General features: G+C 67.1%; 54 protein-coding genes (1 of these 54 only partly in view). 11 read left to right on the top strand and 43 right to left on the bottom strand.

The window, feature by feature from the left end:
• From ABNX41_RS14265 to ABNX41_RS14255, 3 genes are all read right to left on the bottom strand, one after another.
• Nucleotides 1-476: the start of an MmgE/PrpD family protein gene (locus tag ABNX41_RS14265; protein ID WP_438670399.1), read on the bottom strand. Its footprint begins 862 nt before the window's first position; only the first 476 of its 1,338 coding nucleotides appear in the window; the start codon lies at nt 474-476; its stop codon lies beyond the left edge, outside the window.
• On the bottom strand, nt 473-1,375 hold the full coding sequence (locus ABNX41_RS14260; protein ID WP_438670398.1) for an NAD(P)-dependent oxidoreductase: 903 nt from the start codon (nt 1,373-1,375) through the stop codon (nt 473-475). The genes ABNX41_RS14265 and ABNX41_RS14260 overlap by 4 nt, the downstream gene beginning before the upstream one ends.
• A gap of 82 nt (nt 1,376-1,457) precedes the next feature.
• The gene (locus ABNX41_RS14255) at nt 1,458-3,560 is read right to left on the bottom strand and encodes a TRAP transporter large permease subunit (RefSeq protein ID WP_438670397.1); all 2,103 of its coding nucleotides are present in this window, start codon (nt 3,558-3,560) and stop codon (nt 1,458-1,460) included.
• Nucleotides 3,561-3,739: 179 nt separating this feature from the next.
• Here ABNX41_RS14255 and dctP point away from each other — a divergent pair, with 179 nt between their 5' ends.
• Both dctP and ABNX41_RS14245 read left to right on the top strand, forming a co-directional pair.
• A complete protein-coding gene (dctP, locus tag ABNX41_RS14250) occupies nt 3,740-4,759 on the top strand; it encodes a TRAP transporter substrate-binding protein DctP (protein ID WP_438670396.1) in 1,020 nt (339 codons plus the stop codon).
• Between the two features lie 146 nt (nt 4,760-4,905).
• Nucleotides 4,906-5,589, top strand: a complete 684-nt coding sequence (locus ABNX41_RS14245) for a GntR family transcriptional regulator (RefSeq protein ID WP_438670395.1) — start codon at nt 4,906-4,908, stop codon at nt 5,587-5,589.
• Nucleotides 5,590-5,842: 253 nt separating this feature from the next.
• On the opposite strand, the gene yihU is transcribed toward ABNX41_RS14245, so the two are convergent.
• Both yihU and ABNX41_RS14235 read right to left on the bottom strand, forming a co-directional pair.
• Nucleotides 5,843-6,883: a sulfolactaldehyde 3-reductase gene (yihU, locus tag ABNX41_RS14240; RefSeq protein WP_438670394.1), complete on the bottom strand. Its 1,041-nt coding sequence runs from the start codon at nt 6,881-6,883 to the stop codon at nt 5,843-5,845.
• On the bottom strand, nt 6,799-7,209 hold the full coding sequence (locus ABNX41_RS14235; RefSeq protein ID WP_438670393.1) for a carboxymuconolactone decarboxylase family protein: 411 nt from the start codon (nt 7,207-7,209) through the stop codon (nt 6,799-6,801). Before ABNX41_RS14235 ends, yihU begins: the two co-directional genes overlap by 85 nt.
• 172 nt (nt 7,210-7,381) lie before the next feature.
• On the opposite strand from ABNX41_RS14235, the gene ABNX41_RS14230 reads away from it, so the two are divergent.
• Genes ABNX41_RS14230 through ABNX41_RS14220 form a run of 3 tightly spaced genes read left to right on the top strand, consistent with a single transcriptional unit; the run spans nt 7,382 to nt 9,809 of the window.
• Nucleotides 7,382-8,191, top strand: coding sequence for an N-acyl homoserine lactonase family protein (locus ABNX41_RS14230; RefSeq protein WP_438670392.1), 810 nt, complete (start codon nt 7,382-7,384; stop codon nt 8,189-8,191).
• 2 nt (nt 8,192-8,193) lie between these two features.
• A complete protein-coding gene (locus ABNX41_RS14225; protein WP_438670391.1) occupies nt 8,194-8,982 on the top strand; it encodes an SDR family NAD(P)-dependent oxidoreductase in 789 nt (262 codons plus the stop codon).
• 23 nt (nt 8,983-9,005) lie between these two features.
• The gene (locus tag ABNX41_RS14220; protein WP_438670390.1) at nt 9,006-9,809 is read left to right on the top strand and encodes an SDR family NAD(P)-dependent oxidoreductase; all 804 of its coding nucleotides are present in this window, start codon (nt 9,006-9,008) and stop codon (nt 9,807-9,809) included.
• Nucleotides 9,810-9,967: 158 nt separating this feature from the next.
• On the opposite strand, the gene ABNX41_RS14215 is transcribed toward ABNX41_RS14220, so the two are convergent.
• Nucleotides 9,968-11,725, bottom strand: coding sequence for an FAD-dependent oxidoreductase (locus ABNX41_RS14215; RefSeq protein ID WP_438670389.1), 1,758 nt, complete (start codon nt 11,723-11,725; stop codon nt 9,968-9,970).
• 52 nt (nt 11,726-11,777) lie between these two features.
• On the bottom strand, nt 11,778-12,851 hold the full coding sequence (locus ABNX41_RS14210) for a maleylacetate reductase (protein ID WP_438670388.1): 1,074 nt from the start codon (nt 12,849-12,851) through the stop codon (nt 11,778-11,780).
• Between the two features lie 88 nt (nt 12,852-12,939).
• Between ABNX41_RS14210 and ABNX41_RS14205 the strand changes: the two genes are divergently transcribed.
• A complete protein-coding gene (locus ABNX41_RS14205) occupies nt 12,940-13,890 on the top strand; it encodes a LysR family transcriptional regulator (protein ID WP_438670387.1) in 951 nt (316 codons plus the stop codon).
• A gap of 6 nt (nt 13,891-13,896) precedes the next feature.
• On the opposite strand, the gene ABNX41_RS14200 is transcribed toward ABNX41_RS14205, so the two are convergent.
• From ABNX41_RS14200 to ABNX41_RS14120, 17 genes are all read right to left on the bottom strand, one after another.
• Complete coding sequence (locus ABNX41_RS14200; RefSeq protein WP_438670386.1) at nt 13,897-14,229, bottom strand: hypothetical protein; 333 nt, start codon at nt 14,227-14,229, stop codon at nt 13,897-13,899.
• A gap of 7 nt (nt 14,230-14,236) precedes the next feature.
• Nucleotides 14,237-15,073, bottom strand: coding sequence for an intradiol ring-cleavage dioxygenase (locus ABNX41_RS14195; RefSeq protein ID WP_438670385.1), 837 nt, complete (start codon nt 15,071-15,073; stop codon nt 14,237-14,239).
• Between the two features lie 20 nt (nt 15,074-15,093).
• The gene (locus ABNX41_RS14190) at nt 15,094-16,116 is read right to left on the bottom strand and encodes a branched-chain amino acid ABC transporter permease (protein WP_438670384.1); all 1,023 of its coding nucleotides are present in this window, start codon (nt 16,114-16,116) and stop codon (nt 15,094-15,096) included.
• A 7-nt stretch (nt 16,117-16,123) separates the two neighbouring features.
• Nucleotides 16,124-16,987, bottom strand: a complete 864-nt coding sequence (locus tag ABNX41_RS14185) for a branched-chain amino acid ABC transporter permease (RefSeq protein ID WP_438670383.1) — start codon at nt 16,985-16,987, stop codon at nt 16,124-16,126.
• A complete protein-coding gene (locus ABNX41_RS14180) occupies nt 16,984-17,697 on the bottom strand; it encodes an ABC transporter ATP-binding protein (RefSeq protein WP_438670382.1) in 714 nt (237 codons plus the stop codon). Before ABNX41_RS14180 ends, ABNX41_RS14185 begins: the two co-directional genes overlap by 4 nt.
• The gene (locus ABNX41_RS14175) at nt 17,694-18,413 is read right to left on the bottom strand and encodes an ABC transporter ATP-binding protein (protein ID WP_438670381.1); all 720 of its coding nucleotides are present in this window, start codon (nt 18,411-18,413) and stop codon (nt 17,694-17,696) included. The genes ABNX41_RS14180 and ABNX41_RS14175 overlap by 4 nt, the downstream gene beginning before the upstream one ends.
• Nucleotides 18,414-18,536: 123 nt before the next feature.
• Nucleotides 18,537-20,153, bottom strand: a complete 1,617-nt coding sequence (locus ABNX41_RS14170) for a GMC family oxidoreductase (protein WP_438670380.1) — start codon at nt 20,151-20,153, stop codon at nt 18,537-18,539.
• A complete protein-coding gene (locus tag ABNX41_RS14165) occupies nt 20,140-20,700 on the bottom strand; it encodes a flavin reductase family protein (protein WP_438670379.1) in 561 nt (186 codons plus the stop codon). Before ABNX41_RS14165 ends, ABNX41_RS14170 begins: the two co-directional genes overlap by 14 nt.
• Before the next feature lie 52 nt (nt 20,701-20,752).
• Nucleotides 20,753-21,973 (bottom strand): acyl-CoA dehydrogenase family protein, encoded by a 1,221-nt coding sequence (locus ABNX41_RS14160; RefSeq protein WP_438670378.1) that lies wholly within the window; start codon nt 21,971-21,973, stop codon nt 20,753-20,755.
• A 25-nt stretch (nt 21,974-21,998) separates the two neighbouring features.
• The gene (locus tag ABNX41_RS14155; protein ID WP_438670377.1) at nt 21,999-22,787 is read right to left on the bottom strand and encodes an alpha/beta fold hydrolase; all 789 of its coding nucleotides are present in this window, start codon (nt 22,785-22,787) and stop codon (nt 21,999-22,001) included.
• Between the two features lie 29 nt (nt 22,788-22,816).
• A complete protein-coding gene (locus ABNX41_RS14150) occupies nt 22,817-23,827 on the bottom strand; it encodes a zinc-dependent alcohol dehydrogenase (RefSeq protein ID WP_438670376.1) in 1,011 nt (336 codons plus the stop codon).
• On the bottom strand, nt 23,824-24,858 hold the full coding sequence (locus ABNX41_RS14145; protein WP_438670375.1) for a branched-chain amino acid ABC transporter permease: 1,035 nt from the start codon (nt 24,856-24,858) through the stop codon (nt 23,824-23,826). Before ABNX41_RS14145 ends, ABNX41_RS14150 begins: the two co-directional genes overlap by 4 nt.
• 3 nt (nt 24,859-24,861) lie before the next feature.
• Complete coding sequence (locus ABNX41_RS14140; RefSeq protein ID WP_438670374.1) at nt 24,862-25,719, bottom strand: branched-chain amino acid ABC transporter permease; 858 nt, start codon at nt 25,717-25,719, stop codon at nt 24,862-24,864.
• Nucleotides 25,706-26,437 (bottom strand): ABC transporter ATP-binding protein, encoded by a 732-nt coding sequence (locus ABNX41_RS14135; RefSeq protein WP_438670373.1) that lies wholly within the window; start codon nt 26,435-26,437, stop codon nt 25,706-25,708. The genes ABNX41_RS14140 and ABNX41_RS14135 overlap by 14 nt, the downstream gene beginning before the upstream one ends.
• Nucleotides 26,434-27,183 carry an ABC transporter ATP-binding protein gene (locus ABNX41_RS14130; RefSeq protein WP_438670421.1) on the bottom strand — a complete coding sequence of 250 codons (750 nt, stop codon included), beginning with the start codon at nt 27,181-27,183 and terminating at the stop codon, nt 26,434-26,436. Before ABNX41_RS14130 ends, ABNX41_RS14135 begins: the two co-directional genes overlap by 4 nt.
• 2 nt (nt 27,184-27,185) lie before the next feature.
• Nucleotides 27,186-28,481, bottom strand: coding sequence for an ABC transporter substrate-binding protein (locus ABNX41_RS14125; RefSeq protein WP_438670372.1), 1,296 nt, complete (start codon nt 28,479-28,481; stop codon nt 27,186-27,188).
• 72 nt (nt 28,482-28,553) lie between these two features.
• Nucleotides 28,554-29,363 (bottom strand): SDR family NAD(P)-dependent oxidoreductase, encoded by an 810-nt coding sequence (locus ABNX41_RS14120; RefSeq protein ID WP_438670371.1) that lies wholly within the window; start codon nt 29,361-29,363, stop codon nt 28,554-28,556.
• Between the two features lie 357 nt (nt 29,364-29,720).
• On the opposite strand from ABNX41_RS14120, the gene ABNX41_RS14115 reads away from it, so the two are divergent.
• Entirely contained in the window at nt 29,721-31,325 is a 1,605-nt protein-coding gene (locus ABNX41_RS14115) for a XylR N-terminal domain-containing protein (protein WP_438670420.1), read from the top strand.
• A 59-nt stretch (nt 31,326-31,384) separates the two neighbouring features.
• Here ABNX41_RS14115 and ABNX41_RS14110 read toward each other — a convergent pair whose 3' ends face one another.
• The 4 genes from ABNX41_RS14110 to ABNX41_RS14095 all read right to left on the bottom strand — a co-directional run bounded on the left by ABNX41_RS14110 (nt 31,385) and on the right by ABNX41_RS14095 (nt 35,338).
• Nucleotides 31,385-32,659, bottom strand: coding sequence for an ABC transporter substrate-binding protein (locus ABNX41_RS14110; RefSeq protein ID WP_438670370.1), 1,275 nt, complete (start codon nt 32,657-32,659; stop codon nt 31,385-31,387).
• Nucleotides 32,660-32,808: 149 nt separating this feature from the next.
• Nucleotides 32,809-33,426: an alpha/beta hydrolase gene (locus ABNX41_RS14105; protein ID WP_438670369.1), complete on the bottom strand. Its 618-nt coding sequence runs from the start codon at nt 33,424-33,426 to the stop codon at nt 32,809-32,811.
• On the bottom strand, nt 33,426-34,385 hold the full coding sequence (locus ABNX41_RS14100; protein WP_438670368.1) for a VOC family protein: 960 nt from the start codon (nt 34,383-34,385) through the stop codon (nt 33,426-33,428). The genes ABNX41_RS14105 and ABNX41_RS14100 overlap by 1 nt, the downstream gene beginning before the upstream one ends.
• 53 nt (nt 34,386-34,438) lie before the next feature.
• Nucleotides 34,439-35,338, bottom strand: a complete 900-nt coding sequence (locus ABNX41_RS14095; RefSeq protein WP_438670367.1) for a dioxygenase family protein — start codon at nt 35,336-35,338, stop codon at nt 34,439-34,441.
• 92 nt (nt 35,339-35,430) lie between these two features.
• Here ABNX41_RS14095 and ABNX41_RS14090 point away from each other — a divergent pair, with 92 nt between their 5' ends.
• Nucleotides 35,431-36,408, top strand: a complete 978-nt coding sequence (locus ABNX41_RS14090; protein WP_438670366.1) for a LysR family transcriptional regulator — start codon at nt 35,431-35,433, stop codon at nt 36,406-36,408.
• Nucleotides 36,409-36,600: 192 nt separating this feature from the next.
• Here the strand turns inward: ABNX41_RS14090 and ABNX41_RS14085 are convergent, their stop codons facing one another.
• From ABNX41_RS14085 to ABNX41_RS14065, 5 genes are all read right to left on the bottom strand, one after another.
• On the bottom strand, nt 36,601-36,891 hold the full coding sequence (locus ABNX41_RS14085) for a putative quinol monooxygenase (protein ID WP_438670365.1): 291 nt from the start codon (nt 36,889-36,891) through the stop codon (nt 36,601-36,603).
• Nucleotides 36,892-37,016: 125 nt separating this feature from the next.
• Nucleotides 37,017-38,522, bottom strand: a complete 1,506-nt coding sequence (locus ABNX41_RS14080) for a tripartite tricarboxylate transporter permease (protein ID WP_438670364.1) — start codon at nt 38,520-38,522, stop codon at nt 37,017-37,019.
• A gap of 1 nt (nt 38,523) precedes the next feature.
• On the bottom strand, nt 38,524-38,994 hold the full coding sequence (locus ABNX41_RS14075) for a tripartite tricarboxylate transporter TctB family protein (RefSeq protein ID WP_438670363.1): 471 nt from the start codon (nt 38,992-38,994) through the stop codon (nt 38,524-38,526).
• Nucleotides 38,984-39,901: a BMP family ABC transporter substrate-binding protein gene (locus tag ABNX41_RS14070; RefSeq protein WP_438670362.1), complete on the bottom strand. Its 918-nt coding sequence runs from the start codon at nt 39,899-39,901 to the stop codon at nt 38,984-38,986. Before ABNX41_RS14070 ends, ABNX41_RS14075 begins: the two co-directional genes overlap by 11 nt.
• On the bottom strand, nt 39,898-40,863 hold the full coding sequence (locus ABNX41_RS14065) for a Bug family tripartite tricarboxylate transporter substrate binding protein (protein ID WP_438670361.1): 966 nt from the start codon (nt 40,861-40,863) through the stop codon (nt 39,898-39,900). Before ABNX41_RS14065 ends, ABNX41_RS14070 begins: the two co-directional genes overlap by 4 nt.
• A gap of 340 nt (nt 40,864-41,203) precedes the next feature.
• Between ABNX41_RS14065 and ABNX41_RS14060 the strand changes: the two genes are divergently transcribed.
• The gene (locus ABNX41_RS14060) at nt 41,204-42,058 is read left to right on the top strand and encodes a MurR/RpiR family transcriptional regulator (protein ID WP_438670360.1); all 855 of its coding nucleotides are present in this window, start codon (nt 41,204-41,206) and stop codon (nt 42,056-42,058) included.
• Nucleotides 42,059-42,300: 242 nt separating this feature from the next.
• On the opposite strand, the gene ABNX41_RS14055 is transcribed toward ABNX41_RS14060, so the two are convergent.
• The 8 genes from ABNX41_RS14055 to ABNX41_RS14020 form a co-directional block, all read right to left on the bottom strand.
• The gene (locus ABNX41_RS14055) at nt 42,301-43,230 is read right to left on the bottom strand and encodes a hypothetical protein (RefSeq protein WP_438670359.1); all 930 of its coding nucleotides are present in this window, start codon (nt 43,228-43,230) and stop codon (nt 42,301-42,303) included.
• On the bottom strand, nt 43,227-44,222 hold the full coding sequence (locus tag ABNX41_RS14050; RefSeq protein ID WP_438670358.1) for an OmpA family protein: 996 nt from the start codon (nt 44,220-44,222) through the stop codon (nt 43,227-43,229). Before ABNX41_RS14050 ends, ABNX41_RS14055 begins: the two co-directional genes overlap by 4 nt.
• A gap of 187 nt (nt 44,223-44,409) precedes the next feature.
• The gene (locus tag ABNX41_RS14045) at nt 44,410-45,372 is read right to left on the bottom strand and encodes a helix-turn-helix transcriptional regulator (RefSeq protein WP_438670357.1); all 963 of its coding nucleotides are present in this window, start codon (nt 45,370-45,372) and stop codon (nt 44,410-44,412) included.
• A gap of 278 nt (nt 45,373-45,650) precedes the next feature.
• On the bottom strand, nt 45,651-46,964 hold the full coding sequence (hisD, locus tag ABNX41_RS14040) for a histidinol dehydrogenase (protein WP_438670356.1): 1,314 nt from the start codon (nt 46,962-46,964) through the stop codon (nt 45,651-45,653).
• Nucleotides 46,964-47,872 (bottom strand): ABC transporter permease subunit, encoded by a 909-nt coding sequence (locus tag ABNX41_RS14035; RefSeq protein ID WP_438670355.1) that lies wholly within the window; start codon nt 47,870-47,872, stop codon nt 46,964-46,966. Before ABNX41_RS14035 ends, hisD begins: the two co-directional genes overlap by 1 nt.
• On the bottom strand, nt 47,869-48,654 hold the full coding sequence (locus tag ABNX41_RS14030; protein ID WP_438670354.1) for a taurine ABC transporter ATP-binding protein: 786 nt from the start codon (nt 48,652-48,654) through the stop codon (nt 47,869-47,871). Before ABNX41_RS14030 ends, ABNX41_RS14035 begins: the two co-directional genes overlap by 4 nt.
• Nucleotides 48,655-48,707: 53 nt before the next feature.
• Nucleotides 48,708-49,685 carry a taurine ABC transporter substrate-binding protein gene (gene tauA, locus ABNX41_RS14025; RefSeq protein ID WP_438670353.1) on the bottom strand — a complete coding sequence of 326 codons (978 nt, stop codon included), beginning with the start codon at nt 49,683-49,685 and terminating at the stop codon, nt 48,708-48,710.
• Nucleotides 49,686-49,733: 48 nt separating this feature from the next.
• Nucleotides 49,734-51,101 carry an aminotransferase family protein gene (locus tag ABNX41_RS14020; RefSeq protein WP_438670352.1) on the bottom strand — a complete coding sequence of 456 codons (1,368 nt, stop codon included), beginning with the start codon at nt 51,099-51,101 and terminating at the stop codon, nt 49,734-49,736.
• Between the two features lie 251 nt (nt 51,102-51,352).
• On the opposite strand from ABNX41_RS14020, the gene ABNX41_RS14015 reads away from it, so the two are divergent.
• Together ABNX41_RS14015 and ABNX41_RS14010 are read left to right on the top strand one after the other, a co-directional pair.
• Nucleotides 51,353-52,867 carry an aminotransferase-like domain-containing protein gene (locus ABNX41_RS14015; protein WP_438670351.1) on the top strand — a complete coding sequence of 505 codons (1,515 nt, stop codon included), beginning with the start codon at nt 51,353-51,355 and terminating at the stop codon, nt 52,865-52,867.
• Between the two features lie 36 nt (nt 52,868-52,903).
• A complete protein-coding gene (locus ABNX41_RS14010) occupies nt 52,904-53,713 on the top strand; it encodes a sulfite exporter TauE/SafE family protein (RefSeq protein ID WP_438670350.1) in 810 nt (269 codons plus the stop codon).
• 750 nt (nt 53,714-54,463) lie between these two features.
• Here the strand turns inward: ABNX41_RS14010 and ABNX41_RS14005 are convergent.
• A complete protein-coding gene (locus ABNX41_RS14005; RefSeq protein ID WP_438670349.1) occupies nt 54,464-55,006 on the bottom strand; it encodes an ArsR/SmtB family transcription factor in 543 nt (180 codons plus the stop codon).
• A 238-nt stretch (nt 55,007-55,244) separates the two neighbouring features.
• Nucleotides 55,245-55,356: IS3 family transposase (locus tag ABNX41_RS14000; RefSeq protein WP_438667969.1), on the bottom strand; the 112-nt coding region annotated here is incomplete at its 5' end.

The raw sequence follows: 55,356 nt of genomic DNA, 5'->3' as shown, positions 1-55,356 counted from the left end.
AAGATGCCGCAGGTGGCGGTGATGTGCCAGCCGCGCCGATAATGCCCGGGCGAGACCGCATTGGCGATCCGGCATTCGACCTCGACGCCGATCACGAAGGCCTCAAGGAAAGCGCGACCGCCGACGGGCATGATCTCGGACAGGGCCAGCAGCACCGGCAGCACCGGGGCGGTGGGATGCAGGATCGTGCCCGGATGGGTATCGTCGAAGTCATGGACATTGATCGTCAGCGCATTGACGAAGGCCGCGCCGAGGGCGTCCAGACGCGGCACCCGGCCGATCAGGCCACAGTCGCGCGTGGCGCAGAAGCGTTCCGCCAACCGCAGCGCGGGCAGGGTTTCCGGGTCGGCGCTGCCCGCCAGCCCGGTGGCCAGCCCGTTCAGGATCGACCGCTTCGCCTCGGCAATCGCGGCCTCGGGCACGGCGACTGCGCCGGCGGCGAAACTCGCCAGCGCATCCGAGACGCCGCCCGTCATCCCGCGGTTCCGCCCATCACCTCGACCCCGGCCCAGGTCTCGATGGTGCGGACCATCTCGGTCAGGTCGCCGTTCTCGCCGAACTGGCCCTTGGTGGCCAGCAGCAACTGCCGCGCGGCGCTGCCGACCATCATCGGCACGCCAAGCGCCTCGGCCTCGTCCAGGCACAGCCGCGCATCCTTGGCGGAAAGCCCCAGCGCGAAGCCGAAGTCGAATTTGCGGTTCAGCACATATTTCGGGATCTTGTCCTCGGAGGCGTTCGAGCGGCCGCTGCCGGTGTTCACCACCTCCATCAGCCTGGCGGGATCAAGCCCGGCCTTCTGGGCCAGCACGCAGCCCTCGGAGGCGATCGCCAGCGCCGTGACCGACATGAGGTTGTTGATCACCTTGATCAACTGCGCCTGACCCGGGCGTTCGCCGACATGGTTCACCCGGCCGAAGCATTCCAGGATCGGGCGGATCTCCTCGAAGACCGGGCCGGGGCAGGCGGTCATCAACGAGAGTTTCCCGGCCTCGGCCCCGGCGACGCCGCCGCTGACCGGGCTGTCGGCCGCCGCGATGCCATGGGCGGCCAGCCCCTCGGCCAGCGCGGCCGCCCCCCGCGGCCCCGAGGTGGAAAGGTCGACAACGATGCGCACCCCCTTGCCCGCGACCAGCCCCTCGGCGCCAAGCGCCACGTTCTGGACGATATCGGGCGTGGGCAGCGACAGCAGCACGATCTGCGCCTTCGAGGCGACCTCGGCGGGCGAGACCGCCGCGATGGCGCCATGTTCGGCCAGTTGCGCCATGGCGGCGGCACTGGGATCGAAGACGCAAAGATCGTGCCCGGCCGCCAGCAGGCGCCGCGCCATCGGGTTGCCCATGCGGCCGATGCCGATGAATCCAAGGGGAAGGGACATGTCGCTCATTCCGTTCTGTCGGGGTCGGGGGAAAGACGGCCCCCGGGCGCAGGTCTTGCCCGGAGACCAGGGGAAGACGGCCTCAGCCGCCCATCTTCTGGGGCAGCCACAGGACGATCTCGGGGAAGGCATAGAGCAGCGCGATGAAGCCGAGCATCAGCAGGATGAAGGGAATCGTCCCCATGATGATCTCGCGCAGGGGGGCGCCGCTCATGCCGCGCAGGATGAACAGCACGATGCCGACCGGCGGGGTGATCAGCCCGATTTCGACCAGGATCACCAGCACGATGCCGAACCAGATCGGATCGACGCCAATGGCCATCATGATCGGATAGGTGACCGAGAGAGTCATCAGCATCATCGAGATGGATTCAACGAACATCCCCAGCACCAGGTAGAAGATGCAGATCACCACCATCACCATCCAGGGCGCAAGCTGGGCATCGGTGACGGCGGTCACCATGGCCCGCGGCAGGCGCAGGAAGTCGAAGACCCAGCCGAAGATCGAGGCGCCGATCACGATCAGCATGATGAAGGAGGTCACCTTCACCGTGTCATACAGCACCCGGTAGAGGTCTTTCGGCGTCATGCGGCCCTGCTGCACGCAAAGCAGGAAGGCGGCGCCCGCGCCCACGGCGCCTGCCTCGGTCGGGGTGGCGATGCCGAAGTAGAGCGAGCCGAGAACGGCGAAGATCAGCGCCAGGAAGGGCAGCACCGACACCAGCGAGCGCATCTTGTCGCGCATCGGATAGGCCTCGCCGCGCGGTACGTCCTGCGGCGAGACGAAGGACCAGACCAGCACGACGCAGGAAAACAGCGCCGCCAGCAGCAGCCCCGGAACGATGCCCGCGACGAAGAGGACGGTGATCGGCGCGCCGACGGTGTTGCCGTAGATGATCATGGCGATCGAGGGTGGGATCAGGATGCCCAGCGTGGCCCCCGCCGCGACCAGACCGTAGGTCAGGCGGTTGGAATAGCCCCGGCCCACCATCTCGGGCGCGGCGACGCGGCCCAGGGTGGCGGCGGTCGCGAGGCTGGAGCCGGAAACGGCGGCAAACACCGCCGAAGCGCCCACAGTGGCGTGGCCCAGCCCGCCCCGTGTGCGGCCCAGCCAGATCACCAGCATGTCGAACAGCCGCACGGTGACGCCCGAATGCACCAGGAAGGCCCCCATCAGGACGAAGGTCGGCACGGCGGTCAGCGTGAAGGAGTTGATCGCCGACCAGGACCTGTCGGCCAGGATGGGCAGTTGCGGCGCCCTGACCATGAACAGAAGGCCCAGCAGGCCGATCATCCCCATCGCCGCGCCGACCGGCACCCCGATCAGCAGCAGGCCCAGCAGGGCCGCCACAAGGATCAGCCCGGTCCACAGCGACGACATCGAGAGCGACAGCCAGAAAGCCCCGCCGATCAGCACCAGCACACCCAGCGTGGCAAGGCCGATGCGAAGGCCGCTCCAGGTGAAGGCCCCCACAAGGATGCCCCCGATCAGGATCAGCGTCGCCCAGTCGATCCGGGTGCCGAAAACGCGCTGGTCCCTGAGGCCCACCAGCACCAGCCCGGCCAGGATCGCCACAATCAGCACCGGCAGCGCATATTGCCGCCAGGCCTGCTCCGGCGCGGTCTTGCGCACGATATCGCGCAGCAGCGCGGCCATGAACAGGACATAGCCCAGCACCACCGGCGTCTCGGGTATCCATTGCGGCGTGGCCAGCAGGCCCCAGTCCCGTGTGCCGTTCACATATTCCGAGACGGTGAAGCAGAACATCTCCCAGCCGGTGACGGCGACGAAGATCAGGCTCAGCCACAGGCCGACAAGTTCCAGCGTGCGGCGGTTGTCCTTCGAGACGTTGTCGATCAGGATCTCGACCTGGATATGGGCGTTCTCGCGCTGGCTGACCGCCAGCCCGATGAAGGCCATCGCCACGAAGGCATAGATGCTGATCTCGGCCACCCAATGCGTCGGCATGTTGAAGGCCGAGCGCATGACGACTTCGTAGATGACGATCAGCGTCATGAAGGCCAGGGTGACGGCGCCCAGAAAACCGGCCGCCCGGGTCAGGCCGTCGGTCACGCGCAGGAAGATGCCGTCCGTCAGCCCCGTCTCCGCGGGCCGGTTGCTCGCCATGTCGGTCGAGGGCTCGAACCCCTCGTCCCCGGTCGGCGCCGTGCTTTCCATGTTCATATGTTCCTCCCTCAACGGGGCTCGGGCCCCGGCGTTGCCGCCCTGATAGCACGCTGGCGACTTGACAGACAATAGATTGTGTTATCGTATGCTGGTAGAATGAGGATACAGGCATACGGTCTGGCAAACCTGCCGCACGGACCGCGCCTGTGGAGAAGTTTCCTGAGGAGGAGAGGACTATGACCAATCAAATCGGCCTCGGCCGTCTGTTCGGCGCGGTTGCCGTCAGCCTTGTCGCCGCGATGCCCGTGATGGCAGAGGCGGAATTCGACCTGACCATGGGGGTGATCACCTCTCCTGGCGATGTCTATACCGCCATGACGCAGGGCCTGCCCGAGCGGATCGACCAGGCCACCGACGGCCGCGTCTCCATCACGGTCAGCGATTCGCTGGTTGCGCCGAACCAGGTCGCCGGCGCGGTGCGCGACGGCCGCCTGCCGATGTCGGCCGCGCTGCACACCTATATCTCGGCCGAAGAGCCCCGCATGGGCATCTTCAACCTGCCGGGCCTGATCAACAATATCGACGAATATGTCCAGGTGCGCGAGGCCTTCTGGCGCGAGGACGTCAAGACCATCTGGGGCGAGCGCTGGAACGCCGAGATGCTGGCCGACGGCGCCTGGTGCCCGACCGCGCTGTTCTCGAAGACCCCGATCCATAGTGTCGAGGATTTCAAGGGCAAGCGCATCCGCATCCACAACCCGCAAACGGCCGAGCTGCTCAGCGCGCTTGGCGGCCTGCCGGTGCCCATGCCCACCTCGGAAATGGTGCCAGCGCTGGAGCGCGGCGTGATCGACGGCGGCTTCACCTCGATCTGCGTCGGAGCGGCGATGGAACTGCCGCGCGTGGCCCCGCATGTGCAGGATTGGGCGATGTCGCCGGTTACCGGCTGGGTGATCCTGGTCAACAAGGACACCTGGGCCGAACTGCCCGATGACGTGAAGGCGCAGATGTCCGCCGCCTTGGCCGAACTGGAGGACGAGGCCTTCTCGACCTATCAGACCTATGTCGATATCGCCGTGGCCAAGGTTGAAAGCCTGGGTTCCGAACTCTGGGTCGCCCCGGACGATCTGAAGGCAGCCGCCGCAGCCGAGTCCTATGCCGACCCGGCCTATGCCTCGTGGTATGCGACCGCCAAGGATCTTGGCGTCGATGGCGAGGCCTATGTCCAGCAGGTTCGCGAGGCCCTGGGCAAGTAAACGACGCGGCATCCGGCACGGGTCCGCCTGCGCCCTGCCCGACTGGGCTGGCCCGGCACTGCCGCTGGGCCAGCTTTGACATTTTGTACGCTTGTCAGATAGTGTGACATGCCAGCATATTGGCCAGGTAATTCATGAACCGAGAAATGTCGCAGTCCCCGCCAAGCCCCTTCCCGGACATGCGCGTCGAGCGTGTCGCGGCCCCGCTGCGCCACAGCGTGACGGAAAGCATCCGCCACGCCATCGCCATTGGGCATTTCAAGCCCGGCGCCCGCCTGCCCGAACGGCTGCTGTGCGAAACGACCGGCGTCAGCCGCACCCTTGTGCGCGAGGCGCTGCGGCAGCTTGAATCCGAGGGGCTGATCGAGGTCGTGCCGCATCGCGGCCCGGTGGTCGCCACCCTGACCCGCAAGGAGGCCGCCGATCTTTACCGGGTGCGCTCGGAGCTGGAGGGGCTTGCCGCCGAACTGTTCGCCGAAAACGCCAACGACCAGGATCTTGGCCTGTTGCAGGCGGCGCTGGACCTGCTACGCAATCAGGCTGGCAGCGACGATGCCCTGGCGCGCCTGCGCGCCAAGAACGCCTTTTATGAAAGCCTGATCGCGGGCACCGGCAACGCCGCCCTGGGGGACAGCCTGCGGCTCCTGAACTCTCGGGTCACTGTTCTGCGCGCCACCTCGCTCGGGGCCGAGGGCAGGACCGAACAGAGCGCCCGCGAATTGCAGGATCTGGTCGATGCGCTACGCGCGCGTGACCCGGTGGCCGCCCGCAAGCTGGCGGTCGAGCATGTCCGCGCCGCCGCCCAGATCGCGCTGCGCACGCTGGAATGAGGCCACCGCAAGGGGCGCCCAACCTCGGGCGGACCGATGAGGGAGGGCGAGGCCCCCTCGGCGTGGACGCGGTCGATTGCCGGATCACTCGTGGCGGCGCGCCTCCATCGCCCGTCAATCGCGGCGTACAAGCGCCTCGCTGGCAACCGCGACCATCCGGCCGCCTGCCGTCTTGCCTGTCGCAAAAAGAAGCCCCGACCCGGAGGAGCACCGGGCCGGGGCCGACCTGATCGGGGAGAAGGCTCCCGGCGTCTCAGGCGAAGGGATTGTATTCCTTGTCCTGCGAGGGGTCGTAGGGAATGGCGTCGGGCAGATCGGCCAGAGCGCGCAGCACCGGATAGACCGCCGTGTAATCCTGCCTCCCCCGGCCATCGGCGCGCGTGACGGAATAGGATTGCAGCGCCGCGGCCCCCATGAAGACCGGCGCATTGACCCGCGCGGCAAGATTCAGCGCCAGCACCAGATCCTTATGCGCCAGATCCACCGGGAAGCCCGCCTCAAGATCGCCCTTCAGCACCTTGTTCGGATAGGTCACCCGCATATGGCCAAGGCCAGCGATCGTGCCGCGCATCACATCCAGCGCCAGCCGGATATCCAGCCCCGACGCCTCGGCCAGGGTCAGCACCTCGGCGGTCAGCGCATTCAGCGAGATGCCCATGAAGTTGTTGATCACCTTGACCCGGGAGCCGTTGCCGACCGCACCGCAATCGAGCGTCTTGTTGCCCATCGCGTCGAACAGCGGCTTTGCGGCCTGAAGGTCGTCGGGCGTCCCCGAGGCCAGGATCAGCAGCGCCCCCCGCGCCGCCTCCAGCGCCGAGCGTCCGACCGGGGCATCGACCAGCCGATGCCCCCTGGCCGCCAATCGGGCCGCCAGGGCCTCGGTCTCCTCGGGCAGGATGGTCGACATGTTGATCACCACCGCATCGGTCGGCGCGCCCGAGAGCGCGTCCTCGTCGCCCAGCAATGCTGCCTCGACATGCGCGGCGGTGGGCAGCATGGTCACCACAAAGGCCGCGCCTGCCATCGCCTGCGCGGCCGAGGCCGCCACCTTGCCCCCTTCGGCCGCAAGTCGGGCGCCCGCATCGGGCGCAAGGTCGAAACCCGTGACCTCAAGCCCCGCCCGCACAAGATTGATCGCCATGGGCAGCCCCATGGTGCCCAGGCCAATGAATCCGACTGTCATCCCTCTCTCCTCCCTGTGGTCCGGGTTCAGTCCCGGGCCGCCTCGCCGTCCAGATCCTTGAAGGTCTCGGTCACCACCCGCATCGCATCCAGCGAGGCCGGAACTCCGCAATAGATGGCGCTTTGCAGCACGACCTCGATGATCTCCTCGCGGGTCACGCCGTTCTGGATGGCGCCCCGCAGATGGATGCGCAGTTCATGCGGGCGGTTCATCGCAATCAGCATCCCCAGGTTCAGCAGGCTGCGGTCGCGGCGCGCCAGGCCCGGGCGGCCCCAGACCTCGGCCCAGCAATATTCGGTGACCAGCTTTTGCAGGGGGGCGGTGACATCCGTCGCCGCGGCGATCGAACGGTCCACATAGGCGCTGCCAAGCACGTCGCGCCTGATCTCGATCCCTTTTTCGAAGCGCTCACCTGTGAGGTCGGGGTGACGTGTCATGTCTTCTCCTGCCATTCCAATGGCATTATTGCCAAATCGTCATACAATATCCCGCAATCCCTTGCCCTGGTCAATATTGTAGTATCATCTTATCGTATGCTGTGTTGACAGTATGGTTGGATCCGCCATGTTCGCGCCGACAAGGATCTTGCAGGAGAGGAGGCCTGCCCCGATGACGGCAATCGAACCATTCGAACTTTTCGCCATCCGCTACGCCCGTCACAGCGGGCGGCGGGGCGCGGACAATTTCATTGACGGCACGGATCTGCACGATCAGGGCTCGGACCTGTTCTATTACGTCTGGGTCGCGCGCCGGTCGGACCGCTGCTTCGTGATCGACACCGGCTTCGGCCCCGAGGCCGCCGCCGCGCGCGGGCGCAGCCTGGAGATCCGGCCCGCCGAGGGCATCGCGCTGCTGGGGATCGATGCGGCGCGGGTGGACGAGGTGATCCTGACCCATCTGCATTACGACCATGCCGGCACGCTGGGCGATTTCGGATCGGCGCGCTTCCATCTGCAAGCGGACGAGGCGCGCTATGCCACCGGCCCCTGCATGTGTCATGCCAGCCTGCGCCATCCCTTCGACGTCGAAGATGTGGTGGGCTTTGTCCGGCTGAACTACGCCGGGCGGATCTGCTTCCACGACCATGTCAGCCAGTTGGCCGACGGGCTGACCCTGCACCGCACCGGCGGCCATTCCGACGGCTTGCAGGTGGCGCGGGTCTGGACGCGGCGGGGCTGGGTGGTCATAGCCTCGGACGCGACCCACCTTTACGCCAATTACCGCAACAACCGGCCGTTCCCTGCGGTCTATCATGTCGGCGACCTTCTGGACGGCTATGCCACCCTGCGTCGGCTGGCCGATAGCGACGACCATATCATCCCGGGCCACGATCCGCTGGTGATGGATCTCTACCCGCCGCCCGCCGCCCATCTGGCCGGGCGGGTCGTGCGGCTGGATGTCGCCCCGAGGGAGCTGTGAACATGCGCGATCTTGAGGGGCGCACGGCCCTTGTCTCCGGCTCCACCACCGGGCTGGGCTACGGCGTGGCAAACGCCCTGGCGGCGCGCGGCGCCCGCGTCGTGATACATGGGCTGGCCCCGGCGCGAGAGGGCGAGGCCATGGCCGCCGCGCTGTCCCGGGATCACGGGGTGGAAAGCTGGCATTCCGGCGCCGACCTTGCCGATCAGGCCGCGACCGAGGCGCTGTGCGATCAGGTTCTCGGCCGTTTCGGGCGCTGCGACATCGTGGTGAACAATGCGGTGATCCGCCATTTCAAGCCGGTCGAGGAATTTCTTCCCGAGGAATGGAACCGCGCCCTGTCGGTCAACCTGTCCTCGGCCTTTCATTTCGCCCGGGCCTTCGTGCCAGGGATGAAGGCGCAGGGCTGGGGCCGCATCATCAACATGTCCTCGATCTACGGCCAGCGCGGCGCCGAGAGCCGGATCGACTATGTGACCACCAAGACCGCGCTTCTGGGCATGACGCGCGCCCTTGCGATCGAACTGGCCCGAACCGGCATCACCTGCAATGCCGTCGCCCCCGGCACCGTGCCGACCGAGGCGATCACCGCGCGCATCGCGGGGCTGGCCCAGGCTGCGGGCCAGAGCGAAGCCGAGGCCGAAGCCGATTATCTGGTTGGCCGCAACCCGACGCGCCGCTTCGTCGAGATCGGCAATGTCGCGGCCCTGATCGGATTTCTCTGCTCGGACGCGGGGCAGGACATCACCGGCGCGACCCTGCCGATCGACGGCGGATGGTCGGCGCTGTGAGACGGACCCAGGGAGGGGATGCGATGAGACTGGATGGGAAGACCTGCCTGATCACCGGGGCGGCGGGCGGCATCGGCATGGCCATGGTCGCGGCCTTTCTGGCCGAAGGCGCCCGCGTCATCGCCACGGACCGGGATCTCGCAGCGATTGAGACCGCCGCCGCCGCCCTGCCCGCAGGCATGCCGGGGCGGTTGTATCCGCATGCGCTGGACGTCACCGATGACGCGATGATCTCGGCGCTGAACCAACGGCTTGAGGCCGCCGGTCTTGGCCCGGATGTGCTGGTCAACAATGCCGCCGCGATCCGCATCGGCAAGTTGCTTGACACCGCGCCCCAGGATCTGGACCTGGTCTATTCGGTGAACATGCGCGGCCTTTTGCAGGTCACACGCGGCTTCCTGCCCGGCATGATCGCGCGCGGTGGCGGCAATGTGCTGAACATGGCCTCTCTGGCGGGGGTGCATGCCATGCATGAACGCTTCGCCTACAGCGCCTCGAAGGCTGCCATCGTGATGATGACCCGCGCCATCGCCATCGATTATGTCGATGACCGCATCCGCTCGAACTGCATATGCCCGGCGCGGGTCGAGACGCCCTTCGTCACAGGCTATCTGCAGCGCTACTATCCCGACGAGGTCGAGGAACGGTTCCAGGCCCTGGCGGCCTATCAGCCGCTGGGCCGGATGATCCGCCCGGACGAGGTGGCGGCGATGGCGGTTTTCCTCGCCTCGGACGAATCGGCGATGATCTCCGGCCAGTCCTTCGTGATCGACGGCGGCGTGACCGCGGGCGATCAGCCGGGCGCGAGAATCGGCGCCAGGGGCTGAGTTGCGGCTGCCGCCTGGCCTGCGCTGGCGGAGGGTTCCGCCGCGCCTGCCCGACCGGCGCGACACGATCTGCGCGACGGTGATCGGGGCCCGGCCTGCAATGATGATGGTCCGAGCAATCCCGCTTGCGGCGAGGCGGGGGCCGAAGCCCCCGGCCTTCAGCGGTCCAGCACCGCCCGCAGGACCCGGGCAAGATCGGCCTCGGGCGAGGCAGTCATGCCGGTGGCGCGCCATGCGACATGGTGGTCGGGGCGCACCAGCAGGCAGCCGTCGTCGCGGATTTCCGACAGGCGCGCCCATTCCCCGCTGTGATCGACATGCGGCCGACGCGGCCCGATGACATGGACCGCCAGCTCAAGCCCCAGATCCGCCGCCACCGCCTGCGCCGCCTCTGCCCAGGCCTCTCCGCCCAGGCCGGTCAGCAGGGTGAAGCGGCCATGACCGCAAAGGTCCAGCGTCGACACCTCGGCCCCGGTGTCATGGCGATAGAGCCAGACATGCGGCAGGCGCGCGCCCGGCCAGGTGGTGGGCTGGGCATGCAGATCGGCATCCAGTTGGAAGGCCGGTTCGATCTGCCCGTCCGTCACCGCCGCGCCCGAGCGGTAGCGCTGGTTCATCTCGACCCCATGGGCGTCGAATTCGTATTTCTTGAAGGCGATCGCCTTGCGGACCGCTTCGCGCTGCGCCTCGGCCTCGGGCGTGCCTTCGGTGCGGGCCTGCAGATTCTGCTGCATCTGCTCGGGGCTGACCCCCTCGGCCATGCCAAGGGCGGCAAAGATCGGCCCGGTTTCGGCGATGGACTGGTTGGCGCGGGTGACGATCTGTTTTGCGATCGGCGCGCGCTCGGCGTCATAGCTGTCCAGCAGCCGCGCGCCCGCCTGCCCCTTCAGCACCATGGCCAGCTTCCAGGCCAGGTTGAAGGCATCCTGGATCGAGGTGTTGGAGCCCAGCCCGTTCGACGGCGGATGGCGGTGGATCGCATCGCCCATGCAGAACACCCGGCCGTTGGCGGTGCGGGTGGCGTAATAGTTGTTCACCGTCCAGACATTGGCCGAAAGCAGTTCGATCTCCAGATCCGGGTCGCCGATCAACTGGCGCGCCACGCCGGTTGCGAATTCCGGCGTCACCTCGGGCTCCGGGCCGTTGATGTCATAGCCCCAGACGATCAGCCATTCGTTCCACGGCCGCACCATCCGCACCAGTCCCATGCCGATGCCGCCCACATCGGCGCCGGGCTGCATGACCCAGTAAAGGACCGAAGGCCGGTGGGCGACGTATTTCGTCAGATCGGCGCGGAACAGGATATTCATGCTGCCGCCGACGCCCATCTTGCCCTCGAAGGGCAGGCCGGCATGTTCGGCCACCAGCGATTTCGCCCCATCGGCGCCCACGAGATATTTCGAGCGGATGGTGATCTCCTTGCCCGACAGCCGGTCGAGGCAGGTGGTGGTCACCCCCGTCGCATCCTGTTCGTGGCGCAGATATTCGGTCGACATCCGCGCCTGGGTGCCGCGCTGGCAGGCGGTCTTGAACAGGAGAGGCTCCATATAGGTCTGCGGCAGGTCGTTCATCCGGCTGGGCGAGGTCATCAGATGCTCGGCCCGCGACAGCGGATGGTTGCCCCAGGCCTTCATCCGGCCGATCTCTTCCCCGGCAAGGCTTTCGCAGAAGATGTTCTCGCCCATCAGGTCCTGATGGCTGGCGAACATATAGGCCTCGTCCTCGACCTCGCGGCCCAGGTCGCGCAGCACCTCCATGGTGCGCTGGTTGGTGATATGGGCGCGCGGCGTATTGGCCAGCCAGCGGTAGCGGTTCACCACCATGTTGGCGATGCCGTAGCTGGACAGCAGCGCCGCCGTGGCCGAGCCCGCAGGCCCGGTGCCGATGATCAGCACATCCGTGCTCATGTCTGCCATGGGTTTCCTCCCGTTTGGTCGATGGGGCCGGGCCTCCCGCCCGGCCATGATGTCAAAGCGTCGGCGCTTGCCCGGCCCATGCCGCCTGCAACAGCGCGCGGATGCCCTCGCGCGTCACCGGACGGGGATTCCAATAGGGATTGGCCGAGGCGAGATCGGCGGCGCGGTCCAGATCGCTTTCCTTCAGGCCCAGATCGCGCAGCGCCATAGGCGCGCCCACGTCCCTGGCGAAATGCCATAGGCCAAGGCCCGCATCGCCATGGCCGAACAGATCGACGACCGGCGCCAGAAGATCCGGCACCGCGCCCGCGTTGAAGGCGATGGCATGGGGCAGGATCACCGCATGGGTTTCGGCATGCGGCAGATCGAAACTGCCGCCCAGCGTGTGGCAAAGCTTGTGGTGCAGCGCCATGCCGACCTGCCCCAGCACGGTGCCGCAAAGCCAGGCGCCGTAAAGCGTCTCGCCCCGGCCCGACACGCCTTCGGGCCGGGCGATGACCCTGGGCAGGCTGTCGCGGAAGGCCCGCAACCCCTCCACCGCCATGAGCGAGGACAGGGGCGAGCGGTCGCGTGCGTAAAGCCCCTCGGCCGCATGGGCCATCGCGTTCAGCGCCGAGGTCACGGTCATCGCCACCGGCAGGCTGGTGACCAGTTCGGCATCGTAAAGGATCACCTCGGGCTGGACCCTCGCGCTGGTCTGGGTGGTCTTCACCCCGTTTTCGGTCTGGCCCAGAATGGCGGTCGCCTCGGACCCGGCATAGGTGGTGGGCACCACGATCTGCGGCAGATCGGTGCGCAGCGCGATGGCCTTGCCGAGCCCCGTCGTCGACCCGCCGCCGACCGCGATCAGCACATCGGCCCGCAAGTCGCGCGCGAGCATAGTGGCCTCTTCCGAGACATCGACCGGCGTATGCATCGCGGCCCCGGTATAGCGCCCGACCGCGCGCGGCCCGCAAAGTTCGGCGAACTCATCCGCCATCGCCGCCTGATGCGGCGTGGTCAGGATCAGCGCCCGCGTCGCGCCAAGCGCGTCGATCTCTTCCGCCACGGCGGAGCGGACGCCTGCGCCAAAGCGCACACGCACGGCGGCGCTATGCGCGGTGAACGCATCACGGAAAAAGGACATCGGGTTCCTCCCCTGTATCGACCTGAAATCTAGCGCCGAGCAACATAGATATTGATCGGATCAGCCCGTTATTATATGCCTTTAAGGCATGAAGCTGGACAGCGAACATCTGGAGATTCTGGCCGCGATCGTCGAACGCGGCGGCCTGACCGAAGGGGCGGATGCGCTTGGCAAGTCGCAGCCCTCGGTCTCGCGCTCCATGGCGCTCCTGGAAGAGCGCATCGGCCTGCCGCTGTTCGAGCCGGGCCGCCGCCCCCTGCGCCCGACCGAGCTGGGGGCGAGCCTTGCCCGCCTGGGGGCCCGCATCCATGCCGCCAACAAGGAGGCCAGCCTTCTGGTGCATCGCTTCCGGCAGGGCCTGGCGGGGCGGTTGCGGGTCGGCGGCTCGCCGATCTTCATGGACGGGGTCGTGGCCTCGATGATCGCGGAATTCCAGTCGCGGCATGCCGATGTGCAGATCGACCAGTCCTATGGCTATTTCGAGCAGTTGGAGGCGGGCCTGCGCAATGGCGGGCTGGATGTCGCCATCCTGCCGCTGCACCCCGGGCAGGTGCCGCCGGATCTGGATTTCATGCCGTTGCTGTCCGGCAACAACGTCATCGCCTGCCGGGCGGGGCATCCGCTGACCCGCACCAAGGCGATCACGCTGAAAGACATCGCGCCCCATGCCTGGATCGCGCCGCCCGCCAACAGCCCGCTGTATCGCGATCTTCAGCGCGCGTTGAAAAGCATCGGGCAAGAGGATTTCCGGGTGAATTTCTCGGGCGGGACGCTGGCGTCGATCCAGTCGGTGCTGACCGGATCGGATGCGCTGACCGTGCTGCCCTATTCGGTGGTCTTCCTGTCGCGGCGCACCATCCCGCTGGAGGCGCTGCCGCTGAAGATCGATCATGCCGAACGCCAGCTCGGCATCCTGAGCGTGACCGACCGGCAGGCGCCGCCCGCGGTGCGCCAGCTTACCGGATTTCTGCTGGCCGAGTGCCGGAGATTGCAGGAACGCATGGATCATGACCAGCAGATCACCCGGCGACGGGGCTGAGGGCGGTCATTTCAACGCCACATAGCTGGCCGCGTCCAGCGTGGCGATGCGGACCGCCACGCTCAACCCGCTGGCCGCCCCCAGAATGGCCCGGATCTCGGCCGCCACCTCTTGCAGGCGCGCCCGGCTGCGGCTGGCATGGGGCAAGATATGCAATTCGGTGTTGATGCGGGGCTGATCGGCCAGCGCCAGCACCGGAAGCACCGCGAACTGGCAGGCGGCCGGAGCCACCGCCAGCCGGTCGCACAACATCGTCCGCAGATCGGGCAGCCGTGCGGCAATCTCCTGCCGCACCGCCTCGAACGCCGCCTCGTCGACATAGATCTTCACATTGGGCATGATGGCCTCAGGCAGGAACCAGGATGAAATCGAAGGGCGAGCGCCACAGGGTCTCGGCGCCCTCCAGCCGCTCGTAGCGCGCGACGAGGCTGTTCTTCACGCCGAAGACCGCGTCCGAGGTCAGGTATTCGTCGCCGCCGACAAAGGTATGCGTGACCAGCTTCTGCCAGCCCGGCTTGGTGACCAGGTAATGCATATGCGCAGGGCGGTAAGGGTGGCGCCCCAGATGCCCCAGCATCTGCCCGACCGGCCCGTCATCGGGGATCGGATAGCTGACCGGCTTGATGCCGCGAAAGGCATAGCGCCCGTCCGGTCCGGTGATGAACCGGCCCCGGTTGTTCCATTTCGGCTGGATACCGGGCTGCTGCACGTCATAATAGCCGTCGGCATTGTCGGACCAGACATCGACGGTGACGCCCTCGATCGGATTGCCGTCCAGATCCAGCACCCGCCCCTCGAACAGGCAGCTTTCGCCCTTGCCGTCCAGGCTGATATTGTCGCCCATGGCCCGGATCGGGGCGCCCTCGACATGGAAGGGGCCGAAGACGGTATTCTCGGTCGCGCCTTCCGGGCGGCGGTTGTTGATCGCATCCACCAGCATCGACACGCCCAGCGTGTCCGAGAGCAGGATGAACTCCTGCCGCTCGCCCGAGCAGATCTGGCCGGTGCGGGTCAGGAACCCGATGGCATATTCCCACTCCTCGGGCGTCAGGGCGACGTCCTTGACGAAATCGTGCAGATGCCGGGTCAGGCTGGACATGACGCGGGCCAGCCGCGGATCGGTGCCCGGGCCGATGCGCCCGTTCACGGTTTCGGTGGAATTGGCTTCGGTGAAATAGCTCATGATCCCTGTCCTTCAAAAGATCAGTTGGCGGAACCGGCGCGTGGTGCCGCATGCGAGAGCGACAGCGGGTCGAGGCCGGTATGCTGGAGGAAGCTGCCCCACAGGCCACGGCGCGCGAACAGCATGATCGCGATGCCGATCAGCCCAAGGACGATCAGATAGACGGTGCCGAAATCGGCCAAGAGCCGCTCCAACCCGTAGAAGACGAAAACGCCGACGACCGGGCCGGGCAAGGTGCCGATGCCGCCGATCACCACGATGAAGATGACGAAGGCCGTCCAGTCCAGCAGCGAGAACGCCGCATCCGGCGAGATGCGCCCGATCTGGATGAACAGAAGCCCGCCGCAAATCCCGGTGCCGAAGGCTGTCAGCAGGAAGACCAGCGCCTTGAGGCGGGTCGGATCGACTCCGACCGCCCGCGCGGCCATGGGGTTGTCGCGCACCGCCTGCAACCCCAGCCCCATGCGCGAGCGCAGGAAGGCCCAGCTTGCCACCAGCATCACCACCACCAGGGCCAGCGCCAGCCAATAGGTCAGCGCATCGACCGCCGCCGCCTTCGATCCGCCGATCAGGGCGCGCACGGTCTCGGCCCCCCACATCTCTTGCGCGGCGCCCTTGGGCAGAGAGGTGCCGGTGCCGCCGCCAAGCGCCTTCCATTGGCCAAGGCTCAGCCGGGCGATCTCGGCCACCACCCAGGTGCCGATGGCGAAATAGGCGCCATTCAGGCGGAAGGTGAAGAAGGCCACCGGCACCGACAGCGCCATGGCGACCAGCCCGCCGACCAACAGCCCCGCCAGCGGGTCCATCCCCCAAAGGATGACGCAGGCGAACATCGTATAGGCGCCGATGCCGACAAAGGCCTGTTGTCCCACCGAGACGAGGCCCGCAAAGCCCGCCAGCATGTTCCAGTTCAAGGCCAGCACCAGCAGGCACAGCACCATGAACAGATCCTGAACCAGCGCCCGGCTGCCGATCACCGGCAACGCCGCCAGAAGCGCGACGGCCGCCAGCAGGATCAGGGGAAGAAGCGTCTTTCTCATCATCGTGCCCTCAGTCATTGGCGCGCGGGAACAGCCCGCGCGGGCGCAGGAGCAGCACGACGACAAAGGCCAGATGTCCGGCAAGGATCTGCCATTCCGGGTTCAGCGCCGCACCGAATGCCTGCGCCAGCCCGATCACCAACCCGCCCGCCAGCGTGCCCCACAGGCTGCCGAGGCCACCGATGATCACCGCCTCGAAGGCGTAAAGCAGCCGGACCGGGCCGGTGGCGGGGTCGAAATTCGCCCTTGCCCCAAGGTAGAGCGCGGCAATCGTCGCCACGACCAGCGCGATGCCGGTGGCGATGGCAAAGATCGAACGCGGGCGGATCCCCATCAACTGCGCCGTCACCGGATCATCCGATGTGGCGCGGAAGGCCCGGCCAAGCGCCGTGCGGTAAAACAACTGGTTCAGGCCCCAGATCACCACCATGGCCGAGCCGAAGGTGATCAGCGGCATCACCCCCACCGTCACCGGGCCGAGCGGCAGCGACTGCGCCTCGATCGGCCCCACCGGCAATTTGCGGCTGTCGGCGGAAAAGCCCATCAGCAACGCATTCTGGATCACCACCGACAGGCCGAAGGTCACCAGCAGCGGCGGCAGGATATCCTCGCCCAGCACCCGGTTCAGAAGCGCGGTCTGCAAAAGCCATCCCAGCGCGAACATCAGGGGCAGCGCCAGGGCCGCCGCCAGAAACGGATGCACGTCCAATGCCGTGCCAAGCCCCAGGATCAGATAGGCCCCCAGCACGATCAGGTCGCCATGCGCCAGATTGACCAGCCGCATGATGCCGAAGACCAGCGAGAGCCCGGCGGCGAACAGCGCGTAAAGCCCGCCCAGCATCAGGCCCTGGATGAATGTATCAAGCCAGATCATGCGTGCCGCACTCCGAAATAGGCGTCGTGGATCGCATCGCGGCCAAGGCTTTCGGGGCGGCCCGACAAGGTGATCCGCCCCTCCATCATGCAATGCACCATATCGGCGACCTTCAGCGCCTGGCCGATATCCTGCTCCACCACTACGATGGCGGTGCCGCTGTCGCGGATGGTGGGGAAGGCGGCATAGATCTCGCGGATCACCACCGGGGCGAGGCCAAGGCTCAGCTCGTCGCAAAGCAGCACGCGCGGGTTCGACATCAGCGCGCGGCCAATGGCGACCATCTGCTGCTGGCCGCCCGAGAGCGCGGTGCCCGGATGGTCGCGGCGATCGCGCAGGACCGGGAACAGCGCGTAGATCCGCTCCAGGTTCCAGAACCCGTTGCCCTGCCGCGCATGGGCGCCGATGCGCAGGTTCTCCTCGACCGTCAGGCTGGGAAACAGCCGCCGCCCCTCGGGCACCATGGCGATGCCCGCGCGCAGGATCTCGGGGGCGGCCATGCGGTCGATCCTTGCGCCCGCCAGCGCGGCGCTGCCGCCCGAGACGCGGGCAATGCCGGTGATCGCCCTCATCAGCGTGGTCTTTCCCGCGCCATTGGCCCCGATGATCGCAAGGGTCTGGCCCGGATCCAGCGTCAGATCGACGCCGAACAGCGCCTGAAAATCCCCGTAATGCGCGGTAAGGCCGCGCAGTTCCAGCAGCGGGCTCATGCCTCGATCCCCAGATAGATCTCGCGCACCTCGGGCGCCGCCATCACCGCCTCGGGCGCGCCGATCATCAGCATCCGGCCGAAGTTCAGCACCATCAGACGGCTGACCACCGAGGTCAGCGCATGCAGCACATGCTCGATCCAGATGATCGCGGTGCCCTCGGCATGGATGGCGCGGATGGTGGCGACCAGTTCGACGCATTCGGCATCGGTCAGCCCGCCCGCGATCTCGTCCAGCAAGATGACGCGGGGGCGCGTGGCCAGGGCGCGGGCCAGTTCCAGCCGTTTGCGATCCAGCAGCGGCAGGCCGCCCGCCTTGCGGTCTGCCATCCGCGCAAGCCCGGTGCGGCGCAGGATGTCCATGCATTGCGTCGGAGCATCCCCGGCCGACAGGCCGCCGCCAAAGCGTGCCGCGACCAGCAGGTTCTCGTAGACCGAGAGATGGCCGAAAGGCTGCGGGATCTGGAAGGATCGCCCGATGCCGCTGGCGCAACGCTGCATCGGCGTCTCGTCGGTGATGTCGCGCCCGTCCAGCAGGACCCGGCCCCGGTCGGGGCGCAGGTTTCCGGTGATCAGGTTGAACAGCGTGGATTTGCCCGCGCCATTGGGCCCGATGATGCCAAGCGCCTCTCCGGGTTCCAGCGCGAACCCCACGTCATCGGTGACCTTGAGCGCGCCGAAACTTTTCGACACGCCCTGCAGCGACAGGATCGCCATGGCGTTACCCCCCTTTGCCCGCCCTCCCCGGCAGGCCCCTTGCGCCCATTCTAGGGCCGCGATCCGGCCAAGGTGATCGGATGATCGGCCCTCAATATCGCATCCTGTTATGAAGCGGCGGGATCAGGCCTCGGCCGCGATCATCTCGGCGGCCTTCTCGCCGATCATCACCGCGGGCGCATGCGTATTGCCCGAGACGATGCGCGGCATGATCCCGCAATCGGCGATGCGCAGCCCTTCGAGCCCATGCACCCGCAGCCGCGCATCCACGACCGCCATCGGGTCCTCCCCCATCTTGGTGGTGCCGACCGGGTGGAAGATCGTGGTGCCGATCTCGCCCGCCAGGCGGGCAAGGCTCGCATCATCCTCTGGCCCCGGCCCGGGCTTCAGCTCTCGCGGGGCGTAGCGCGCCAGATGGGGTTGCGCCATCAGACGGCGGGCATGGCGGATGCTGTCGGCCGCGACCCGACGGTCGGCCTCGGCCGAGAGGTAATCCGGCTGGATCGCGGGGGCGGCGTTCGGATCGGCGCTGCGCGCATGGCTGCGGCCGGTGGACTCCGGGCGCAGATTGCAGACCGAGACCGTCAGCGCGGCGTCGCGGTGCAGCGGCTGGCCAAAGGCATCCAGCGACAGCGGCTGCACATGATATTCGATATTGGCGCGGGCCTGCCCGGCGTCGGAGCGCGAAAAGATGCCCAACTGGCTGGGCGCCATCGCCATCGGCCCCGATTGCGTCAGAGCATATTGCAGCGCGATCCCGGCCTTGCCCCACAGGCTGCGGGCGCGATCGTTCAATGTCCTTGCGCCGGAAATGCCGAAGATCATCCGCAATTGCAGGTGGTCCTGCAAATTCTCGCCCACGCCGGGCAGGGCATGGCGCACCCCGATCCCCAGGGATTGCAGCACATCGGGCTGCCCGATGCCCGACAGTTCCAGCAGATGCGGCGAGCCGATGGCCCCCGCCGCCAGCACGACCTGCGGCGCGCGCACCTGATGCGCCTGCCCGCCGCGCCGGAAGGTCAGCCCGGTGACGCGCCGCCCCTCCATCTCCAGCCGGGTGACCTGCGCCTCGGTCAGGATGCGCAGGTTGGGGCGCCGCCGCACCGGATCGAGAAAGGCCTTGCGGGCGTTCCAGCGGATGCCGCGCCGCTGGTTCACCGGGAAATAGCCGACGCCTTCGTTGTCGCCGTCGTTGAAATCGCCCGCATCGGGGATGCCCATCTGCCGCGCGGCCTGCGCCACCTCGTCCAGGATCGGCCAGCGGAGGCGCTGCGCCTCGACCCGCAATTCGCCATCGGTGCCGTGATATGCGTCCGCCGGGCCGAAATGGCGCTCGGACCGGCGAAACAGCGGCAGCACATCCGCCCATCCCCAGCCCGGATTGCCCAGGTCCCGCCACAGGTCGTAATCCTGCCGGTGCCCGCGCATGTAGATCATGCCGTTGATCGACGAGCATCCGCCCAGAACCTTGCCGCGCGGATAAAGCAGGCTGCGCCCGTGCAGGCCCGGCACCGCATCGGTGCGAAATCCCCAGTCGAGCCGGGGATTGCCGATGGCGAAAAGATAGCCCACCGGGATATGCACCCAAGGGTGGTTGTCGCTTTTCCCGGCTTCGATCAGCAGCACCTTGCGGCGCGGATCGGCGGAAAGGCGGTTGGCCAGCACGCAGCCGGCCGATCCGGCGCCGACCACGACCACATCGAAAGCCCCGAATTCGGGGGCGGGATCAGCGGAAGACATCGCGATCCTCCTGTGCCATCAGGGTCAGGCTGGCATGGCCATCGGCCGCCTCGCGCAGGCGATGCCAGCGCCGGTCGAGGTAGACCAGGGATTCCAGTTCCGGCGCGCCGGGGGCCCTGCCCGCCGCCCCTTCCAGCAATTCGGCCACGACCACTGTCGCGCCCTCGACCGGCAAGGCGCCCTTGATACGGGCGCGGAACCACGTCTTCACCGCCGTGTAGCGCGGCTCTCCGCCGGGCAGGCGCGCCCATGGCACATCGGCCCCGAAGCGATCCGCGCCGGGTGTGGCGCCAAGGCGCGCCAGATCCAGATCGGCAAAGCGCAGCAGATGGACCACCAGCCCGCCCGCCGCCAGCACCGCCGCCGTGGACCCCGATTTCGACGACAGCGAAAAGGCCACCGTCGGCGGCGCGGAACTGACCGAAATCAGCGAGGACACCGTCATCGCCACCGGCCCGTCACCGGGATCGGCGGTGATCACCGCCACCCCGGCGGGGTGACAGCGAAAGGCCTCGCGGAAGGCGAGGGACAGGGCCTGGTCGGTCATGCGCGGCTCTCCGATGAAGCCGGGCCGGGGCGAACCGGCCCGGCGTTTGGGCTTACTTCTTCTCGATCAGGTCGTAGAACTGCCAGACGCGATCCGACCATTGGCCGCCGATCTCGCGCCCTGCCGCCGTCACGATCGAGGGCGCGATGGTGAAGTGGTTGGCCGCCACCATCATGTCGCGGAAGGTGCGCTGGATCACCCCCGTCCGCAGCCCCGCCCCGCCCGAGGCGCGATAGGCGAAGTTGCAAACATCGACGCCGACCTCATGGATCTGCGACTTGGCCAGATGGACAAGGCTGATCTGACGGGTGGTCATCATCTGGCCAGTCTCGGCCAGATGCTCGATCTCGGACCAGACCTCCATCACCAAGGCGCGGGCGGCGCGGTAGCCGGCCTCGGCGCGGCCATAGTCGTGCCAGAACTTCTCGCTTTCGCCCAGGGCGCCCGCGCGGCCCGATTTCGACCGGGCGAAACCCGCGATCTCGTCAAGCATCCGCCGCCCCGCCCCCATCGCCCAGCCGGTATGGCCGATCGCGGCCAGGCCGACGATGCCCAGCGAGAACAGCTCTTTCAGGCGCTGCGGCGGCGCGGTCAGGATCGGGAACACCAGATCCTCGGCGATGAACACATCCTCGGCGGCATAGTCGATGGAGCCCGTGCCCTTCAGCCCCAACACATCCCAGTTGCCCAGTTGCTTGTGCTCGGGAATCGGCGCATGGGCGCACATGACGATGACGTTTCCGGCCTCGTCCTTGGCGGGCTTGCCGGTGCCGTCATCGACGAAACAGGCCGAATGCGACCAGGTGGCGTGGCTGAAGCCCGACCCATAGGACCATTTCCCGGTCAGCGTATAGCCGCCCTCGGTCTTTTTCAGCATGCCCAGGGGCGCGCCCTGCCCCGAGAAGCGGTTGTCGGTGCCGGGTCCGAACAGCCGTTCCACCGCGCTGTCGGGCAGGAAGGCCGCCGACATGGCGCCGATGCAGCAATGCACCATCGACACCCAGCCGGCCGAGCCGGAATGATAGCTGACCGCCTCCAGCAGTTGCAGCACCTCGGTCGGGCGCATCTGGGCGCCGCCCAGTTCCTCGGTCGCCAGAAGATGCGAGAAGCGCAAGGGCTTCAGCAGGGCAAAGCTTTCGGGTGTCAGCTCTCCCGCGGTCTCGTCCGCGGGGGCATTGGCCTCAAGCTGGGGGCCGATCTCGGCGATCTGCTTGAGCAGCGCGCGATAGTCGACGGTCTTGCCCCAGTAGCCGTGGTTCATGGGCTTGTTCATCTTGCTCCTCCTCAGGATGCGGGGATCAGGCGGCGAGGAAATCGCCGATGGCTTTCAGGGTTTCAGGGCGTTCCTGCGGCACCAGATGGCCGGTGTCGGGCACGGACAAAAGCTGCGCGTTCGGCAGGTTTTCCAGCCAGATCGGCGCTTGCGAGGCGGGCAGCAGCCGGTCCTCGCCGCCCCAGACCAGCAGGGTCGGATTGGTGATCCGCGCCATGAACCGCCTGAGGTTCGGATGCCCCATGCCGAAGGGCGCGCAAAGCCGCCCGACGGTCTCGCCCTCTCGCGCGCGGTCGGCCCCGAAGGCGGCGGCAAAGGCCGGGTCGCTGCCGTCGGGGAAGAATGTCGCGGCAACAGCCGGATCATGCGTCATGTAGCCGGGGAAATCCTGCGGCGCGATCCCGGCCAGGGGCGTCGCGGGGTGCGCGGGATCGTTCAGCCCGGCCGGAGCGATCAGCACCACCTTGTCGAAACGCTCACGCGCGAGGGCGGCGAGTTCGGTGGCCATCCACCCCCCCATGGAAAAGCCCATCAGATGCGGCTTTTCCGCCAGATCCAGCGCATCGAGCAAGTTCAGGTAATGCAGCAGCATATCGGTCAGATCGGCGATATGCGGGGCGGGGCCGGAAAAGCCCATGCCCGGATGGCTGGGGCAGAGCACGCGGAAACGATCCGCCAGCCCCCCCGCGAAATCGAAGCCCTCCAGCGTGGCGGCGCCATGCAGGAACAGGATCGGCTTGCCTTGCCCCACGGCCTTCACCACCGTCTGGACGCCGCCGATGTCATATTCCAACGTCTCGAAACCTACCGGCATCTCGTCACTCCCCTCAGGAAAAATCTGGTTCAAGACAATTCGGGCTGGATCAGCACCTTGCATTGCGTGGTGCGGCGGCGCAGGCCCTCGAACACCTGCGGCACCGGCGACAGGCCGATCCGGTCGGTGATCAGTTGCTGCGGGATGCCGCTGGTCAGCGCATCCAGCGCCACGCCGAATTCGTTCTTCTGGTGGAAGAAGACGGTGAAGATCAGCTCCAGCTCTTTCGACAGCGCGACGAAGGGGTCCCATTCGTCGCCGCCGATGCAAAGCCCGACGCCGATCACCTTGCCCTGCAACCGCACCGCCTCGGAGGCGGCCTGCAAGAGCCCGCGCCGCCCCACGCATTCAAAGACGATATCGGGCGGGCCGTCGCACAGATCGGCCAGGTTTTCGGCCAGCCTTTCGCCCGACAGCGCGAAATCGGTGGCGCCCAGGGCCAATGCGCGCTCGCGCTGATGGGAATGGATATCGGCCATCAGCACATGGCTTGCCCCCATGCGCCGCGCCCAGAACGCCACCAGCAGCCCGATGGGGCCCGCGCCGACGATGGCCACCCGGTCGCCCGGCTTCATGCCCGAGCGCACGATGCAATGCAGGGCGACCGACAGCGGTTCGGCCAGCGCGGCATCGGCCAGATCGACGCCTTCGGGCACAAGGCGGCATTGCCGCGCCGCGACGGTGACATATTCGGCATAGCCGCCGCCGATCAACTGCATCTCGGGGCAGCGCGCCGGATCCCCGGCCAGGCAGCGCGCGCAATGCCCGCAGCCCCGCATCGGCACCACCGCCACGCCGTCGCCGATCCGCAGCCCCCGCACGTCCGCGCCAAGCGCCACCACCTCGCCCGCGATTTCATGGCCCAGCACGAAGCCCGAGCCGATGCCGAAGGGCGCGGGATCCTCGGTGATATGCAGGTCGCTGCCGCAGATGCCGCAACTGGCGACGCGCAGCACCACCTCGTCGGCGCCAGGTGTGGGATCGGGTCGGGTCTCGACGCTGAGCGGCACCCCGACCGCATCAAAGACGACGGCCTTCATGGGTTTTCCTTCTTGATGATGAGGTGGCGGCGGATCGGGAACCAGGGCGCGTCCCAGCGTTTCGAGATCATGCCCCAGATGCCGCTGCGGGCGTAAAGCGCGACCAGCACGGTCATCAGCCCCAGCACGACGAAATAGCTGGCGCCGTATTCGCCGAACCAGCGATCCGCGAGGAAATAGATCAGCGCGCCGATCAGCACCCCCTCGATCGAGGCGATGCCGCCGACCATCACGATGAAGATCGCGATATTGGACCACATCGGATCGAAGGCCGAGGGCGGGTTGATACGCAGTTGCGCCATGAAATAGACCGCGCCCACCAGCCCGCAGCCCACCGCCGCCGCGACATAGATCATGAAGCGCAGGCGCTTGACGTTCACGCCCTGGCTCTCCGCCGCCACCGGATTGTCGCGCATCGCGATCAGCGCCAGCCCATAGCGCGAGCGCAGGAACCAGTAGCTGCCGCCGATGGTCACCAGGATCATCAGCGCGCAAAGAAGCGACATCGCCACATTGCGCTCGAAGGCGGAATAATCCCTCATCACCGAAAGCGACATGCCCGCCCCGGCATTCAGCCATCCCATGTTCGAGGCCACCAGCCGGAACACTTCGGCCACGACCCAGGTGCCGATGGCGAAATAGGGCCCGTCCAGCCGGTGCAAGAGCAGGTAGCACGGCACCGCCAGCGCGGCGGGCACCAGAAGCGACAGGAAGATGGCAATGAAAGGGTTGATGCCGAAGGTCTGGGCCAGCACGAAAAGCGCATAGCCCGCCGCCCCCATGAAGGCCTGTTGCCCCACCGAGACCAGCCCGGCATAGCCCGCCAGCATGTTCCACATCTGCGCCACCGCGATATAGCAGCACAGCTCCAGGATCATGCGGATGGTGCCGGTCCTGGCCCACCATGGCATCGCCACAAGCCCGATCACCACCAGCGCGAAAAGCACGATCGCGATGCGCCCCGAAGCCGTCTGGCGGCGCACCTGAAGTCGCGGCGCGGGCGTGGGGGAAGTTGCAGGAACAGAAGTCATGTCTCAGGCCTTTCCGAACAGGCCCTGCGGGCGGGTCGCCAGCACGAGCAGGAAAACGAGATGCCCGGCCAGCACGCCGAAACCGGGGTCGATGCGAAAGCCGATGGCCTGGGTGATGCCAAGCACCATCGATCCGACGAAGGCGCCCCAGATCGAGCCCATGCCGCCGATGATCACCGCCTCGAAGGCGTAGATGAGCTGCGCGCCGCCATCGGCCGGGGCCACGGTCGAGCGCAGCGACTGGAACACCGCCGCAAAGCCCAGGATGCCGACCGCGATGGCGGTGGCCGAGGCATAGACCTTGCGCGGGTTGATCCCCGTCATCGCGGCCGCCTCGACATCGGCCGCCGCCGCGCGCAGCGCCCGGCCAAAGCGCGTGCGCCTCAGCGTCAGGTCCAGCCCCCAGGTCAGGCCGATGGCGAAGACCAGCACGATCACCGGCAGAAGGCCGATATAGATGCCGCCAATCTGGATGGACTTGCTTTCGATCCCGCCACCCGGCAGCGACCGGCTGTTCGCCGACCAGATCTGCAGCATCAGGTTCTGCAAGGCCAGCGACAGGCCGAAGGTCGCGATCAGCGATGGCAGCGGATCCTCGCCCACCACCCTGTTCAGGATCGCCTTCTGCAGGATCCAGCCCAGCGCCAGCGCCAGCGGCACCAGCGCCACCATCACCGTGAACGGCCCGAGACCGAAGGACGAGGCCAGCGAGATTCCCAGCAGCGACAGCAGGATCACCAGATCGCCATGGCTGACATTGACGATCTTCATCACACCGAACATCAGCGCCATGCCAAGTGCATATTGCGCATACATGCCGCCCAGCAGCACGCCTTGCACCAGCGCGTCAAACCACTGCATGGGAACCTCCGAAATAGGCCTGGGAAATCGCGTCGCGGGTGACCTCGGCCGAGCGGCCGGTCAGGGTCACGCGCCCTTCGAGCAGGCAATAAAGCCGGTCGCTGGCCTGTTTCGCCAGCCCCACATCCTGCTCGACCAGAATGACCGAGGTGCCCTGCGCCCGCACCTCGGGCAGCGCGGCATAGATTTCGCGAATCACCTTGGGCGCAAGGCCCAGGCTGATCTCGTCGCAAAGCAGCAGTTTCGGCTGGCACAGAAGCGCCCGCCCGATCGAGACCATCTGCTGCTGCCCGCCGGACAGGCTTTGCACCGGAGTGCGGGCCTTTTCCTTCAGGATCGGGAACAGGTCGTGCAGGCGTTCCAGCGTCCAGCCGCCCTTGCGGCCCAGCCGTTCGGCCTGATCCATGGCCACGCGCAGATTGTCGTCGACCGACATGCCCGCGAAAAGGCGCCGCCCCTCGGGCACGATGGCAACGCCCATCTGCACCATGCGGTCGGTGGCGGTGCCGCCGATGGGCGCCCCCTCCATCCGCACCATCTCGGGCGCAACCGGCAAAAGGCCCATGATCGCGCGCAGGAAGGTGGATTTTCCCGCGCCATTGGCCCCGATCAGCGCCACGGCCTCGCCCGCCGCGATTTCGAAATCGATACCGTAAAGCGCCTGGAAATCGCCATAGCGCGCCACCAGCCGATGGGTGGAGAGAATGGCCCCGCTCATGCTTCGATCCCCATGTAGACGCGTTTCACTTCCGGGTCGGCGATCACGGCGTCCGGCGCGCCCTCGGCGATCTTTTCGCCGAAGTTCAGCACCATCAGCCGATCTGCCACGGCAAGCAGCGCGTGCAGCACATGCTCGATCCAGATGATGGTGACCCCCCGGTCGCGGATCCGGCGCACCAGCGCGACGAGGTCTTGCGATTCCTCCTCCGTCAGCCCGCCCGCGATCTCGTCCAGCAGCAAAAGCCTGGGGTCCGAGGCCAGCGCCCGCGCCAGTTCCAGCCGCTTGCGGTCGAGAAGCGTCAGCCCGCCCGCCCGCAGATTGGCCTTGTCCGCCAGTTCGCAATCCTCAAGCACCTGCGCGCAGAAGGCATAGCTGTCCTGTTCGGACTTGCCGCCCCCGAAGGCCGAGGCGACCAGCAGGTTTTCGAAGGTGGTCATGCCCGAATAGGGGCGCGGGATCTGATAGGTCCGCCCGATCCCCATCTTGCAGCGCCGGAAGGGCGGCTCTCCCTTCAGCGTCACGTCCCCCAGGCGGATTTCGCCGCCCGAGGGTTTGATATCGCCGCTGATCATGTTGAACAGCGTGGTCTTGCCCGCCCCGTTGGGGCCAAGAATGCCCAGCACCTCGCCACGATACACATCGAAGCTGACGCCATGCAGAACCCGCACCGCGCCAAAGCTCTTCGACACATCGCGCGCGCCCAGCAGAATGTCCCGGCTCATCCCGGCCACCAGATCCAGCATGATCACCAGGAGATCGGCACGATCTTCTGTTCCGGCGGGAACAGTTGGTTGACCGTGTTGTCGACGATCCTCAGGTCATAGGGCCACGCTTCGCCCTGGACCCACTGGCCACCGAAGATCGGCATGGTGCAGATGTTCTTGTGCGGGGTGCCCGCGAATTTCACCGGGCCGCAGACGGTGGTGATGTCGGTCGCCGCCATCGCCTCGCGGTTGGCCTCGCGGTCCAGCGGATCGGTCGAGCGTTTCAGGATGTCGATCGCGACCTCCAGCAGCGCGTGGGAATAGCCCAGCGGCTGGGTCCATTGCCGCTTCTGGTCGGCCTCCCACTGATCGGCGAGCGCGCGGCTGTCCTGCCCGGTCAGGGTCGAGGGGAAGGGGAAGGCCGGGGTCCACCAGACCTCGGAGGACATGCCGTTTCCAAGGGGGCCCATCGCCTCGACCCCGCCGGGGAACAGCAGCGCCGCCGCCACCGTCACCGCCTTTGGCTTGAAGCCCTGCTGGTTGCACTGGGTGACGAAGGTCTTCAGGTCGTCGGGATAGGTGATACCGCCGATGATCTCGCAGCCCGCCTGTTTGAAGGTGGCGATCTGGGCCGAGAAGTCGTTGGTCCGCGGCTGGAAATAGCCGGGAATGGTGACATCGTAGCCCGCGGCGCGGGTCGGGACCGGCAGGCCGTAATCTGCATTGCCCCAGGTCTCGCCGTCGATGTTCTGCGGGAACAGCATGCCGACCTTCTTGTTGGTCTCCAGCCCGTCCCAAAGGCCGACGAAGGTGTTCAGCGCCTCGTCCAGCCCCCAGAAGAAGTGGTAGGTCCAGTCGAATTCGCCGCCGCCGCGCGGGAAGACCACCGCCTGCCACGGCGCGCCCGACGAGATGCAGGGCGTCTCGTAGAGTTCGGATTGTTCCATCACCGGCAGGATCGTGTCGGTGGTCGAGGCGGGCACCATCAGGTGCACCTCGTCGTTCAGGATCAGATCGCCCGCGATCTCGGCGGCCTTGTTGGGGTTGGACTGGCTGTCGCGCTCCAGGATCTCCAGCTCATAGACATCGCCGTTGGCCGAGGTGATCTGCCCGCCCAGGGCGGCGCGGATCTTCTGGACCGTATAGCCGTCGGTCTCCCCGAACAGGCCCAGCGGGCCGGTGGCGGGGGTCACATAGGCCATCCTGATCTTGCCCGCCGTCTGGGCGCGCAGGATGCCGGGCAGCGCCAGCGACGAGGCAGCCATCCCCGCCCCCATGCCGCGCAGCATCGACCGGCGGCTGATCCCCGATCCGACAAGCTTGTTGTAATAGGTCATTGCGTTTCCTCCCTCGGGTTGATCCAGCGCGCTCCGCCCCTCCTCAAAGGCGGATGCGGACTGGCGGAAAATTCAGGTCATGCGGGTGAGCGAGCCGCCGTCGATCACGATCAGCGAGCCGGTGAAATAGCTGCCCGCGGGCGAGGCCAGCAGCAGCGCGAGCCCCTTGATATCCTCGACATCGCCGATCCGGCCGATCAGGGACTGGGCCTCGAACGCCTCGCGGTCGGCCTTGTTGCGCAGCCGTCCGCCCGCGATATTGGTGATGAAGGGGCCGGGCAGGATCGCGTTGACGCGGATGCCGTAGGCGCCCAGTTCCATCGCCATATGCCGCACGAAATGGTTCACCGCCGCCTTGGCGGGCATATAGCTGGTGCCGACGATGCTTTCGTTGATCTCCGCCGCGATGGAGGAGGTGACGATGATCTCGCCCGCGCCCTGCGGCTTCATGTGGCGCACGGCGTTCTTCACCGTGGTATAGACCGAGGTCAGATTGATCTCGATACCGCGGTCCCACTGGCTGTCGGGGATGTTCTCGATGGCCCCGTCGGGGTTGCGCTTGCCGTCCGGCGTCATGAAGCCGGGGCCGGGGTCGATCCCGGCATTGGCGAAGACGGTGTCGATCCGGCCATGGCGGTCAGCCACCTTGTCGAAGGCCGCGGCCATCGCCGGGCGATCCCCCACGTCGACGACCTGGCCCCAGACCTCGCCCGCGATCTCGGCCACGGCACGGTCGATCCCGGCGCCGTCAATGTCGAAGATGCACACCCTCGCCCCGCCTTCGGCCATGATCTCGGCATAGGCCCGGCCGATGCCGCTGGCGCCGCCGGTGACGATCACGGATTTTCCGCGCACATCGAACATCGTTTCAAGTGAAGCCAAGACACTCTCCTCCCCAGCGCTTTCTCCCGCCCGGTCCGGCAACAGGCAGCGGGCCCGCCCGATGGACAGGACATGCGCCCCCTCCCGGGAAAACCCCGAGTTGCCGCTGGAACCCCTGACGAGAAACTCCCGCCCCCCTCCCAGAGAGCGCGATTACAGGCAGCATGAAGTGGGCGGATGGCCGAACAAGTCAAATGCGGAAAACAGGATTTTTTATAGCAGTTCGGTATAAATACAATGCGTTGATTTTGCTACAATTTCCAGAATTCCGCCTCAAACGCACTGACGGCATGGCGAAAAATCTTGATGTAATGGTAAAGCTTCATCACCATTACATCAAATCAAGCAGATCAGGTGATGAAGCCCCCCCTCTTGCCCCTTCGCGGCAATTCCGATTCCGCTGCCCTGCTGGACCGGGGCGGCAGGCCAACGCTGCGCGAATTTCTGGGCGGGCTGCAATTCGACCCGGCCACCGGCACGCTGCGGCTCAACGGAGAGCGGGTGACCCTGCAACTGGCCGAGGCCGACCGCATCCTGCGGCGCGAGCTGATCCACCACCTGGGCGAGGAGAAGGCGCGGATCTTCCTTTTGCGGCGCGGCTTTCGCATGGGGCGCAACGATGCGGCCTTCGTCGCCTCAAGCTGGCCGATGCTGGACCGGGGCGATGCCTTCACCGCCGGGACCAGGCTGCACATGTTCAGCGGCATCGTGCGGGTCGAGACGGTGCATAACGACTTCGACTTCGCGCGCGGGCGCTTCTCGGCCGAGTTCCTGTGGCACAATTCACTTGAGGCGGGCGAGCCGCAGGGCGCCATGCCGGGGCGGGCGCGAGATCCCGTCTGCTGGCAGCAGCTTGGCTATGCCTCGGGCTATGCCAGCCATTTCTTCGGCGCGCTGGTGGTCTACAAGGAAACTGCCTGCGCGGCCCAAGGCCATCGCGCCTGCCGGGTGATCGGCAAGCTGGCCGAGGGCTGGGGCGAGGATGACCCCGATGTGATGCTGTTTCGCAGCCGCGTCCTGCCCGCGACCGCCCAGGAAAGCGATGAGGCCGATGGCCTGCGCAAGGCGGCGCCGCGCAGCGCACCCGCCACGTCCCGCGCCCCGGTCGCGGCCTTGCTCACCCCCGCGCGCGAGGCGTTGGACCTGGCGGTCCGGCTGCCCCTGCCCTGCCTGATCGCGGGCGAAGGCCCCTGCGGGCAAGAGGCGGCGGCGGGCCATCTTCTGGCGCGTCTTGGCGACGAGCCGCTGCGGATCAACGCCGCCGGATGCACGGCCGAGGCTTTGTGCGATGCCATCGCGCGCCTGCCGCAGGCGCGCAAGCGTCCCAAGCCGGAGGCGATGATGATCGAAGGGGTGGAGGATCTGCCGCCCCCCGCCCAGGCCGAACTGGCAAGGCGGTTGTGCATGGCGCCGCTGCCCGGCGAGCCCGATCCGCTGCCGCGCCTGGTGCTGACCTCGTCCAGGCCGCTGGCATGGTTGTCGGCGCGGCTTCTGCCCTCACTCTGGTTGCGGCTGGCGCCGCTGGCGGTGGAGATGCCTGGCCTGGCGCAACGCGCCGATCTGGACGCGGTGGCGCAGGAGCGCATGGGGATGATCGCGGCGCGGCTTGGCCTGCCCCCGCCTGCGGGCCTGCCCCCGCTGCGCGGCAAGATCGCCGATCTGGATCAACTGGACGGGGTGCTTAGCCTGCTGGCGATCGGCGGCTCAGGCGGCGCGGCCGCGACCGCCGACGATCTGGAGGCGGCACTGGCCCGTATCCGGCCGCAGCGCGCGGAAGACGATGACGGATGGATCGCGGCCAGGATCGCGGCAGGCGGTTTTTCCCTGCCCGCGCATGAGGCGCGGATCCGCGCCCTGGCCCTGGCGCAGACCGGCGGCAACCTGTCCGCTGCGGCGCGCCTGCTGGGCATCACCCGCCCGCAACTGGCCTATCGCGAGCAATCGGCGCGCGAGCGCGATTGATCCGGGCGGCCGGGGCGGAAGCGACCCCGCCGCCCGGAGGTCGGGTCAGGAAGGCCGGGTCAGGCCAAGGCCTCCATCTGCCCGCCGGTCGGGATCTCGGCGGCGCCGCCGTTCTCCACGATCACCAGATCGTAGCCGCCGCCCTCTTTCATCCGCCATTGGCCCCCCGTCAGCGGCGTCTTGCACACGTTCCGCGCCGCGAATTCCGGCACGCCCGCGCCGTTCCACGCCACCTTGCCGACCACGGTGGTCATGTCGGTCGCCGCAACGGCCTCGGCCACGGCATCGCCATCGCCCGTGTCACCGACCCGGCCCATGACATCGGCCGCCACCTCGAACAGCGAATGGACGAAGCCGATGGGCTGGGTCCAGGGCCGCCCGGTCTTCGCGGTGAAATCCTCCGCCAGTTCGGCCGAGCTTTGTCCGGTCAGCGTCGAGGCGAAGGGGTGCGAGGGCGACCACCAGACCTCGGACGACAGGTTGTGCCCCGCGGCGCCCAATGTCTCGACCGATTGCGGGAACAAGAGCGCCTTGGCCACCGTCACCGCCTTCGGCTTCAGCCCCTGCTGGCGCAACTGCGCCCAGAAGGTCGCGAAATCCGGCGGGATCAGCACGCCGGTGATGATATCGGTATTGGCCGCCTTGAAGGCGTTGATCTGGGCCGAGAAATCATCCGACAGGTTCTGGAAGCTGCCCGGATTGGTCAGCGCATAGCCCTTTTCCGCAAGGCCCGGGCGCAGGCCATTCTCGTCGTCGCCCCAGGCATTGCCATCGGCATCGTTGGGGAAAAGTCCCCCCACCGCCTTGTCGGTCGCCAATTGGTCCCACATCGCGGTATAGACGCGGATCACATCCTCCATGCCCCAGAAATAATGGAAGGCATAGTCGAAGGGCTGCCAGCTTGCCGGATCGCGGGGATTACCCTGCTGGCCGATGAACCAGGGCTGCCAGGGCGCGACCGTGGTGATGACCGGCACCCCCTCGCCTTCGCAGACGCCCGCCACCGGATTGGTGTTTTCGGGGGTCGAGGCCGCCAGCATCAGGTCGACGCCATCGCTCAGGATCAGTTCCTTGGCGACATCGGCGGCACGGTTGGGGTTGGACTGGCTGTCCTTCACCACCACCTCGAAATTCCCGCCAAGTTCGGAGGCCAGGAAGGCCTGGATGTTCCAGGCGTCGCTTTCGGCGAAACCGGCCAGCGGCCCGGTCTGCGGCGAAACATAGCCCAGCTTGATCCGGGCGCCCTGCGCGATGGCCGGGCTGGCAAGCCGGGATGCGGCCAGCGTCAGGCCGGTGGCCGCCGATGTGTGCAGGAATTTCCGTCTGGTAAACATGTCATCCTCCCTGATGAGCCTTGGGCGCGACCTTTCCCGCCCGCGCCATCCCCGGCGCAAGAATGTCCGCAGGCTGGCGGTTTTTGTTTAGGATCTTGGTTGGACAGCATAACCCGGCGTTATGAAGCCGCCGGATCATGCCGCCGCGGTCAGCGGTGTATCCCGTCCAGAACCTCATGCAGCATGGCGATCTCGGGGTCCGAGACCTCATGCCCCCGTCCAGGATAAAGCGCGGCCCGCAATCTGGCGCGACCGCGGCCCAGTTCCAGCGCGGCCTCGGCAAAGGCCTCGACCGGGATCCAGGGATCATTGTCCGATCCGGTCAACCAGACAGGCAGGTCGGGGGCAAGCGCCCTTCGTCGGTCGTCCGCCAACACCCCGACCCGGCAACCGGTCAGCGCCACCAGCGCCTCCGGCGCGGGCAGGCCCGCGAAGGCATATTCCAGCGAGAGGCATGCCCCTTGCGAAAAGCCCGCCAGCACCAGCGGCAGGCCGGGATGAAGCGCCCGGGCCGCCGCGATATCCGCCGCCAGATGATCCAGCGCCAGGGCCAGCGCGGCGCGGGTATCAGTGGTCAGGGGATCGACGGCCTTGGCCGCATACCAGGTCCCATCCGGCGCGCGCGGCAGGACGAAGGTCACATCCGGCACGGCAAGCCGCGCCAGGATGTGGGACTGCATCTCCTCGGGCGACTGGCCGCGACCGTGGACAAGGACGCAGACCGCCCTTGCCCCGGCTTTCGCCCCAAGATGGAGCGCTTCGGCCATCAGACGAACTCGGCCTGTTCCAGACCTTCGCGCAGCTCGGCCTCGCGGTCCTTGAACCACGGCGGGAAGACCAGGGTCTTGCCGATCTCGCCGGGCTCTTCATCCCGCGCCCAGCCCTGCGGCGTGGTCCAGGCCAGCTCAAAAAGCGCGCCGCCGGGCGAGCGGACATAGCAGGACTTGAAGTAGTTGCGGTCCTTCTGTTCCGAGATGTCGGTGAAGCCCAGGCCCTCGATATGGGCGCGCAGCTTAAGCTGGTTTTCCTCGTCGCCGGTGTTCAGCGCCAGGTGGTGGATGGTGCCGCCCGAGAGCGTCCAGGTGCCCTGCGGGCTGGTGCGATCCTCGATCACCTCGACGCGCTGGATCACGCCATTGGCGTCCGGCACGCGGTAGACGGTGCCTTCGTGATTGTCCGCCTCCTTGGTCAGCGGCAGGGCGATGGTCATGAAGTCATCCATCGCCGTGCGGTCGAAACAGGCAACCAGGCCGCCATAGATGCCCTTGATGCCATGGGCCGCGCCGATGCCCTGCGCGTCGTTGGTGATCGGCGCGCGCGGGTCGCTGTCGCTTTCCACCAACTCATGCGGGATGCCGCAGGGATGGGCGAAGGCCACCCGGTCGGCGCCGAAGCGGGTGATCTTCTCCGCCGGGATGCCGCGCGCGTTCAGCCGGTCCACCCAGAAATCCGCCGCGCCCACCGGGATCGACTGCATGATGCTGCGCGACTGGTTGGTGCCGCGGCGGCCGTAAACCCCGGGCTTCCTGAAGGGGAAGGTGGTGATGATGGTCGAGGCATCGCCATCGGGCGAGCCGTAATACAGGTGATAGACCGGGATCGTGCCGTCAAACAGCACGGTGCGCTTCACCGAATGCAGACCAAGGGTCTTGGTGTAGAAATCGAAATCCTCCTGCGCGCCGTCCGTGGACATGGTCAGGTGGTGGTAGCCGCTGATTGCTGACATGGTCTCTCCTCCGTTTGTCGTGCTGTCCCGGCACGGGCCGGGCCATTCTGGGTTCAGCCTTGCCGCAGCGGGCAAAGCACAAGGTCAAGGTCGAGCGCGCGGCCCATCGCACCTCCGTCCATGGGCACAGCGCGGAATTCGGCCAGGAGTTCGGGCTTCACCCCGAAAATCGCATCGCGACCGATGGCGGGATCGTCTCGGTCGAAAATATGGGTGGTCAGCCGCTGATACCCCTCGGCCGACACGCGGAAATGGATATGGGCGGGACGCGCCAGGCACAGGCCAAGCCGCGTCATCAGCCGCCCCACCGGCCCGTCCGAGGGCAGCGCATAGCCCCCCGGCATGACCGAGCGGAAGGCGAAGCGCCCCTGGCCATCCGCCTTCAGCCGCCCGCGCAGGTTGTTCTCGGGTTGCAGGTCGGGTTCCTGGTTTTCGTATTGGCCCTGTCCGTTCGCCTGCCAGACCTCGACCCAGGCCCCGGGCAGCGCCGTCCCGTCCAGCGCCAGCACCCGGCCCCGCACCTGCAAGTGCACCCCCGCGCCATCGAGGCTGATCGAGCCGCCATTGTCACGCAGCGGCGCATCGGCGCGATAGAACGGCCCGGCCACGGTATTGGGCGTGCAGCCTGCCGGGCGGGGGGTGTTCAGATCCTCGACCAGCATCGACAGGCCAAGCGCATCGGCCAGCAAGACCCATTCCTGCCGCCTGGCATCGGCGGCATGGCCGACCTCGGTCAGATAGTCGAGCACCTGCCGGAACTCCGCAGGCGTTAGGCGCAGGTCGCGCACCAGCCCGTCCAGCGCATCGACCAGCGCCGCCAGCCCGCGCCCCAGCCGACCGGCGCTCAGGCCCGCCAGCCGCGCCGAAAACGCCGCGCCGTCATGGTTCCGGGTTGTGCTGCTGTCCGCCTGCGGGGTCGTCCCCCTCGGCAGGACCGATCTCTCGCCCTGCATCCGCCGGGGCCTCCCCTCCCCGTTGCGGCAAGCTTTACCGCGCGGCGCGCTTTTTTGGTTGAGTTGTTCGAAGGGCGGTATAACAGAGTGCTATGAAGCTGAATGAACGCCACCTGATGCAGCTCGCCGCGGTTCTGGATGCGGGCGGGGTCTCGGAAGGGGCCGCGATGCTGGGGCTGACCCAGCCCGCGGTCTCGCGCTCGCTTGCCATGCTGGAAGACCGGGTGGGCGAGCCGCTTTTCGTCAAGGGCCGCCGCCCCCTGCAGGCGACGCCGCTGGGCATGCAGCTTGCGGTGCAGGGCCGCACGATCATCGCCGCCTCGCGCCGGGCCTCGGATGCGGTGCAGGGCTTCGTGCGCGGCACCACGGGCGTCGTGCGGGTTGCGGGCGTGCCTTTCTTCATGGATGCGATGATCAGCCAGATGATCGGCGCGTTCCTCAATCAGGAACCGGGCGTGACCGTGCAGCAAAGCTACATGAACCTGCCGGAAATGGCGGCGGCGCTGGAGGCGGGGCAGGTCGACCTCGGCATCGTCCCGATCGGGGTCCTGGACCTTGGCCCCGGTTTCGAATTCACCGAAATCCTGCCCGGGCGCAATATCGTCGCCTGCCGCCCCGGCCATCCGCTGATGCGCAAGCGCCCGCTGGAGGCGCAAGACCTGACGACCTACCCTTGGGTGGCGCCGCTGCCCGGATCGCCCCTGATGTCGGATCTGCAGATGATCCTGATGTCCATCGGCATGTCCGACCTGAACATCCGCTACTCGGGCGGCTCTTTGATGAGCGTCGTGAACGTGCTGGCGGAAACCGATGCGCTGGCGGTGCTGCCCTATTCCACCGTCTTCGCGCAGCGCAAGGAAAGCCGGATCACCGTGCTGCCCTACAACATCCCGCAGCCCAACAGATCGCTTGGCATCCTGCGGCGGGTGAACACGGCCCGCGCCCCTGCGGCCGAGCGGTTCGCCAGCCATATCATCGCCGCCTTCGACAACCTGAAGCATGTCATCAAGCGGCATGAGCGGGCGGTTGTCTGGGGGGCCGAGACCCCCGCCGACCCGCCGTCATTCTGATCGGCCCATGATCAGGCCTTCACCCGCCGCCTTGGCTCCTGCGCTGGACCTGCAATACGGATGTCAGCGCGGGAAGATCGGGCGCCAGCCGTTTGCCGCTCGCCCAGATCAAGGCGAGTCGCGACGGGGATCACCTTATGGCAAAGCCCGTAGCAAGCGCCCAACCCCGTTCGGTGCAAACTCCTGAACGGATCAGGCCGGAAACGCATCCATCAGGATGAATGTCGCCTCCTGCCGCCGATGGGCGTTGATAAGCGGGACCAGTCGCGTGAAATGCTCGGTCCCGCAATGCGCGTCCAGAGCTGCCCGATCCGGCCATTCCTCAATGAAAACGAAATGACCGGGGTCTTTCTGGTCGATGAACAGGTCATAGGCGATGCAGAGATCTTCCTGCCGGGTCTTCTCGACCAGTTCGCGATAAAGCGGCAGGACGATCTCGACCGCCTCCGGCTTGATGAAATCCTGCGCGATGACCTTGAGCATAGGGGTATCCTTTGGGGAATCGGGCCTTGCCGGGATGTTCGGTGTCCGGCCGCCCAGGGGGGGATGATCGGGACGCCTTACACGGCGGGGCCGCGTGACCATAGACCCTGACTGCCGATCGCAATTCAAGCCCGAATGAGGCGTCGCATCGCGCGGGTCCAGAGCGGGCCGACAGGCAGGAAGCTGGTCACGAAGACCACCGCCGTCACCGCAAGGATCAGCGCCGAGCCCGGATGGGTCAGGAAGATCGTCGCATCCCCCCGCGACAGGAGCATCGCGCGGCGGAAATATTCCTCCATCATCGGGCCGAGCACGAAGCCGATCAGCAGCGGCGCGGGCTCGAACCGCCAAAGCCGCAGCAGATAGCCCAGAACCCCGAACAGGATCGTCAGCCACACATCGGCGAGACTCGATTCGATGCTGTAGGCGCCGACGCAGATGATGACGATGGTCGCCGGGTAAAGCACCCTCGGCGGCACCGCGAGCAGCCGCACCCAGATCCCGATCAGCGGGATGTTGAGGACCACCAGCATCAGGTTGCCGATCAGGAAGCTGACCACCAGCCCCCAGAACAGGTCGGGATGGTCCTCGATGATGCGGGGCCCCGGGGTAATGCCGTGGATCATCAGCGCGCCCAGCATCAGCGCCATGGTCGGGCTGCCGGGAATGCCCAGCGTCAGCGTCGGGATGAACGAGGTCTGGGCGGCGGCGCTGTTCGCGGCCTCCGGGGCGACGACGCCCTCCAGCGCGCCCTGCCCGAACCGGCGGCGATTGGGCGAGACCTTCTTTTCCAGCGCATAGGCCATGAAGGAAGCGACGTTCTGCCCGGTGCCGGGCAGCGCGCCCACCACCGCACCGACCATCGCCCCCCGCGCGGCGGGCCCGCCGGAACGGATCAGGTCGCGCCGTCCGGGCCACATCGCGCGCAGCCTTCCCGCGCCTTCGGGGATCGCACCCGCCTTCTCGCGCAGCGCCGCGATCACCTCCGCCACGCCGAAGATGCCGACCGCGATGACCCCGATGCCGATGCCGTCGCGCAGCTCCAGAATGCCGCCGGTGAAGCGCGCGGTGCCGGAGGTGACATCCATCCCCACCGTGCCCAGCAGCACCCCCAGAAACACCATCATGCCCCCCCGCACCGTCCCGGTGCCCGAAACGATGGCCGCCGCCACCAGCCCCAGCAGCATGATCGAGAAATACTCCGCCGGGCCGAACATCAGCGCGAAATCCGCCAGCGACGGCGAGGCCCAGGCCATGATCGAGATCCCGAACACGCCCCCCGCGAAGGAGGCGATGGCCGTCATGAACAGCGCCAGCCCCGCCCGCCCGGACCGCGCCATCGGATAGCCGTCGATGCAGGTGATCGACGACGAGGGCGAGCCGGGGATGTTGAGCAGGATCGAGGTGGTGGAGCCGCCATATTCGTTGCCGTAATAGACCCCGGCCAGCATCACCAGCGCGGCCTCGGGCGGCAGGTGGAAGGTCAGGGGCAGCAGCATGGCGATGGCGGCCAGCGGCCCGATCCCCGGCAGCACCCCCACCGCCGTGCCCAGAAACACCCCGCCGAGACACAGCAGCAGGTTCATCGGCGTCGCCGCCGTCGCAAGCCCGAGGAGCAGGTTCTCGATCATCTCACAGCACCCCGCGGATGGCGATGAAGGGCACGCCCAGCAGCTTGAAGAACACCACCCAGACCACCAGCGCGGTGCCGAGCGCGAACAGCAGCCGCGCGGGCAGCCGCATCTCCCGCGCGGGCAGGGTGGCGATGAAGGCGGTCAGCGCCACGCCGGGCAGCACGCCCGCCAGCCCGGTCGTGATCGCGAAAGCCGCCATCGCGCCGCAAACCGCCAGCAGCGCCAGCGGATCGGCGCGCAGCGTCCCGGGGGTGGTCTCGGCCGCACGGCGCAGGTCGATGAGGATGGAGGCGAGGCTCAGCGCCATCAGGCACAGCCCCGCCAGCAGCGGGAAAGCCCCCGGGCCCAGCCTGCGCGGGGTGCCGAGTTCCATCCCCAGCCCGGCCCATGCCACCATGCCGGAGGCCAGCGCCAGAATGGCGATATTGCCGGTCTGGGCGACGGGCCTCTGGAAGGCGCTACGCGGCATGGCTCTCCTCCGGGTGGAATTCGGGGCCGTCATACTCCTCGGGTATCGCAATCTCGCCGCTTTCCACCAGCCGGGCAATCGCCGCGATTTCGGCGCGGATCGCGGCGGGCACGTCGTTGCGAAGGCGCAGGCCGACGGCGCCCTCGGCCAGACCGAAGGCGCGCGGGGCAGCGGGCAGGTCACCCGCCTCCAGATCCGCGATGGCCGCGCGCAGGCCGAGGTCGATCCGCGCCTCGGCGGAGGCGACGAAGACATCGGGCTCCATCGCGACCCAGTCCAGCGCATTGCCGATCTGGCGCGCGGCCCCGGCGCGGCAGGCCTCGACCGCGCCGGACCGCGCGCCGTTGAGCATGGTGAAGAGAATATCCGCCCCCGCCGCGATCTGCGCCCCGGCCCAGGCGCGGGTCACGGCATTGTCGTCCTGCGTGCCGCAGAAGCCGGTCAGCAGCCGCAGCCCCGGGTCGATATGCGCGACCCCGGCGGCAAAGGCCGCGCGGCCCTTCAGCCCCGGCTTCACCCGATGCCCGGACAGATGCGCGACCGTGCCGCTCCGCGTCAGCCGCGCCGCAAGGCAACCGGCGAGGAAGGCCGACTGTTCCTGAAGCACATCGTAGGAGCCGAGGTTCGCCCCGCTCACCGCGCCTTGCAGGGCGACGAAGCGCTTGCCGGGATGGTCGCGCGCGGCGTCGGGCAGGATGGCGTCGCCCTGCCCGCCGACGAAGACCAGCGCATCGAGCCGGGGGAGGGCCGCGTCGATGGCGGCGCGCATCCGCGCCCGATCATAGGGAATGCCGGACAGGATCTCCAGCGCCACACCCTCGCGCGCCAGCGCCTCCGCCCCTTGCAGGGCCGAGGCGTTGAAGCCTCGGTCGCGCAATTCGCCGACGAAAAGAACGCCGGTCCTCATTGGCCGCGCACCGTCTCGGCGGAGGATTTCCAGCTGTCCAACTGGCCCGCGACATAGGCGGTGAATTCGCCCTCGACCGGGGTGGTATCGACGCCCCAGCCCGCGAATTGTGCCACGACCTCGGGCTTGGCCAGCACGGCCTTCACCGCCGCGTCGATCTGCGCCGCCGTCCCGGCGTCGAGGCCTGCCGGGGCGGAGATACCGAGCCAGTTCTCCGCGACCAGATCGAGGCCGAGTTCGGTGAAGCTCGGCGTATCGGGCAGCACATCGAGCCGCCCGCGCGAGGTGACGGCCAGCGGGACCGCGACGCCCTCGGTCACCAGCCCGAGGTTCTGCGCCACCGCATCGAACATCATCGGGATCACACCCGCGCGCAGGTCCAGCACCATCGGGCCGGAGCCCTGATAGGGGATATGCTCCGCCTCGACCCCGGCGAGCGCCTTGAACTGCTCCGACACCAGATGGCCCCAGGATCCGACGCCCGAGGTGCCGTAATCGAGGCCGCCGGGTTCGGCCTTCGCCTTTTCGATCAGGGCATTCAGATCGGGCGTGGCCAGCGCGGGCGTCACGAACAGCGCCATATGGCCGCTGCCGATATAGCTGACATGGGTGAAATCGGCCAGCGGATCATAGGGCGTATCCGCGATCAGCGTCGGCGCGATGGAAAACGGCGTCAGGTTCGACAGCATCAGCGTATGGCCGTCGGCGCTGGCGGATTTCAGGTCGCTGGCCGCGATGGTCCCTGCCGCGCCGGGCTTGTTTTCCACCACGACCTGCTGGCCGATATCCTCGGTCAGGTGCTGCGCCAGCAGGCGGGCGACCAGATCGCTGCCGCCGCCGGGCGGGAAGGAGACGATGATGCGGACGGGCTGGGTCGGCCAGTCGGCGGCGAGGGCGGGGAAGGCCGGGAGGGCGAGGGCGAGCACGCCCGGGATAAGGGCCGGGATCAGGGGATGGGTCATGGTCGGGTTCCGGATATGGATGGCATGTGATGGTGAAACTGAAGGGATCACCGTGTGCCCAGTCCAGTCAGATTGTGAAACTGTGGTTTCTTTATTGCCGTGCCGCCAAGAAATTAATCTCCTGTTTCGCGCCTTCGCGCGATATGTAAACGCTTTGGAAAGAATGCCGGTCCTCAGGGCGATCCCCGATATAGGCCGAAGTTTTGAATGTTTCGGGTGATTCCATGCGCGCCGGCACGAGCAGGCCGCCTTGACAACGCCGGGCCGGTCGGGCTTCGTGGGGTGAAATCGTGGTTTCACCGAGTGCTGCGAACCGGCAGCGCGGAAAGAAAGGGATGATATGACGGACGACACGTCCCCCGCTGCGACGGGCCGGTTTCTCGACCTCGTGCGCGCGGCCCTGCCGGACCTGCACCCGGCGGAACGGCGGCTGGGCCAGTTCCTGTTCGACTTCCCCGGCGAGATCTCCAGCTACGACGCGCAGGAACTGGCGCGGCTGGCGGGGGTGTCGAAGGCGACCGTCTCGCGCTTCGTCCGCCGTCTTGGCTTTCCCTCCTACGAAGAAGCCCGCCGCGCCGCACGGGAGGAGGGACGCACCGGATCACGCCTCTATCTGGGCCATGCGGCGGATGGCGGCGGCCTCGACATGACCACGCAGATCGAGGAGGAGCGCGCCAATCTGGAATGGACCTTCCGGCGCATCTCTCCCGAAAGCCTCGACCGGCTGGCCGGGGCGATCCTGTCGGCGCGAAGGGTCTGGGTCATCGGACACCGGATCAGCGCCAGTTTCGCCAGCTATCTGTCGTGGCAGCTTGTGAAGCTGGTCGACGATATCGTGACGGTGCCGCAGGCGGGCGAGAGCATGGGCGAGCATATCGCGCGGATCCGCCCCGACGATCTGGTGCTGCATTTCGCGCTGCGCCGCCGCGCCGCCGGGACGGACCGCATCATCGAAGAGATCGCGCGGACCGGCGCCGCGATCGCGCTGATCACCGACGAGGGCGTGGTGCCGCGCGACGATCTGGGCTGGCATTTCCTGTGCCAGACCGGCACACGCTCCGCCCAATTCAACCATGGCGCGGTGCTGGCGCTGTGCCATCAGATCATGATCCGCACCAGTGCGGCGGCAGGCGCGCAGGCCCGCATGCGCCTGCGCCGGATCGAGGCGTTGAACGAGGCGCTCGGCGACCTTTGATGCGGCGGGGCGAGGCAAAGCCGCAACCCGGAAAGACGGGCTGACGATACCGAGGAGCCACCCCGAAAGGGCGCGCCTTCGCCTCCGGTCGGACCCAGCCTGGTCGGGATTGGCGCCGATGATACGACGGCCCCGATGGCTTCGATCCGCCGACTTGGATCCGCCGGGCTGAATATTTGCCGAAGAAAGCCGGGCCGCCGAACATTCCCGATCCCCGCCTGCGAGTGATGCCCGAGCGAAGATCACTCGCCCGTCGGCAAGCCATGTTCCGCAGCATGGGCACGAACCCTCGCCCAATAGGCTTCGGCCGTCGCCTCGGCCATCTCATCGGCCCCGATCGCCTCGAACTCGCGCACCTGCGCGCCGATGGCGGGCGCCTCCCGCGCCAGGGCAATGGCGCCGCCCAGGCCCGGTAGGCTGAAGGCGTCGATCAGCCGGTAGCGCGACAGGTCGATGCGGCGCTCGACATGCGAAAGATCGACGAGTTGCATCGCCGCCCACCGCACCGGGCTGTCGGTCAGGCTGAAATCCACGAAGAAATGGCGCGCCACGCGATTGACTCCAGCGTCATAATCCTTGGCGATGCCGACCCCGGGACCGAGGAACGGGACCGTGGTGTCCACCGTCGAGCGGCCGGGATCGAACCAGAAGGTGAGATAGGTCCCGTCGCTGCCCCTGCCATGGACGAAGCCCAGCCCCCCGGTGCCCTCGACGCCGACCGGGGCGCCGTCCTGATCCGTCCAGCGCAGGGATTCGTAGAATTCCCGCGCGAAGGCCTCGCCGATGTCGAGACCGTAAGGCAGGCCCATCCCGCCACCGATCTGAAGGCAGGCCTCGCCAACCATCGGATGGCGACCGCAGACTAGGAACTCACCCGCGCGGAAGAGGACATGGTGAATGTCAAGGCCGGGAATATCCTCCATCCCGAGCGCCCAGAGCGAAGCATGCGGATTGTCGAGCGCCATCGAGCCGTCACGCGAATTGACCAGCAGGGTCAGCGGCCCCGACGCCCTGTCGGACTGAAGCTCGATCCGCAGGGCCAGGTCGAAACCGTAGCGGCCGATGGCCGAGGCGGGATTGGGCGGGAAGCTGCTTGGCGTCGAGAATTCGGCCCGCGCGGGCAGCGCCAGCAGCAGCGACACAAGCAGGATGGGGATCAGTCTGCGGGTCATCTTTGCACCAATTCCACACGGCGGTTCTGCGCCTGCCCCTCGGTCGTGGCATTGGAGGCGAGCGGCGCAAGCGGGCCGACGCCTGCGGGCACCACGCGGTCGATCGCCACGCCATGCTGGCCGACCAGCGCATCGACGACCGCCTGGGCCCTGCGGCGCGACAGGTCGAGGTTGAATTCGTAGCCCCCGATGGAATCGGTATGGCCAACGATATAGACGCCGATATCCGGGTTCTCGGTCAGAAGCCTCGCCATCTCGGCCAGCGCCTCGCCGGATTCGGGCCGCAGCGTCGCCGCGTTGAAATCGAAATAGATGTTGTCGAGCGCCACCCGTCCGGTCTCGAAAATCGACCGCGCCATGGCGGCCGCGTCGATCATGCGCCGCTCCATCTCGCCGGTCTCGACCACGTCGATCAGCACGATGGGATGGTCGTGGGTCTGGGCAAAGCGGCGGAAATCGTTGCGTGCCACATAGAGCGCCAGCCAGGTCCCGCCATCGGCGCCACGGGCGGCGAGATAGTGGTCGTCGTGCATGCCCGTCAGTGCGTAGCGCGTCAGGTCGCCCGCGCTGGCAAGCTGGCGGTCGCGGGTCCACAGGATGTTGCGGGCCATGGCCTCGTTATTGCCGCAGGCCCTGCCCGAGCAGGAGAACAGGATCTCGAACCCGCGTTCGGTCAGCGCCGCCTCGTAGTTCCTGAACACCTCCAGCGTGGAGCGTTCCCGGGGCGCGACGTAAAGCAGGCGCGTCGAGGCGCCCTCCAGCGTCTCGGACGTCTCCCCGGCCCAGTTGCCGCCCCGCCGCCCCGCCGGGCCGGTCGGCAGATCGAATCGAACGAAGGCCTGGGTATCATAGCCGAGTATCCACGAGCCTTCGTAACGCGGCACCTGCGGATGATCGGCGGCGCCCTGCACATCGGTTTGGGCGTTGGCCGCACAGGGCAGCGCGGCCGAGATGATGATGAAGAAAAGAAGCGCGCGAAACGGACTGGGCATAGACCACCCTCGGACGGGATTCGGAAACGTCCTGGCTGTGACGCTGTGCACCGGCGTTGTGCCCCGGGGCAACGGCAGGATGCGGCCAGACCACGGACGACCGAAGTCTATCCGATTCCTTCGCCGCCCGGCTTGGCCTCTGCGGCGCAACGCCTTGGCTTTCGCGGCACTCCTGCCCGCTGCGACGTCATGTCCCGGCGCGGGAGGTGCCCGAAGCCGCCGCGCGGGCGTCGGAAGGAGTCATGCCGAAGCGCCGCCGAAAGGCGCGGTTGAACCAGGAAATATCGCCAAACCCCGCCTCATAGGCGATTTCGGCAACCGTCCGATGCGCCAGCCTGGGGTCGGCGAGGCGTCGGTGCGTATGGACCAGACGCTGGTCGGTCACATAGCCGGTGAAGCTCGTGCCCTCGTCGGCGAAGAGATCGCGCAGGTAACGCGCCGAAATCCTGTGGCGGCGCGTGATCCAGTCAACGCTAAGGCCCGCCTCGCCCAGATGCGCGCGGATATCGGCCTTGATCGCCGCAAGCCGCGCCGTCCTCACCCCCGAGGGCTGACGGGCCGTCATGGCGCCCCCGGCCGCCGCGAAGGCGGCAAGGGCAAGGTCCTGAAGATGGGAGACGCAGAGGCCCTGCATCTCCGCACGCATCACCGGCATCTCGTCAAGCGCGGTTCGCGCATAGGCGGAGAGCAGCCGCAATTCCGGCGTCGCGGCCGGAATGCCGCCCGCCCGCAGCACCGAGTCGAATCCCTCCGCAGCTCTCGCCAGGGCACCGGGAAGCGCGATCATCAGGGCCGAGAACGCCCCGCCGACATCGCAGGTCATCGGCACATCGGCATGCCACACATGCGCCTCCCCCGCCAAGAAGTCGCGCGCGCCGCCATGGGCGCTTTCGACCCTCAGCGCGGCGCGGCGCTCGATGCAGATGATGACGTCATCCTGGCAATCCCGCGCCAGGGCCTTCGTGCGGCGGATGCGGGCGGGCGAGCCGACGAATACGCCCAGCGACAGGCCCGGAACCGTGCAGGCCCTAACCGCAAGACGAGGCCTGGCCTCTCCGATCGGGCTGGCCTCCATGCGCACGACGCTCGCCCAGGCATCCTGGAATTCGAGCAAGCTTCCGGTGCGTGTATCGACTGTCCTGCACGGCATGGGGCATCGTCCGCACAATTCGCTGCCGAAATTATTTGCGCGGGCCGCAGGGATGGCAAGACGGAAAAACCGGCACCGAGCGGCCGAAACCTGCCTTTCATCCGACAGAGATTGCCTTGCGGCGCCTGCGCGTGCTGCGAGATCAACTCATGGCTCCGCTGCTGTGGGTTCAGACAGCCATTTCCCGAACCTCCGCAACGAGCGGCTGCCTTCGGTAGTGCCCGCCCCCCCCGCAGGCGCTTGATGCAAAGATTGCCGATGCGGCGCGCGCCCAGCGGCTAAGCGGTCCGAAGCGCAGGAGGGGTGCAGCGCAGTTCGGCGCTCCGGGCATGGCCCTCCATTCCTTCGGCGCGCGACAGGGCCGCTGCCGACAGCGCCAGCCGGTCCGCGGCCCGGCGGTCGGCCCGCTGCCAGGTCACAGTGCGCAGGAACTTCTGCACCGAAAGCCCCCCGGTATAGCGCGCGGCCCTTGCTGTCGGCAGGACATGGTTCGGGCCAGAAACCTTGTCGCCGAAGGGAACCGTCACCTCCTCGCCAAGAAAAAGCGAGCCGTAGCACCGCAGCCTGCCCAGCCACCAATCCAGATCGCCAGCCTGCACATGCAGATGTTCCGGCGCGTAAAGGTCGGCGACCTGCGCCATCGTCTCGCGCCCGTCGCACAGGATGATCTCTGCCCAGTCCTCCCAGGCCGCGGCGGCGGCGACGCGGTTCGGTTCCGGCAGCGAAGCGATGGCATGGGCGACGGCCACCGCGATCTCTCGCGCCAGATCCGCGTCATCGGTCACCAGCCAGACCGGCGATGTCGCGCCATGCTCGGCCTGACCGACGAGATCTGCCGCGACCCAGGCCGGATGGGCCGAGCGGTCGGCGATGACGAGGCTGTCGGTCGGTCCGGCCACCATGTCGATGCCGACCTCGCCGTAAAGCTGCCGCTTCGCCTCTGCCACAAGCGCATTTCCGGGCCCCGCAATCACATCGGCTGGTCGCCCGCCGAAGGCGCCATGGGCCAGTGCCGCGACCGCCTGCACGCCGCCAAGCGCCAGAATGCGGTCCGCCCCCGCGATGTCGAGCGCATAGGTCACCGCCGGATGCAATCCGCCCTGCCGGGGCGGCGTCGCGGCGACGATCTTTCCCACCCCTGCCGCGCGCGCCGTGGTGACCGTCATCAGCGCGGAAGCGATATGGACATAGCGCCCGCCCGGCACATAGCATCCGGCGCAGTCGACGGGGATCTGGCGCTGGCCCGCGATCAGGCCGGGGATGACCTCCATCTCGCAATCGATCAGCGCGGCGCGCTGCATATCGGCGAAGCGGCGGATATTGTCATGGGCAAAGCGGATATGAGCGGCCAGCGCCGGGTCGAGCATGGCGCGCGCCTGCCGCTTCATTTCCTCCGACACCACGGGATCGGCGGGCCCGCCATCGAATTCCCGAGACAGCCGCAGGATTTCGCGCTCCATCCGCTCGGGCTCGGCCGCATCGACCCGCCCGAGAAGTTGCGCGACACGGGCGCTCACCTCCGTCCCGCCGTCGGCATGGGTCTGGTGGCGCGCGGATTTGAGGCGGCGCGCGCCCCGGGGCAGCGTCAGCATCACATCCGCCCTTTCCACGGCACGAACCTCCGTTCCATCCAACGCATCGCCATGTCGAAGACCCAGGCGATCAGGGCGATCAGCACGATACCGACGATCACCGTCGAGGTTTGCAGGAACTGGCTGGCCGAAAGCACCATATAGCCAAGCCCCGACGTCGCCGCGACCATCTCGGCCGCCACGAGGGTCGTCCAGCCGAAGCCCACGCCGATCCGCATGGCGGTCAGGATCTCGGGGAGGGCAGAGGGTAGGATGACCTCCCGCAGCACCTGGCTGCGGCTGGCGCCCAGCGAATAGGCCGCGTGGATCTGCTCGATGGCCGCCGAGCGCACCCCGGATCGCGCACCCAGTGTCACCGGCGCCAGAACCGACAGGAAGATCAGCATGACCTTTGAGGACTCGCCGATTCCGAACCAGATGATCATCAGCGGCAGATAGGCCAGCGGCGGAATCGGTCGGTAGAATTCAAGGAAAGGATCGAAGATCCCGCGCATCGTCGGGTTCATGCCCATCGCAAGCCCCAGCGGAATACCGATGACGCAGGCAAGCGCGAAGGCCCCGAACACCCGGCCCGCAGAAATCACGACATGCTGCCAAAGCGAGGTATTGGTGTAGCCTTGCGTCAGGATCTGGAGGAACTTTTCCCAGACCGCCAGGGGCGAGGGCAGGAACAGGGGCTTGACCACCCCCGTCGCGGTCACGACATGCCAGGCGATCAGCGCGCAGGCAACGGCCAGCACGGACAGTGCAAGCGTATTGCCCTGCCCGGGGACGCCATAGGTCTGGCCCGGCTGCGCTGGCGGCGCGCGGAAGAGCCGCGCAAAGACCGGAGACCGGAGGCTGTCCGGACGGGCCTCGGCCTCGGGTATTCCGTCCCGGGGCGCGGGGGAAGAAGGTTTCGCGGTCATGCGGCCTGCGCCTCGTCGGCGAAGATGATCTTCAGCACGGTTTCGCGCATCGCGATGAACTCGGGCGAGGCCTTCACCTCGCGCCCGGTTTCCCCGGCCAGAAAGCGGCGGGAAAACGGCAGGTCGAAGCGATGGGTGATCCGCCCGGGTCGCGGCGACATCACGATCAGCTTTGTGCCCATGAAAAGTGCTTCCTCGACGCTGTGGGTGATGAGGAAGACGGATTTTTCCGTCTCCTGCCAGATTTTCAGGATCAGTTCCTGTGCGCGCTCCCGGGTCAGCGCGTCCAGCGCGCCGAGCGGTTCGTCCATCAGCAGGATCTTCGGGTCGCAGGCCAGCGCACGGGCGATGCCCACCCGCTGCTGCATGCCGCCCGACAGGTTGTAGACCGGAGACGCCGCGAAGTCCTGCAAGCCGAGCAAGGCCAGATGGCGGCGGGCGATCTCATGGCGTTCGGCCTTGCCCATGCCCTGAAGCTTCAGCCCGAAGGCGACATTGTCGATCACGTTCAGCCATGGCATCAGCGCGTGTTTCTGAAAAACGACGGCCCGGTCGCGCCCTGGCCCGGCCACAGGTGTTCCGTCAAGCTGCACCTGGCCGAACGAGGGTGACATGAAGCCCGCGATCAACGAAAGAAGCGTCGATTTCCCGCAACCGGACGCGCCGAGCGCCACGACGAAATCGCCCTGCTCGATCGTCAGGTCGATGTAGCGCAGCGCCTCAACCTTGTGGTCGCGCCCCGCCGGATAGAAGACCGACGCCTTCCGGATTTCGAGAGCCATGGCTGTTCTCCTTTGGCGGGGACGGGCAAGGGCGCCCGTCCGGCCAGGTCATGTCATTCCATCGCGGCCGAGATCGGTGCCAGCGTCACGAAAGAGCTGTAGTCGTCTGCTACGCTGTCGATCCGGCCTGCGTCCATGAGAAACTCGGCCGTGGCCTTCATCGAGACGCCGACCGCACCCCCCAGCCAATCCGCCCCGGCCTGGGTCGCTGCGGGCAGGAAGGTGAAGCCTTCAAGGATTTCCGGCACCTGCGCGGGATCAGCCCCGGTGGCGGCGGCAATGGCCTGCACGGCTTCGCTGTCGGCGCCATAGGCTGCGGGATCCTTCAGATAGTCCTGGTTCGCGGCCTCTGTCACCTTGACGAATGCCGCCATGGCATCGGGATTGGCCTCGGCGAAGGCCTGGTCCACAACCCAGCCGTCAAAGGTCGGATAGCCCCAGGCGGCGGTCTGGTCCGCGCCGACGATCAGCTTGCCGGTTTCACGCAGCCTGGCCTGCACCGGCTGCCAGACGAAAGCCGCGTCGATCGCGCCCTGCTCCCAGGCCGCCGCGATCTGGTCCGGCGCCATGTTTATGATCGACAGTTCGCTTTCGGCAATGCCCGCATGGTTGAGCGCCCCCATGAGCGAGAAATGGGCCGTCGATCCCACCGGCGTCGCCACCCGCTTGCCCTTCAGGTCGTCCAGCGTCTCGATGCCCGAGCCGTCGCGTGCGACCAGGCTTTCCGCCTCGCCCAGCACCTGCGCCAGCATGAAGAGCTGCAGCGGCACGCCCTGGCTTGCGGCGATGGCCAGCGGCGAGGAGCCAAGCTCGGCCAGCTTGACGTCCCCGCTCGCCATGGCGGCGATGACCTGCGGGCCGCTGTCGAACTTGCGCCATTCGATATCGAAGCCCATCGCCTCGTCGTATTTCTTTTCCGCCGCGGCGATCTGCATCGGCGTCGGGCTGCCGAAATGGCCGATGATCAGCGTTTCGGCGGAAACAGGCATGGCAAAGGCCAGGCACAGAAGGGTCGTGATCGAGATTTTCATTGTCAGCTCCCTGAGGTGAGTGGCCGGTTGATCCGGCCTGTTGCCAAGTCAGATCCGGCCGAGCGCCGTGTCGATGGCGTCGGTGATGCGGTCGATATCCTCTGCCGTGGCGATCAGCGCGGGCGAAAGGCAAAGCGTATTGTTCAATCCGGGCAGCGAGCGGTTGGTCATGCCGATGATGACGCCAAGCGCGTCGCAACCGGCAACGACCTTTTGGACCAGCGCCTCGTCCAGCGGCTCGCGGCTGTCCCGGTTGGCGACAAGCTCGACGCCGCAGAGCAGACCCTTGCCGCGCACATCGCCCACCAGCGCGTGGCGGTCTTGCAGCGCCCTCAGATTGGCCAACAGGCGTGCGCCCATGCGCGTGGCATTCTCAAGCAGACCCTCCTCTTCGATGATGCGCATGTTCTCAATCGCCGCCGCAGGCCCTGCCGTGCACCCCCCGAAGGTGGAGATGTCCCGGAAATGCCCGAGCGGATCTTCCGCATCCTTGAACTGATCGAAGATCGCCTCGGTGGTCACGAGGCAGGAAATCGCCGCATAGCCCGAGGCCACGCCCTTGGCCATGGTGACGAAATCGGGCTGGATGCCGTAATGCTGGTAGCCGAACCATTTGCCGGTGCGCCCCAGCCCGCAGACCACTTCGTCGATATGCAACAGGACGTCGTATTTGCGGCAGATCTTCTGCACCCGGTCCCAATAGCCGTCGGGCGGCAAGATCACCCCGCCGCCGGCGGTGATCGGCTCAAGGCAGATCGCGCCGACCGTCTCGGGTCCTTCGCGCAGGATGACCGCCTCGATCGCATCGGCGGCGCGAAGGCCGTAATCCGGCCCGGGCCATTGGGCGCGGTATTCCAGACAATGCGGCACCTGCACGAAGCCGCCCGGAAAAGGCCCGTAATGCGCCACGCGCTGTTCCTGGCCGCAAGCGGCAAGGGCGCCGATGGTCGTGCCGTGATAGTCGCGCTCGCGGTAAAGGATCTTCCATTTCCTGCCGCCATGGCGCTGCGCCGCGATCTGGCGCACCATCTTGAAGGCTTTCTCGTTCGCCTCCGACCCGGAATTGGCATAGAAGACGCGCGACATTCCCGGCATTTTCGAGATTAGCCTTTCGGCGAGAAGTGCCGCGGGAACCGAGCCCGCGCTGCCCGCGAAATAGTTCATCCTGACCAGTTGGTCGCGCACGGCATCGGCAATGCTTTCGCGCCCGTAGCCGACATTCACCGTCCAGACGCCGCCCGAGACGGCATCAAGATATTCGCGGCCGGTCTGGTCCCAGACCCGCAATCCCCGGCCCTCAATGATCAGGCGCGGGTCGCGCGTCTCCAGCGCCCGGTGCTGAAACAGGTGATGCCACACATGCGAGCGGTCGGCGGCCACGCTGGCGGAAAGGTCGTTGGGATGCTGTCCGTCCATCTGAAGCCTCCACAGGGATGGTGTCGATGGCCTCATCCAACAACGCCGCAGCGCAGCGCGACAGGGCCACATCCCGGTTGCCTTTGGTGCCACGTCCAGGCGCGAAATGCGCTCCGTGGCACCCTGACAGGCGATAGGCGGTGCGGGACGCCACAAGCTTGGGCGTTTCGCGAAAACCGGGTCCTGCAGCCCATGCCCCGCTTGCCTGCCCGCAGGCGAACGGGTCAATTCGGCCTGAAGAAGGACGGAACATGGCCATTGCCCTTACCCCGCTCGACCGGTCGCGCGCGGAGCCCCTGCAAACCCAGCTTCGCCAGTCGATCATTGGCGCTATCCATGCCGGGCGGATGCGGCCGGGCCAGAAGATGGCCCCCTCGCGCGCGCTGGCGCGGCATTTGGGTATCGCGCGCAACACCGTCACCGCGGTCTATGATGAACTGGTAGCACGGGGGTATCTGGTTGCCCGGCCCAGACAGGGTTGCTTTGTTGCCGCGGCCCCGGTGACCGCCGATGCGCCTCCCGAACCGTCGGGCGGACCGAACTGGGAGGGGCTGATGCGGCGCAGGCCCTCGCATCTTCTGCACATCGTCAAGCCCTCCGACTGGCACAGCTACGAATTTCCTTTCATCTACGGGCAGGTGGATCCGAAGCTCTTTCCTCTGAACATCTGGCGGGCCTGCTCTCGCGATACGCTGGGGCGAGCGGCGGTGGACTGGTGGGCGGCGGATCGCGCCGTGGATGACGATCCCATGCTGGTGGAGCAGATCCGCTCGCGCATCCTGCCGCAACGCGGCATACATGCCCGCCCAGAAGAAATCCTGATCACGCTCGGCTCGCAGGAAGGGCTGTTCCTGATCTCCAGTCTGCTTGGCGGCCCAAGGTCCCGTGTCGGGGTAGAGGCTCCGGGTTATCCCGACGCACGCCACATCTTCGCGGGCGACGGGGCCGAACTGGTGCCCCTGGCCATGGACTGCGAGGGGGCGATTCCGGCCCGTGCGGATATCGCGGTGCTGACACCCGACCATTGCCCGAGCATGATCCGGATGTCCGAAACACGGCGGGCGGAGTTTCTGGATTGGGCGCGCAGGGAAGGATCGCTGATCGTCGAAGACGATTACGAAGGCGAACTCTCGCTGACCGGAGGCCATGCGCTGAAATCGGGCGATGTGGACGGGCGCGTCATTTATCTGGGCACTTTCTCCAAGGTCCTGGCGCCCGGGGTGCGGCTGGGCTTTCTCGTCGCACCCTCCCCGCTTGTGACCCAGGCCCGGTGGTTGCGTCGGCTGATCCATCGCTCGGCACCGCTCAACAACCAGCGCACGGCGGCGATCTTTCTTGCCGAAGGGCATTACCTTGCGCTGGTTCGCCGCCTGCGCGAAGCGTTTGCCCATCGCTGGCAGCGGATCACCCAGGAACTGCCCCGGATCCTGCCCGGATTTCGCCTGCCCGACCCCTGTCACGGCGGGTCGAGCGTGTGGCTGGAATGCCCTCCTGACCTTGATGCGCGCGCCATCGCGGCCGAGGCCGCACGGCGCGGCGTTCTGGTCGAAAGCGGCGATCCCTTCGTTGCGGCCGATCAGGCTGGGCGCTTCCTTCGGCTGGGGCTGTGCTGCATTTCGGAAGATGCGATCGCACCAGGGCTGGAGCGGCTGGCCGAGGCCTGTGCCGTCGTAGCGGGAAGGCGCTTGGATCGGGCGGCATCGGCCAATGGCCGTGGCTCCGTGAGAAACATGGCACTGGCCCAAGCGATGGGCCGGGAATGGTGATTACCACTGGGCTGGTTGCCCAGATGGAGATCCGCCATGCATGCCCCGAACATCCTTCAGCATGTCCTTGCCGCGCTTGCCGATCCGCAGGTCTGGACGACGGGCGGATTGGTGGTCGCTTCGGTGCTGGCTTCGGCCTTCCTGCGCGGCCTGACGGGGTTCGGCTTCGCCATCGCGGCGGTGCCGGTCATGTCGCTGGCGGTCGACCCGGCGGTCGCGGTGGCCGTCGCGGTCCTGCTGCAACTGCTGATCGGATTGCAGGATGTCTTCAGCCTGCGCGGGCAGTTCGACCGGCCGGAGGTGATGCGGCTTTCCGGCGGTGCGGTCATCGGCACGCCGATCGGGGTGATGGCGCTCAGCCTGCTCAGCGCCGACGAGGCCCGCATTCTCATCGCGGCGGTCGTGCTTCTGGGGGTGGCCTTCCTGCTGCGCCGCCCGTCGGCAGCGCGCCCAGAACGGAAACGCCCCTCTTCCTCGGTCGCCATGGGGGCGGGCGTGTTGGCGGGGGCTTTTTCCGGCATGGCCGCCATGCCGGGCCCTCCGGCGGTGGCCTATTTCCTTGGGACGGATACCCCGCCCGCGATGGCGCGTGCCTCCTTGATGATGTTCTTCTTCGTGGCCGCGCTTCTCGCAACGCCGGGGTTGGCCTTCGCAGGGCTGATCTCGGGCAAGGTGCTGGCGCTGACCGCGCTCGGCTGGCCCGCGCTGATCATCGGAACCAGGGCAGGCGCCGCGGGGTTCCGGCGGCTTGGGCAGGGCCACTATCGACTGATCGCTCTGATGGTAATGGTCCTGTCGGCGGTCCTGTCGGGCTGGCGGGGGTTTGTAGCCCTGACGGGTTTATAGGCGGGCGGGCCCTGGACCCTGCGGTGTCAGCGCAGGATGCGCCTGCCTTCCGCTGATCAATCGCAGCGCCATCGCGGCCTAGGGTTCGCCACCGACACTCCCAGCCGCCCGATGGCGTCACAGTCAAGTGACTTTCCATCGCGGGAATCGTGTTGCTGGTTTATGCGATGCCGCTGCGGAGGATCCTTTGGTTGTCGTCCCGCGGCAGGGCTGTCGGTCACCAGCGCGTATAGATCCTTCTTAAGCGCGTCCTGGTCGAGCAGCTTGGCGGTCGCCCGGGCCCTGAAATCCTCGCCCATGGGATCGGTCTTCGTGTCCTGCCGATGCCGGACGCGCGTTACCGCCGGAAGAGAGGCGTCGCCTCCGCAATCACGCTTTGAACTACATGCACCGGGCGGCTGAAACCCTGGGCCCGTGGAGCCGAAACCCGCAGTTCTGCCAACTGAGTTCCCCTTCATCAAAACCCCGGCGACGAGGGATTGGCGACACATTCCAGGTGCTCTACCGGACTGAGCTACATGCCGTTCCCTTGCGGGCGACGACTGGGCGGGATTCGAACCCGCGACGCCGTGGTCCACTGTAGTGCTCCCGGCACTCGCCGGGGGTGATTCGAGGTCTCCCGGCGCGGACGCCGAGGGAGGTGTTACAGCGCCACCGCGCGGATCTGGCCGACCCAATGGTCGGGCTCCATCCGTCCGGCGACGAAATCGGCGATCTGATCGAAGACCTGATCCGAGAAGCCACCGATGTTCAGCACGTCCTCGCGGTCCACGGCCTGCGTGGTGCTATAGGGCTGGATCTCGATGCAGACCAGTTCCGCCGCCCGGTTGCGGGCCTTGACGCCGTCGCCTGCCCGCCCTGACGCCTATCGACCCAAGACTGGTCGTCCGAGACGAAGATCACCAGATCCGGCGTCACGCCCGCCGCATTCAGCGCCGCAAGGGGTTCCGCGCAGTTGGTGCCACCCTCTCCCAGTGCCGCCAGCTTTGCGGCATTGGTCATGATGCTACCGCGCGCCTTCAGCCTTGCCTCGCGCGCCGCCACGCTCTCGATCCGGTACCAGATCGTCTGCCCGTCGCGGCGCCCGGCGATGATCCGGTCGCGGCGCAGCAGCGCGAGATGCTGCGAGACGGTGGAATCCCGGATGCCGAGGAATTCGGCAAGCTGGCCGACCGATTTCTCGCCCTGTACCAGCTGGCACAGGATCAGGAGCCTGTGACGGTTGCCGAGAGACTTGAGCAACTCGCTCGCCTCCTCGGCGGCGGCCCGCATGGTTTCCGGATCTATGATCATATCGACGTTCATAGTTGTTTATCTACATTGTTGCGAATATACGGTCAAGGCGCAGATCGGGCCGGATCATGACGAGGCTGCGAGGCTGGCCGGGGGCTGCCGCGTCGACTGTGAAGCAAATGCAGCCGGGTGCCAGAGGTCAGCAGCGTTCTCATCTGCTTCGCATTTGCGAAAAACTCTGGAGTGCCCCCACTGATTGTTCCGGTTTGAATGTTAGAGCTGCATAGCACCGAGTTTCTTAGACGCCTTCGCGTCTCATCATCTGCTGCCGTTCGAACTCGGCGGGTGACAGCATCCCATTTCTCGCATGCTTGCGCTTCGGGTTATAGCACATCTCGATATAATCGAAC

The organism is Pseudogemmobacter sonorensis (genome assembly GCF_042762395.1).
Classification (GTDB): Bacteria; Pseudomonadota; Alphaproteobacteria; order Rhodobacterales; family Rhodobacteraceae; genus Pseudogemmobacter; species Pseudogemmobacter sonorensis.
This window is presented reverse-complemented; position numbering and strand designations above follow the sequence as displayed.

Bases quoted from the DNA above. Each gene is read 5' to 3' on its own strand.
- ABNX41_RS14020 (WP_438670352.1), bottom strand. From the start codon at position 51,101: ATGGACGGACAGCATCCCAACGACCTTTCCGCCAGCGTGGCCGCCGAC.
- ABNX41_RS14010 (WP_438670350.1), top strand. From the start codon at position 52,904: ATGCATGCCCCGAACATCCTTCAGCATGTCCTTGCCGCGCTTGCCGAT.
- ABNX41_RS14050 (WP_438670358.1), bottom strand. From the start codon at position 44,222: ATGCCCAGTCCGTTTCGCGCGCTTCTTTTCTTCATCATCATCTCGGCC.
- ABNX41_RS14110 (WP_438670370.1), bottom strand. From the start codon at position 32,659: ATGTTTACCAGACGGAAATTCCTGCACACATCGGCGGCCACCGGCCTG.
- ABNX41_RS14030 (WP_438670354.1), bottom strand. From the start codon at position 48,654: ATGGCTCTCGAAATCCGGAAGGCGTCGGTCTTCTATCCGGCGGGGCGC.
- ABNX41_RS14095 (WP_438670367.1), bottom strand. From the start codon at position 35,338: ATGCAGGGCGAGAGATCGGTCCTGCCGAGGGGGACGACCCCGCAGGCG.
- ABNX41_RS14150 (WP_438670376.1), bottom strand. From the start codon at position 23,827: ATGAAGGCCGTCGTCTTTGATGCGGTCGGGGTGCCGCTCAGCGTCGAG.
- ABNX41_RS14145 (WP_438670375.1), bottom strand. From the start codon at position 24,858: ATGACTTCTGTTCCTGCAACTTCCCCCACGCCCGCGCCGCGACTTCAG.
- ABNX41_RS14085 (WP_438670365.1), bottom strand. From the start codon at position 36,891: ATGCTCAAGGTCATCGCGCAGGATTTCATCAAGCCGGAGGCGGTCGAG.
- ABNX41_RS14115 (WP_438670420.1), top strand. From the start codon at position 29,721: ATGAAGCCCCCCCTCTTGCCCCTTCGCGGCAATTCCGATTCCGCTGCC.
- ABNX41_RS14070 (WP_438670362.1), bottom strand. From the start codon at position 39,901: ATGAGGACCGGCGTTCTTTTCGTCGGCGAATTGCGCGACCGAGGCTTC.
- ABNX41_RS14135 (WP_438670373.1), bottom strand. From the start codon at position 26,437: ATGAGCGGGGCCATTCTCTCCACCCATCGGCTGGTGGCGCGCTATGGC.
- hisD (WP_438670356.1), bottom strand. From the start codon at position 46,964: ATGCTGACGCTGCCCCGGGGCGCGCGCCGCCTCAAATCCGCGCGCCAC.
- ABNX41_RS14105 (WP_438670369.1), bottom strand. From the start codon at position 33,426: ATGGCCGAAGCGCTCCATCTTGGGGCGAAAGCCGGGGCAAGGGCGGTC.
- ABNX41_RS14165 (WP_438670379.1), bottom strand. From the start codon at position 20,700: ATGACCGACCAGGCCCTGTCCCTCGCCTTCCGCGAGGCCTTTCGCTGT.
- ABNX41_RS14170 (WP_438670380.1), bottom strand. From the start codon at position 20,153: ATGTCTTCCGCTGATCCCGCCCCCGAATTCGGGGCTTTCGATGTGGTC.
- ABNX41_RS14205 (WP_438670387.1), top strand. From the start codon at position 12,940: ATGAAGCTGGACAGCGAACATCTGGAGATTCTGGCCGCGATCGTCGAA.
- ABNX41_RS14100 (WP_438670368.1), bottom strand. From the start codon at position 34,385: ATGTCAGCAATCAGCGGCTACCACCACCTGACCATGTCCACGGACGGC.
- ABNX41_RS14045 (WP_438670357.1), bottom strand. From the start codon at position 45,372: ATGCCGTGCAGGACAGTCGATACACGCACCGGAAGCTTGCTCGAATTC.
- ABNX41_RS14260 (WP_438670398.1), bottom strand. From the start codon at position 1,375: ATGTCCCTTCCCCTTGGATTCATCGGCATCGGCCGCATGGGCAACCCG.
- ABNX41_RS14035 (WP_438670355.1), bottom strand. From the start codon at position 47,872: ATGACCGCGAAACCTTCTTCCCCCGCGCCCCGGGACGGAATACCCGAG.
- ABNX41_RS14220 (WP_438670390.1), top strand. From the start codon at position 9,006: ATGAGACTGGATGGGAAGACCTGCCTGATCACCGGGGCGGCGGGCGGC.
- tauA (WP_438670353.1), bottom strand. From the start codon at position 49,685: ATGAAAATCTCGATCACGACCCTTCTGTGCCTGGCCTTTGCCATGCCT.
- ABNX41_RS14060 (WP_438670360.1), top strand. From the start codon at position 41,204: ATGACGGACGACACGTCCCCCGCTGCGACGGGCCGGTTTCTCGACCTC.
- dctP (WP_438670396.1), top strand. From the start codon at position 3,740: ATGACCAATCAAATCGGCCTCGGCCGTCTGTTCGGCGCGGTTGCCGTC.
- ABNX41_RS14175 (WP_438670381.1), bottom strand. From the start codon at position 18,413: ATGGCGATCCTGTCGCTGCAGGGCGTGTCGAAAAGTTTCGGCGCGCTC.
- ABNX41_RS14125 (WP_438670372.1), bottom strand. From the start codon at position 28,481: ATGACCTATTACAACAAGCTTGTCGGATCGGGGATCAGCCGCCGGTCG.
- ABNX41_RS14235 (WP_438670393.1), bottom strand. From the start codon at position 7,209: ATGACACGTCACCCCGACCTCACAGGTGAGCGCTTCGAAAAAGGGATC.
- ABNX41_RS14225 (WP_438670391.1), top strand. From the start codon at position 8,194: ATGCGCGATCTTGAGGGGCGCACGGCCCTTGTCTCCGGCTCCACCACC.
- ABNX41_RS14055 (WP_438670359.1), bottom strand. From the start codon at position 43,230: ATGACCCGCAGACTGATCCCCATCCTGCTTGTGTCGCTGCTGCTGGCG.
- ABNX41_RS14005 (WP_438670349.1), bottom strand. From the start codon at position 55,006: ATGATCATAGATCCGGAAACCATGCGGGCCGCCGCCGAGGAGGCGAGC.
- ABNX41_RS14190 (WP_438670384.1), bottom strand. From the start codon at position 16,116: ATGATGAGAAAGACGCTTCTTCCCCTGATCCTGCTGGCGGCCGTCGCG.
- ABNX41_RS14130 (WP_438670421.1), bottom strand. From the start codon at position 27,183: ATGCTGGATCTGGTGGCCGGGATGAGCCGGGACATTCTGCTGGGCGCG.
- ABNX41_RS14080 (WP_438670364.1), bottom strand. From the start codon at position 38,522: ATGATCGAGAACCTGCTCCTCGGGCTTGCGACGGCGGCGACGCCGATG.
- ABNX41_RS14140 (WP_438670374.1), bottom strand. From the start codon at position 25,719: ATGCAGTGGTTTGACGCGCTGGTGCAAGGCGTGCTGCTGGGCGGCATG.
- ABNX41_RS14255 (WP_438670397.1), bottom strand. From the start codon at position 3,560: ATGAACATGGAAAGCACGGCGCCGACCGGGGACGAGGGGTTCGAGCCC.
- ABNX41_RS14195 (WP_438670385.1), bottom strand. From the start codon at position 15,073: ATGAGCTATTTCACCGAAGCCAATTCCACCGAAACCGTGAACGGGCGC.
- ABNX41_RS14230 (WP_438670392.1), top strand. From the start codon at position 7,382: ATGACGGCAATCGAACCATTCGAACTTTTCGCCATCCGCTACGCCCGT.
- ABNX41_RS14065 (WP_438670361.1), bottom strand. From the start codon at position 40,863: ATGACCCATCCCCTGATCCCGGCCCTTATCCCGGGCGTGCTCGCCCTC.
- ABNX41_RS14090 (WP_438670366.1), top strand. From the start codon at position 35,431: ATGAAGCTGAATGAACGCCACCTGATGCAGCTCGCCGCGGTTCTGGAT.
- ABNX41_RS14215 (WP_438670389.1), bottom strand. From the start codon at position 11,725: ATGGCAGACATGAGCACGGATGTGCTGATCATCGGCACCGGGCCTGCG.
- ABNX41_RS14185 (WP_438670383.1), bottom strand. From the start codon at position 16,987: ATGATCTGGCTTGATACATTCATCCAGGGCCTGATGCTGGGCGGGCTT.
- ABNX41_RS14180 (WP_438670382.1), bottom strand. From the start codon at position 17,697: ATGAGCCCGCTGCTGGAACTGCGCGGCCTTACCGCGCATTACGGGGAT.
- ABNX41_RS14155 (WP_438670377.1), bottom strand. From the start codon at position 22,787: ATGCCGGTAGGTTTCGAGACGTTGGAATATGACATCGGCGGCGTCCAG.
- ABNX41_RS14075 (WP_438670363.1), bottom strand. From the start codon at position 38,994: ATGCCGCGTAGCGCCTTCCAGAGGCCCGTCGCCCAGACCGGCAATATC.
- ABNX41_RS14200 (WP_438670386.1), bottom strand. From the start codon at position 14,229: ATGCCCAATGTGAAGATCTATGTCGACGAGGCGGCGTTCGAGGCGGTG.
- ABNX41_RS14245 (WP_438670395.1), top strand. From the start codon at position 4,906: ATGTCGCAGTCCCCGCCAAGCCCCTTCCCGGACATGCGCGTCGAGCGT.
- ABNX41_RS14210 (WP_438670388.1), bottom strand. From the start codon at position 12,851: ATGTCCTTTTTCCGTGATGCGTTCACCGCGCATAGCGCCGCCGTGCGT.
- ABNX41_RS14160 (WP_438670378.1), bottom strand. From the start codon at position 21,973: ATGAACAAGCCCATGAACCACGGCTACTGGGGCAAGACCGTCGACTAT.
- ABNX41_RS14015 (WP_438670351.1), top strand. From the start codon at position 51,353: ATGGCCATTGCCCTTACCCCGCTCGACCGGTCGCGCGCGGAGCCCCTG.